At 40.7% G+C, this 48,670-nt stretch carries 40 protein-coding genes, 1 tRNA gene and 2 pseudogenes (1 of these 43 only partly in view); 20 read left to right on the top strand and 23 right to left on the bottom strand.

Features of this window, described 5'->3' with window-relative positions; genetic code table 11:
• On the bottom strand, positions 1-268 hold the 5' end (the start) of the coding sequence (locus V7K98_RS28425) for a TM0106 family RecB-like putative nuclease (RefSeq protein WP_335028107.1). 1,193 nt of this gene lie to the left of the window's left edge; 268 of the gene's 1,461 nt are visible here — the first part of the coding sequence; it begins with the start codon at positions 266-268; the stop codon falls past the left edge of the window.
• Between the two features lie 333 nt (positions 269-601).
• On the opposite strand from V7K98_RS28425, the gene V7K98_RS28430 reads away from it, so the two are divergent.
• The 7 genes from V7K98_RS28430 to V7K98_RS28460 all read left to right on the top strand — a co-directional run bounded on the left by V7K98_RS28430 (position 602) and on the right by V7K98_RS28460 (position 7,166).
• Entirely contained in the window at positions 602-1,795 is a 1,194-nt protein-coding gene (locus V7K98_RS28430) for an aminotransferase class V-fold PLP-dependent enzyme (RefSeq protein WP_335028110.1), read from the top strand.
• A gap of 270 nt (positions 1,796-2,065) precedes the next feature.
• Positions 2,066-3,172 (top strand): glycosyl transferase, encoded by a 1,107-nt coding sequence (locus tag V7K98_RS28435; protein WP_335028193.1) that lies wholly within the window; start codon positions 2,066-2,068, stop codon positions 3,170-3,172.
• A gap of 221 nt (positions 3,173-3,393) precedes the next feature.
• Positions 3,394-3,807, top strand: a complete 414-nt coding sequence (locus V7K98_RS28440; RefSeq protein WP_335028112.1) for a secondary thiamine-phosphate synthase enzyme YjbQ — start codon at positions 3,394-3,396, stop codon at positions 3,805-3,807.
• Between the two features lie 283 nt (positions 3,808-4,090).
• The gene (locus tag V7K98_RS28445) at positions 4,091-4,840 is read left to right on the top strand and encodes a hypothetical protein (RefSeq protein ID WP_335028114.1); all 750 of its coding nucleotides are present in this window, start codon (positions 4,091-4,093) and stop codon (positions 4,838-4,840) included.
• A 77-nt stretch (positions 4,841-4,917) separates the two neighbouring features.
• On the top strand, positions 4,918-5,706 hold the full coding sequence (locus tag V7K98_RS28450) for a Nif3-like dinuclear metal center hexameric protein (protein ID WP_335028116.1): 789 nt from the start codon (positions 4,918-4,920) through the stop codon (positions 5,704-5,706).
• Positions 5,707-5,975: 269 nt separating this feature from the next.
• Positions 5,976-6,194, top strand: a complete 219-nt coding sequence (locus tag V7K98_RS28455; RefSeq protein WP_335028118.1) for a hypothetical protein — start codon at positions 5,976-5,978, stop codon at positions 6,192-6,194.
• Between the two features lie 660 nt (positions 6,195-6,854).
• On the top strand, positions 6,855-7,166 hold the full coding sequence (locus V7K98_RS28460) for a DUF6679 family protein (protein WP_012408115.1): 312 nt from the start codon (positions 6,855-6,857) through the stop codon (positions 7,164-7,166).
• 53 nt (positions 7,167-7,219) lie between these two features.
• On the opposite strand, the gene V7K98_RS28465 is transcribed toward V7K98_RS28460, so the two are convergent.
• Positions 7,220-8,890, bottom strand: coding sequence for an MBL fold metallo-hydrolase (locus tag V7K98_RS28465; protein WP_335028120.1), 1,671 nt, complete (start codon positions 8,888-8,890; stop codon positions 7,220-7,222).
• A 776-nt stretch (positions 8,891-9,666) separates the two neighbouring features.
• Complete coding sequence (dnaG, locus tag V7K98_RS28470; protein WP_335028122.1) at positions 9,667-11,583, bottom strand: DNA primase; 1,917 nt, start codon at positions 11,581-11,583, stop codon at positions 9,667-9,669.
• 398 nt (positions 11,584-11,981) lie between these two features.
• On the opposite strand from dnaG, the gene tftA reads away from it, so the two are divergent.
• Positions 11,982-13,334, top strand: coding sequence for a hormogonium tapered terminus morphoprotein TftA (tftA, locus tag V7K98_RS28475; RefSeq protein WP_335028124.1), 1,353 nt, complete (start codon positions 11,982-11,984; stop codon positions 13,332-13,334).
• On the opposite strand, the pseudogene V7K98_RS28480 reads toward tftA, so the two are convergent.
• From V7K98_RS28480 to V7K98_RS28495, 4 genes and pseudogenes are all read right to left on the bottom strand, one after another.
• Positions 13,274-13,495, bottom strand: a pseudogene (locus tag V7K98_RS28480) (transposase); the annotation flags it as partial. The gene tftA and the pseudogene V7K98_RS28480 sit on opposite strands and share 61 nt — an antisense overlap.
• Positions 13,496-13,541: 46 nt before the next feature.
• Positions 13,542-13,614 (bottom strand) — tRNA-Ala (locus V7K98_RS28485).
• 65 nt (positions 13,615-13,679) lie between these two features.
• Positions 13,680-14,408, bottom strand: coding sequence for an HAD family hydrolase (locus V7K98_RS28490; protein WP_335028126.1), 729 nt, complete (start codon positions 14,406-14,408; stop codon positions 13,680-13,682).
• A pseudogene (locus tag V7K98_RS28495) lies at positions 14,405-14,755 on the bottom strand (methyltransferase type 11); the annotation flags it as partial. The pseudogene V7K98_RS28495 and the gene V7K98_RS28490, both read right to left, overlap by 4 nt.
• A gap of 212 nt (positions 14,756-14,967) precedes the next feature.
• Here V7K98_RS28495 and V7K98_RS28500 point away from each other — a divergent pair.
• The gene (locus V7K98_RS28500) at positions 14,968-16,173 is read left to right on the top strand and encodes a hypothetical protein (RefSeq protein ID WP_442940452.1); all 1,206 of its coding nucleotides are present in this window, start codon (positions 14,968-14,970) and stop codon (positions 16,171-16,173) included.
• 143 nt (positions 16,174-16,316) lie between these two features.
• Here V7K98_RS28500 and V7K98_RS28505 read toward each other — a convergent pair whose 3' ends face one another.
• Entirely contained in the window at positions 16,317-16,454 is a 138-nt protein-coding gene (locus tag V7K98_RS28505) for a hypothetical protein (RefSeq protein WP_335028130.1), read from the bottom strand.
• A 455-nt stretch (positions 16,455-16,909) separates the two neighbouring features.
• Between V7K98_RS28505 and V7K98_RS28515 the strand changes: the two genes are divergently transcribed.
• From V7K98_RS28515 to V7K98_RS28525, 3 genes are all read left to right on the top strand, one after another.
• Positions 16,910-19,057, top strand: a complete 2,148-nt coding sequence (locus V7K98_RS28515) for an RtcB family protein (protein ID WP_442940451.1) — start codon at positions 16,910-16,912, stop codon at positions 19,055-19,057.
• Between the two features lie 81 nt (positions 19,058-19,138).
• Positions 19,139-19,450, top strand: a complete 312-nt coding sequence (locus V7K98_RS28520; RefSeq protein ID WP_335028132.1) for a hypothetical protein — start codon at positions 19,139-19,141, stop codon at positions 19,448-19,450.
• Positions 19,451-19,475: 25 nt separating this feature from the next.
• Positions 19,476-20,027, top strand: coding sequence for an ATP-grasp domain-containing protein (locus tag V7K98_RS28525; RefSeq protein WP_335028134.1), 552 nt, complete (start codon positions 19,476-19,478; stop codon positions 20,025-20,027).
• Positions 20,028-20,227: 200 nt separating this feature from the next.
• On the opposite strand, the gene V7K98_RS28530 is transcribed toward V7K98_RS28525, so the two are convergent.
• Together V7K98_RS28530 and V7K98_RS28535 are read right to left on the bottom strand one after the other, a co-directional pair.
• On the bottom strand, positions 20,228-21,529 hold the full coding sequence (locus tag V7K98_RS28530) for a dihydrolipoamide acetyltransferase family protein (protein WP_335028136.1): 1,302 nt from the start codon (positions 21,527-21,529) through the stop codon (positions 20,228-20,230).
• A 97-nt stretch (positions 21,530-21,626) separates the two neighbouring features.
• Positions 21,627-21,731: a histidine kinase gene (locus V7K98_RS28535; RefSeq protein WP_335028138.1), complete on the bottom strand. Its 105-nt coding sequence runs from the start codon at positions 21,729-21,731 to the stop codon at positions 21,627-21,629.
• Between the two features lie 266 nt (positions 21,732-21,997).
• On the opposite strand from V7K98_RS28535, the gene V7K98_RS28540 reads away from it, so the two are divergent.
• Positions 21,998-22,522, top strand: a complete 525-nt coding sequence (locus V7K98_RS28540) for a hypothetical protein (protein WP_335028140.1) — start codon at positions 21,998-22,000, stop codon at positions 22,520-22,522.
• A gap of 48 nt (positions 22,523-22,570) precedes the next feature.
• Here the strand turns inward: V7K98_RS28540 and V7K98_RS28545 are convergent, their stop codons facing one another.
• Together V7K98_RS28545 and V7K98_RS28550 are read right to left on the bottom strand one after the other, a co-directional pair.
• A complete protein-coding gene (locus tag V7K98_RS28545) occupies positions 22,571-23,020 on the bottom strand; it encodes a YlqD family protein (protein ID WP_335028142.1) in 450 nt (149 codons plus the stop codon).
• Positions 23,021-23,062: 42 nt separating this feature from the next.
• Positions 23,063-25,012: an AMP-dependent synthetase/ligase gene (locus V7K98_RS28550; protein WP_335028144.1), complete on the bottom strand. Its 1,950-nt coding sequence runs from the start codon at positions 25,010-25,012 to the stop codon at positions 23,063-23,065.
• A gap of 1,286 nt (positions 25,013-26,298) precedes the next feature.
• On the opposite strand from V7K98_RS28550, the gene V7K98_RS28555 reads away from it, so the two are divergent.
• The 5 genes from V7K98_RS28555 (at position 26,299) to V7K98_RS28575 (ending at position 33,505) form a co-directional block, all read left to right on the top strand.
• Positions 26,299-26,640 carry a CU044_2847 family protein gene (locus V7K98_RS28555; protein ID WP_335028146.1) on the top strand — a complete coding sequence of 114 codons (342 nt, stop codon included), beginning with the start codon at positions 26,299-26,301 and terminating at the stop codon, positions 26,638-26,640.
• Positions 26,641-26,646: 6 nt separating this feature from the next.
• Positions 26,647-27,534, top strand: a complete 888-nt coding sequence (locus V7K98_RS28560) for a trypsin-like peptidase domain-containing protein (protein ID WP_335028148.1) — start codon at positions 26,647-26,649, stop codon at positions 27,532-27,534.
• A 5-nt stretch (positions 27,535-27,539) separates the two neighbouring features.
• Complete coding sequence (locus V7K98_RS28565) at positions 27,540-29,186, top strand: hypothetical protein (protein ID WP_335028150.1); 1,647 nt, start codon at positions 27,540-27,542, stop codon at positions 29,184-29,186.
• A 40-nt stretch (positions 29,187-29,226) separates the two neighbouring features.
• Complete coding sequence (locus V7K98_RS28570; RefSeq protein WP_335028152.1) at positions 29,227-32,019, top strand: tetratricopeptide repeat protein; 2,793 nt, start codon at positions 29,227-29,229, stop codon at positions 32,017-32,019.
• A gap of 187 nt (positions 32,020-32,206) precedes the next feature.
• Positions 32,207-33,505 (top strand): radical SAM/SPASM domain-containing protein, encoded by a 1,299-nt coding sequence (locus tag V7K98_RS28575; protein ID WP_335028154.1) that lies wholly within the window; start codon positions 32,207-32,209, stop codon positions 33,503-33,505.
• 164 nt (positions 33,506-33,669) lie between these two features.
• Here V7K98_RS28575 and V7K98_RS28580 read toward each other — a convergent pair whose 3' ends face one another.
• From V7K98_RS28580 to recQ, 4 genes are all read right to left on the bottom strand, one after another.
• The gene (locus V7K98_RS28580) at positions 33,670-34,371 is read right to left on the bottom strand and encodes a hypothetical protein (protein WP_335028157.1); all 702 of its coding nucleotides are present in this window, start codon (positions 34,369-34,371) and stop codon (positions 33,670-33,672) included.
• Between the two features lie 441 nt (positions 34,372-34,812).
• Complete coding sequence (locus V7K98_RS28585) at positions 34,813-36,006, bottom strand: MFS transporter (protein ID WP_335028159.1); 1,194 nt, start codon at positions 36,004-36,006, stop codon at positions 34,813-34,815.
• An 11-nt stretch (positions 36,007-36,017) separates the two neighbouring features.
• Complete coding sequence (locus V7K98_RS28590; protein ID WP_335028161.1) at positions 36,018-36,590, bottom strand: Uma2 family endonuclease; 573 nt, start codon at positions 36,588-36,590, stop codon at positions 36,018-36,020.
• 102 nt (positions 36,591-36,692) lie between these two features.
• Positions 36,693-38,855: a DNA helicase RecQ gene (recQ, locus tag V7K98_RS28595; RefSeq protein ID WP_335028163.1), complete on the bottom strand. Its 2,163-nt coding sequence runs from the start codon at positions 38,853-38,855 to the stop codon at positions 36,693-36,695.
• Between the two features lie 197 nt (positions 38,856-39,052).
• Between recQ and V7K98_RS28600 the strand changes: the two genes are divergently transcribed.
• Positions 39,053-39,292, top strand: coding sequence for a type II toxin-antitoxin system HicB family antitoxin (locus V7K98_RS28600; RefSeq protein WP_335028165.1), 240 nt, complete (start codon positions 39,053-39,055; stop codon positions 39,290-39,292).
• Positions 39,289-39,519: a type II toxin-antitoxin system HicA family toxin gene (locus tag V7K98_RS28605; protein WP_335028167.1), complete on the top strand. Its 231-nt coding sequence runs from the start codon at positions 39,289-39,291 to the stop codon at positions 39,517-39,519. The genes V7K98_RS28600 and V7K98_RS28605 overlap by 4 nt, the downstream gene beginning before the upstream one ends.
• Positions 39,520-39,625: 106 nt before the next feature.
• Here the strand turns inward: V7K98_RS28605 and V7K98_RS28610 are convergent, their stop codons facing one another.
• The 7 genes from V7K98_RS28610 to V7K98_RS28640 form a co-directional block, all read right to left on the bottom strand.
• Positions 39,626-39,871 (bottom strand): hypothetical protein, encoded by a 246-nt coding sequence (locus V7K98_RS28610; protein WP_335028169.1) that lies wholly within the window; start codon positions 39,869-39,871, stop codon positions 39,626-39,628.
• Between the two features lie 274 nt (positions 39,872-40,145).
• Positions 40,146-41,696 (bottom strand): AAA-like domain-containing protein, encoded by a 1,551-nt coding sequence (locus V7K98_RS28615; protein ID WP_335028171.1) that lies wholly within the window; start codon positions 41,694-41,696, stop codon positions 40,146-40,148.
• 136 nt (positions 41,697-41,832) lie between these two features.
• On the bottom strand, positions 41,833-43,206 hold the full coding sequence (locus V7K98_RS28620) for an AAA-like domain-containing protein (RefSeq protein ID WP_335028173.1): 1,374 nt from the start codon (positions 43,204-43,206) through the stop codon (positions 41,833-41,835).
• Between the two features lie 483 nt (positions 43,207-43,689).
• A complete protein-coding gene (locus tag V7K98_RS28625; protein ID WP_335028175.1) occupies positions 43,690-43,923 on the bottom strand; it encodes an EF-hand domain-containing protein in 234 nt (77 codons plus the stop codon).
• A 388-nt stretch (positions 43,924-44,311) separates the two neighbouring features.
• The gene (locus V7K98_RS28630; RefSeq protein WP_335028177.1) at positions 44,312-46,009 is read right to left on the bottom strand and encodes a SulP family inorganic anion transporter; all 1,698 of its coding nucleotides are present in this window, start codon (positions 46,007-46,009) and stop codon (positions 44,312-44,314) included.
• Between the two features lie 11 nt (positions 46,010-46,020).
• Complete coding sequence (locus V7K98_RS28635) at positions 46,021-47,388, bottom strand: DUF2252 domain-containing protein (RefSeq protein WP_335028179.1); 1,368 nt, start codon at positions 47,386-47,388, stop codon at positions 46,021-46,023.
• Positions 47,389-47,739: 351 nt separating this feature from the next.
• Positions 47,740-48,402 carry a class I SAM-dependent methyltransferase gene (locus V7K98_RS28640; protein WP_335028181.1) on the bottom strand — a complete coding sequence of 221 codons (663 nt, stop codon included), beginning with the start codon at positions 48,400-48,402 and terminating at the stop codon, positions 47,740-47,742.
• Positions 48,403-48,670 lie beyond the last annotated feature (268 nt).

Here is a 48,670-nt window from a genome sequence, read left to right on the forward strand (position 1 = left end):
AGAGTACTCCTTTATAAATGTACTCAACCCCACGTTCCATCAATTCCAAAGTTGCCTTCTCTGCCTTTTCCCAGTTTCCATAAGAATAATCTGGTTGGTGATAAGTCATCTGTGCCAAAGCACCCATCTGATGAGCGATTTTATCCTGTTGCAGTTTCCGCAGCAACTCATTGGGTGCATCGCGCTGACTTTTGTCACCGTGGATATCTAGAAAAGTTCGGCGTTTACAGCGTTGGTATTGCAGTAGAAGTTCAGCATTGATTAGCATTCTTTTAAGTTAACAATAATTAGTATTATGTGGGAGTAACTCAGACAATTAATAATGGAGGGAAGTGAGGGAGATGAGAGGGTAAATTCATGGCGAATTGAAGGTTAAAATTTAAACGCAAAGGCTCGCAAAGGTTAGCGCAGAGGAACACAAAGGTCTAATCAAGGCAATTTTTTCGCTACGAGCTTGTGAAATACTGTACTAAAGGACTGACAAAAAATAAATTACCCAAAATTATTTGTACATTTTTAGGGTATCTTCTCCTAGCGCTTCTACAATGGAATGTTTTTTAACTGGAAGTCCCTAATCTAAAATCCAAATTCTCAAATTGATATGACTAGTATTTCTGTCGCCCAAACTAAGTTACATAGCCATCGAGAGCAATTTCCCGCTTTAGCCAATAAGACTTATTTCAATTATGGCGGACAAGGGCCGATGCCCCAAAGGGCAATGGATGCGATGACCGAAACTCAAGCTTATGTTCAGCAAATAGGCCCCTTTGGAAATGAGGCGTATCGCTGGATAGCACCGCAGACTCAAGCCGCTAGAGTTGCGATCGCTTCGGAGTTACATGCACCAAGCGAAACAATTACTCTTACCCAGAATGTCACAGTTGGCTGTAATATCGCCATGTGGGGTATAGATTGGCATTCTGGCGACCATATACTACTCTCAGACTGCGAACATCCAGGCATAATTGCCACAACGCAGGAAATCGCCCGGAGATTTGCGGTAGAAGTTACCACTTGTCCCCTAAAGGCGACTTTAAATGAGGGCGATTCTGTAAAAATTATTGCCCAACACTTACGCCCTAATACCCGTCTTGTAATATTAAGTCATGTTTTCTGGAATACTGGTCAAGTTTTACCTCTTGATAAAATTGCCGAAGTATGCAGAAATAATCATTCTTTTTTATTGATAGATGCTGCCCAATCTGTTGGCTTGTTGCCTTTAAACTTGACAGAATTGGGTGCAGATTTTTATGCTTTCACTGGTCACAAATGGTTATGTGGCCCTGCGGGTGCTGGTGGTTTGTATGTTCGCCCAGAAGCACGAGAAAGCCTGAAACCTACGTTTATTGGCTTAAATGGGATTGTTGTGGATAGTGAATCTCAGCCTGTAGGCTGGCTTCCAGATGGGCGACGGTATGAAGTGTCTACATTAGCTTATCCATTGTATGTTGGGTTAAAGGAAGCGATCGCAATTCATCAGCAATGGGGAACGTCACAGGAACGTTACGAGCAAATTTGTCAAAATAGTGAGTATCTTTGGCGGCGTTTAGTGGCGTTACCCGATGTTAAATGTTTGCGAACTTCACCACCCGAAAGCGGTATAGTCTCCTTCCAACTTACAAATAATCAGCCTCAAGCTAATCTCAAATTAGTGCAGTTTTTAGACTCAAAAAACATATTAACTCGCACAATTGCCGATCCTAGCTGTATACGCGCCACCATCCATTATCTGACTTTAGAATCGGAAATCGACCAACTGGTTGAGGCAATTCAAAGTTTTTGCAAAAATAGTTAAAAAGTATGAGTTATATAGCGCTTCTCGAATGGAAGCAATACACTTTGACCTCTCTCCAAACCTCTCTCCTAAAAGGAGAGAGGCTTTGAATCTTACTCCCCTTCCCTTGTAGGGAAGGGGCTGGGGGTTAGGTCTGTATTTCGTGCAATTGACAACTGCTATAAGCTATCACTGTGAAAATTATAATTTTCATACCTAACTCTGCCAATTTTGGATTGAATTAAAAATCTAAAATCTAAAATCCCAAATTGAATGACTTCTACCTTTAAAATGGAACGCCCAATATTATACTTAGCCATCACTAGCCACGGCTTTGGACATGCTACCCGCATGGCTTCTGTCGCTGCGACAATTCAAAAGTTATGTCCAGAAGTTCTGCTAATTCTTGTAACCACTGCCCCACGCTGGTTGCTAGAGTGCTATATAGAAGGCGATTTTATCTATCGTCCCCGTGCATTTGATTTGGGTGTGGTGCAAACAGATAGTTTGACAATGGATAAAGTAGCGACTTTAGAAAAGTTGCTAGATATTAAGAAACATCAAAATTCGCTCATTGCCTCAGAAGTTAATTTTATCCGCCAAAATCGCGTTAATCTCATTTTGGCAGATATTCCTTTCCTGGCCCCTGGGTTTGCCAAAGGTGCAAATATTCCCTGCTGGATGATGAGTAACTTTGGCTGGGACTTTATCTATCGAGATTGGGGGGGTGAATTTACAGCGATCGCAGATTGGATTAGTGATTGGTACTCAAAGTGCGATCGCTTATTTCGTCTTCCCTTCCACGAACCGATGCAAGCTTTTCACAATATCACAGATGTTGGTCTAACAGGTGGTTCCCCCCGTTACTCTACTGATGATTTACGTTCTCTTTGGGGAATAACCGCACCAGTCGAAAAAACTATTTTATTGACATTTGGCGGCTTGGGTTTGCAGCAAATACCCTACGATAACCTGCGACGATTCCCCGATTGGCAATTTATCATCTTCGATCAATCAGCGCCTGATTTACATAATATAGTGAAAATTAGCGATGCCGATGGCAAGCGCGAAGCGCTACGCAAATATCGCCCTGTAGATTTTATGCCTATTTGTGGTCGAGTTGTCTCTAAACCTGGTTACAGTACTTTTTCTGAAGCCACAATACTAAACGTGCCTATTGTTACCATACCGCGTGCAGATTTTGCTGAAGCAACTTTTATAGTAGAAGGCATAACTAATTATAACCAGCATCAAATCATTACCCCATCTGAGTTTTTTCAAGGTTCTTGGGATTTTCTGCATGAGTTACCCCAAGCACCAAAGCAATCTCAACCTATTGCTAAGGATGGTAATGAAGCGATCGCTAAAGCGGTTCTCAATTATTTACAGACCAAGTAAAGTTATTCAAAACAATATAAATTAATATATAGAATGCCAACCAACATGATCCGACAACAAAATTAAGTAGATTCAACAGCTAATTAGCTTTTATAGCGTTTCTTAATCATATGAGGTACATCATAGCCCTCTCCTCGCTTGCGGGGAGGGGGTTGGGGGTGGGTTCTTATACTTCACTCAACTGAGAACTGCTATAGTGTCATCAATAATTACTGTTTTAAATGACTCATTACCAAAAATTACTAAAAATTTCCACTGTTGCCAAATCTTTTTACAATATTACCCCTAAGATTGAAGCCGCAGTTGCAGAATCGGGGGTTGAAATTGGTCTTTGTACTTTATTTTTGCGCCACACTTCAGCCAGTTTAGTCATCCAAGAAAATGCCGATCCTGATGTTCTTGTAGATTTAGCTAATTTTATGGCAAAACTCGTCCCAGAATCAGCCAAATACATCCACGATGCAGAAGGTGCCGATGATATGCCAGCACACATTCGTACCGCACTCACCCACACTTCTGAACATATCCCCATTAATCGAGGTTATCTAGTACTGGGAACTTGGCAGGGAATTTATATCTGGGAACATCGCCAGCGTAGTCATTTAAGAGAATTGGTTATCCATATTTCTGGATAGCCGATTCTCAAGTTTTATTTAAGGTAGAGTTTAAATACTCTGGTTATTCTAGCTACCCTTTGGATATAATCTCATAAACTCGCGGCGATCTGCATTAAACAAATTTCGCCGTGATAGCTTTGCAATGATAATTATTGATGCGGAATTAATTAGATATAATCTGTTAAAGAATTAGTATAACTTTGTAAAGTTGAAAGTTAAGTTTTTTTTGCTTATTTAATAATTTTCTTATTTCGATATAAACTAATAATTAGTGTAAGCTGTTTGGGTTATTTCAATTACTATGAAGCAAGAACTCACACCAACTCATACTTTCCAATATATTGATGAAATACTTGCCCAACAGTCTATTCGTTTGTTATCACTTAACCCTCAAAAGACATTAAGTACCAGTTTTGCAGAATTGGAAAATTTAATTACTGAGCAAAACACCGATATTCAACTTCTTACAAATCTCCAAGAAACTATTGAAAGTATAGTCCGTACTCAGTTGCAAAACTTCCCAGAAAACATATTTTGGGATTTTGATTTTCTAGTCAGTAGTATGATTAGACAGGCTTTAGCAGCAGATGAGGGTGCTATTCCTTTTTTAAAAGTTTTTGGTCAAAAAATGGTTACTCTGATAGAAATGTTCGGAACTAAAACAGAAATTCGTTTCCGTTACGTTCACGATTTTATCTATGGGTTTGAGTGGGCAAGGTGGGTACAAAAAGAGCCGCAAAATCGCGCCCACATAGAGCCTTTTAGTTTGGTTTTTTTAGATTATTTGCTCGCCAAAGGTAAGGAACTTTTACAACGGATTAGTCACGGGCAGGTTACATCTTATAAACTATGTGATACAGGCTACCGCAATCCCTTCACATTTTCTCGTGAACCAGAAGATGAATATCGTCTGCTAACTTATCTAGCTGAGGAGCAACTTATCCCCATAGCGGTATGGAATTGGAATGCTAGCCCTGTATGGAACAAACCTTTTCAAGAAATGCGCCAGCAATTAGCATTAAAATTAAATATTCAACCACAAAGACACTGATTCGTCATGCGTAATTAAGTAATATAACTGGGATTTAAACCCCCAGAATTGTTTGAAAATTGCTGAAGAAAATAATTATGAAAATTGCTGATTTAATTACTTGGTTTGAAGCATGGGCTAATCCTGCGTGGTGTGAAAGCTGGGATAATTGTGGCTGGCAGATTGAACCAGGAGTTTTGCAGGAAAAAGCACGGGTTTTGGTATGTTTGACACCGACTTTGGCAGTAATGGAAGAAGCGATCGCAGAAAATGCTAATGTGATATTTGCCCATCATCCCTTGATTTTTAATCCTCTCAAATCTTTACGCACTGGTGAAGCGATCGCGGAAATGGTACGGTTAGCTTTTACCCACAATATTGGTATTTACAGCGCTCACACCAATTTCGATCAAGTGCAGGATGGGACTGCTGACGTTTTAGCTCAAATTTTAGAACTCAAAGAAGTTACTCCCATAGTACCCACACAAGGAGGATTAGGATATGGTCGTGTTGGTTTGCTAGAGCCATTTTTGACACTACAGGAATTACTCGCAACCATTCAAACCCAACTTAATCCACCTAATTTGATTTTTTCCCCCAGTGCTGATTTACAGCAAACAATTTCACGAGTTGCTGTTTTGGGTGGTTCGGGGGCTGGTTACATTTCAGCCGTCGCAAAAACTGGTGCTGAGGCTTATCTGACTTCTGACTGCAAGTTTCATCAATTTCAAGAAAGCCGCGATCGTAACATTATCTTAATTGATGCTGGACATTACGCTACCGAACGCCCAGCTTGCGATCGCTTGGTGCAAAAATTCCAGTCTTTAAACCTAGACTGGGCACAACTAAGTCAAAAGGATGAAGATTTCCGCCAGTTTTTTGCTTGATTGTTTGTGTCTCACTAGATTTTTTAAATGCTTGCTTAAAAGTTTCCCACATCGTCTACCACTATTAATACTTAAGGAATTTGTATAAAAAATCTGCTACATATACCAAATATTATCAGCATAAGTTGATATTTCCTACCATTTATGTGATATAAATCACTCCTTGGGTGTAACTATAATCACATGATATCAATGTCCTATATCAATTAACTGCACAAGAAAATGTTCCACACTTGAGATAACAAATTGTTTACTCTGCTCTAACCAAGATGATTCGCACAATCATTGAATCTGCTTTCCAAACTGGATATCTTAGTGTTGAATCTGAGGGTTTACTTCATCAAGTACTGGCGACTAAATGCTATCAGTCAGAGGATTTGTCAGCCCTCGCAGCCTTATATGATGCAGTTCGTGCAGGTAAAATTAAACGAGAAGCATCCTCGTCGAACGTGTTCATGGAATTTCCTTTGCCACATAAATCTTGCTAATACTCTAAAAAAGCAGAGGAACTGAGGAAAGTTTGCTATAAGTATTTTTACTTATTTAATACCCTTTTATATTTATAAAATCCTCTAAATATCTTTAAATGTATTTATGGGCATTTCTCTTGCCCTCTGCCTCCTGCCTCTTTATTCCTCATCAGGCAAAAAATCTTAAAAATTAAAAACTCTTTGGGTGTTGTTGTTGAAAACTATCAAGGTCAGCAAAAGAATGAGTTAAGATCAGATACAAGTGGGTAAAACTAAAGCCGAGTCCCCGGACTTCCCAAAAATGCCAATGAGTAAAAGTAGGGAAATTAAACAACCGCAATTCACGATTGTTTTGGAGTATTATTTGTTACATAATGGTAAGAATGACTCAGCATAAAATATGAGCCTGCTTAGGACAGGTTGCGAATTGTTTGACTTCTATGAAGCTGACATTCCGTAAAACGAGCCGGAAGGAGATAATTTCATTACTAGAACAACCATTGATTTATAATTCAACATTTCCCGATATTTTGACAACTACAAGCAAATTTTGGGATTGGGTCATGAAGCGTACTTGTTCTCAAAGATGAAATTAACCTCTTAAAGGTGTAATGTAATGGGGTAGAACCCAGATTTTGAAAGGTTTAACTACGTTGTTTAAAAAGGCAGAAACAATACATGCTACACCGCAAGATTTATCAACTGTGTTGCGATGGGCGCGAGGTATGTGTTTTCTTGCGGGACCAGCAACGCTGGATTGAACGCGCCCGCATCATAGACATAGAGGGAGATTTAGTTACCCTACGCTATGAAACAGAAGAAGAGGACGAAGTTTGTTCTTGGGAAGAAATGGTTCGCCTTGAGAGCATTGGTGCAGTAACGCAAAAACTGGCTTCAGTACCGCGCGGAAATGTGGAACCTCTGATGACTGAAGATTGTCCCGAAGCAGAGCGCATCCACAACCGTTACACTGACTCAAATCCAGAATAATTAGTTCTGAGTGCTGAGTTCCGAGTGCTGAGTAATAAATCCTAACTCAGTACTCAGGACTCAGGATTAGATAAGCCTTCAAAAGCAGGACAGTAACCTTCGAGGGTTACTTTAAAGTTATACAATGGCGAAGCTGGGTTCCAACATCTCTGCCCTCTTTGGTGTCGGCAAGTACCGCAACAGTCTACATCTGTCCATGTGTAGCGATCGCTATTTTGACTAAGAAGTTCTCGTTGAGACAATCCCCTTAAGACTAGTTCTTCACCTTGCCAACGAGCCTCGATTAAACCAGTATCGGCAAATTGCCGCCAACGCGGATCGCCAGTAATCATATTTGGTAAGGTGATTGTGATTACTGTTCCTAACTCTGTTAATTCACCTTCATAGTTAGTTTCTGGTGCTGCCGGTTGTAAAAATGTATCGCCGATAGGCAATTCTACTAAAGTGTTAGCCGCCGGAGAATGTATATGGTAGCGGTTTTGCAACTCCTCTAAGCTAGTCAAGTCTGCTAAGTAAGCAGGAGAACCGTGGACAAAAATGACATGCTGGGGTCGCAAATTATGAATTAGCTGCGTAGTACCAGGGCCATCGCTATGTTGAGCTAAGAGATAAGTTTCGACAGTGGTAGGTGCTAAATATTCTTTATTAACTTTTATATCAATTTTTTCTGGTAGAAGAATCAGCCAAGGGCCTGTATCTAGTTGGCAGTGCTTACCCAAATCATCTGTAGAGTCGGTGAGGACAATACAAGGTGACTTGCCCACTGTGGGACGATGTTCTGCCTGTAAACGACGCACGCGGGGACGCACCCGTTCATCCCAAAATAAGGGTTGATGGCGGGCAAAATTCTGTACAGATGGAGGAAGGTGGGGTAGAAGTTCTAAATAGGCATCACAACCAGTTGCAACAGCACCATCCACCCAAATATCTAAATCTCGTCCAGTGAAGTGATGATGAGAGCGTAATAGCATTAACATCTCTTGACCCAATCCTAAGGCAGGAGTGGGCAGGATGACAGAACAATGGTCAGCGATCGCGCGATTGATTCGCTCTGCTAGTTGATTTTCTTGGTTACGGCGGTGAGGATGACGGGATGTGCCATAACTACCTTCAATGATTAGGACATCTAAATCTAAACCCCGCAGTTCTTCTAAACGCAAACCTTCTACCAAGCGGGAGTTTGATAAGAAAAAATCTCCCGTGTACAGTAGCTTGTAGGTACGCTGCTTGGTAGTATAGGTAAGGAGAATTGCCACTGCCCCTGGTAGATGCCCGGCGGGAAATAATTCTACTACTAAACCATCTTGGAATTCCACAGGCGATCGCAACGGCAAAGCATGACAAAATTTGGAAATTTCCTCAGCATCTTGATCTAACCAATTCAGTGGCAGTAACTTGCTGGTTACTTCGCTACCATAAATAGGTAACTTGGGAAAAGCTTTATGCAGTGACAGTAAGCCTCTGGCATGATCTGGGTGGGCATGACTAATCAAAACTAAATCTGCTGGCAGGGGCGAACTAGTTCCACGTTCCGACTTAGTAAGCCCCTTAGCCAGCGATGAAATATCCTCCATACCACAATCCAATAGGATGCGGTGTGGGCCCATCTTCACCAGTAAACACACGCCCTCATCGTCATGCTGGACACTATAGGGCAAACATTCTAATTCACTACCCGCCTCCACACCATCTACGCTAGAGGATGCCGACAGATTATCCCTCATGCTCTCCTCCCCTCAAATCTCATCATGGACACATCCCAAAAGCCAAAAATTACACAAATTTTGGTTTTGTGACTTAGGGGTAAGTTTTATAGTGCGCCCCTACACCCTGAGAATACGGATTTTTGATTGGGGAGGAGGCCTCCAGCGAACCCGCACTGGTTCGGAAAGGTGGGCTAAATAAAAAGCCATCAAACTAGGAGCTAAAGGAGTTTGCCTTTTGTGTACTTTCCTTTTGCAAGTTTTGAGCGCTCTTAGCTAACTCACCATAAAGGAAGCCGCCCAAGCATCTACAGATTTATCTCAATGTGCGGAACCATTGCCGTGATAGTTATCGGAATCATAGAATCCATTCTTCGTGCCAAAAAATAAGCACGAAAGCGTAAATATAACTGTCAATCCAGCTAGAATCAGCTTTACATCCATTTGCTTGCTGCCCCTTATTCAAGACTTTCTTATATTAATTTAGTGCTTCCGCAATCAAACGTAATCACTAGAAAATCTTTACTATGCTTATATGGATTGGGCAATAAGTGAATTTACCACAATCAGTCAGATTGTAAAACCTTTCGGTTCACCTGTCCATCTATCTAGATGTTAAGCAATGTAACAGCAGCAGCAATTTTCTACAAACCGTAAAAATCCTCATCTAGAATCTGGTCAATGGAAAAAAGACAAACGCTAGGATACTCACTTTCCTGGGGTATCCAAACCCCAAACTTAGCTAGCTTACTTTCTTTAAATAAATATACTCCCCTACTCCCCGGTTAGAGTGTTATCTACAACAAGTTTGTGATGGAAAACAGCCGTTGCTTATCTATTTTCTGAAGCTTAATTTTTTCGGCGTAGAAAGCTTGATAATAAGATTTATAACGCTCTGGTTCGGTTTCGGGATCGGTTTGTTGCCATAGTTCCAAAAAGTGACGATAGCGTTTTTCAAGCATGACTAAATCCATGCAAGCGATCGCAGCTTGAACGACTTGCGGAGTCCGAGGTATTTCTATCTTCCATTTCTCGTTCAGATGAAACAGATGCGACACTAATCCTAATTCTTCAGACGATTCTAGGTATCTGTTTTGCAAAGTTGATATTAAATCTAGCTGTTCTTGGGCTGTTTCTAAAATCTGTTGCCATAAAAATCGGTGGTGGGAAAGGCTAAATTGTAAATCTCGCTCCTCTAGTTCGGCAATAATTGCTTGACGCTGTTCAGGACAATGTAAGTAAATCCTTAGTAATAACCCCTCTGCGTGTTCTAAAAGGCTGCGTTCTGTAGGAAGTGGGGAATGGGAAACTTTGCTACTTCCCCATGCTTTCTTCGCTGATACGGGTTTAGTGTATGTAGCGCCAACTGGAGCAATTTGAGTTAGTAGATTTTCGACTCGCAGGGGTATAAGTCTGGTATCTCCCAAGCTGAGTATTTCTGCACAGTAAGAAACGTAATAATTTCGTGTATCGCTGTTAGCTATATTTTTAAGTAATTTGACTAATTGCTGAGTTACCTGCTGAAAATCAGTAGCCTGTTTCAAATCCCGATCTTGAATAATCTGCTGAATCTGCCAGTCTAACCAAAGTGGCGCATTTTTTAGCAGTTCTCCATAATCTTCGGGAGTGTGACTATGCAAATATTCATCAGCATCTTTACCATCGGGTAAATTGAGAATTTTTAGCTGAACTTCGCCCTTGTATGCTAGTTCGGAAATTTCACCGATCGCACGTTCGGCGGCATTGGTTCCGGCTTTATCAGCATCAAAGTTGAGTATTAGTTGTTTCGATTCGGTGTAGCGTAATATTAGCCGGACTTGTTCTAAGCTTAAAGCTGTACCGAGGGAGGCGATAGCGTTATTAATACCAACAGCGTGGAGAGCGATCGCATCAAAATATCCCTCTACCACCACAGCTTGATCGAGTTGGGAAATCCCACCTTTGGCTTGATCGAGGGCAAATAATGTTTTACCTTTACTAAAAAGTTCCGTTTCTGGTGAATTCAGATATTTAGGCTGTTCATCAGTGAGGGTTCTTCCACCAAAGGCAATGACGCGCCCTTGAACATCACGGATGGGAATCATTAAGCGATCGCGGAACACATCATAATAACCGCCTCCTTCCTTGCGTGGCTTAATTAATCCCGCTTTTTCTAGTATCTGCGCTGGGTAATGTTTATCTTCCACTAGGTAACGATAGAGAGTTTCCCAACCTGCGGGGGCATAACCTAAGCCAAATTGCTGTATAGTTTCTTCTTTAAGTTGGCGGTTAGATTGCAAATATTGAAGTGCCTTTTGCCCTTGGGATTGTCTCAAGGCATGTTGATAAAACTGTGCGGACGTTGCCAGTACTTCATATAACTGCTCACGCAAAGATAGCTGACGCTGTAATTCTTGGCGTTGTTCGGGTTCTAGAGTTTGCACTGGTACTTGGTAACGCCGTGCTAAATCCAGCACCACATCAGGAAAAGAACGCTTTCCCAACTCCATGACAAACTTAATGGCATTTCCCGTAGCTTGACAGCCGAAGCAATAGTACATTTGCTTAGTCTGGCTGACGGTGAAACTAGGAGATTTCTCATCGTGAAAAGGGCATAAACCGACAAAATCCTTTCCACGTTTGCGTAAAACTACGTATTCTGAGACGACATCTACAATATCAGCCCGTAGTTTAACTTCCTCAATTGTATCCGGGTGCAAGCGGGGGATTTGCATATTTTGTCATTCATTGGGAATTGGGAATTGGGAATTGGGCATGGGGCATTAAGGAACGTGGATTAAATAAAATGCAAAACTTCATCCTGTCTCTAGCTTCCCTCTCCTTTACAAGGAGAGGGATTGAGGGTGAGGTAAGCCAAGGACATAAACTGTATGTTATTTAATTCTTGTTCCTAACTTTGAAAAAAGGACAAAGGACAGAGGACAAATGACTTCTGATAGCTATTATATTCTTGTTGCTAGACCAAGAATGACTAATACAGCAGATTGCAACAGGCGTGAGGTACAGATCATCGTAGGGGCACAACATGTTGTGCCCTTACCCGTGTACTTTATTTACCCGCAATATGCTGTATAATTACTTACACTTAATTTTGTCATAGGAAATACTTAAGATGGGGCGTATTTTTATTTCTGCGGCTCATGGAGGCAAAGAAGCTGGAGGGGTCGATCCAGGTGCGATCGCAGGTGGTACAACTGAAGCTAAAGAAATGATTCTGCTGCGGGATTTAATTGTCACGGAACTGAGGGCGCGAAATTTGGAGATTTTGGCGGTTCCCGATGACTTGAGTGCCGCCCAAACCATCGCCTGGATCAATTCTCGCGGTCGCCGGGGTGATGTCGCCCTAGAAATTCAATCTAACGCCGCTAACAGCCCTTCTGTGCGTGGGGCTAGCGTCTTTTATATTGTGAATAATAGCGATCGCAAAAGTAATGCTGAACAGTTACTAATGGGTTTGTTGCGCCGCGTACCCCAATTACCCAATCGGGGAGTCAAGCCAGATACAGATAGCGGATTGGGTAGTTTAGCATTTTGTCGGCAGACAACGCTTCCAGCTTTGGCGATGCAAGTGGCGTTTCTCAGTAATCCAGAGGATCGGGCTTTGCTGCAAAGTCGTCGCCGCGATTTTGCATTGGGAATTGCTGATGGATTGGTAACTTGGAGCCGTGCGATTGACCCTACTCCTGGAACTCCGGCAGAACCAAATTATCCCCCAATTAATATTAATATTAATGGGCAAAATTACTCAGAGAAAGGAGTTTTAGTTAATGGTAATGCTTACATTCCTATTGATTTAGTAGACGTTCTACGGATTGACCTTTCAAAAGCAGCTAATGTCAATCGGATTACCTATCATAAAGTAGTTTATGTCAAAGCTATCGAACTGCGAGATTTTAATATTGCAGTCAATTGGGATGCTGGAACTCGTACTGTTAGTTTGCGCTCGAATTTGATGGGTTGCTCTGGTCAACTTTCGCGCGTGATGTCGAACGGTAATACTTCAGAAGTACAGTTACAATTATTTCTGAGAAACAACAATCAAAATTCTTTAGTAAGCTTTCCTGACATTCCAAAACTTTATCGGGAAGAAGCAGGGATAGAAGGAGTGAACTATGATATTGCCTTTTGTCAAATGTGTGTAGAAACTGGATTTTTACAGTTTGGTGGTGATATTAAACCTGAGCAAAATAACTTTGCAGGCTTAGGTGCGATCGGTGGTGGTTCAGAGGCTGCATCTTTTCCAAGTGCCAGAATTGGAGTCAGGGCGCACATCCAACATTTGAAAGCTTACGCTAGTTTAGAACCTTTGGTACAAGAAGTAGTAGATCCCAGGTTTCGTTTTGTCACACGTGGAATTGCGCCATTAATCGATCAGCTATCAGGGCGCTGGTCAGCAGATTTGGATTATAGTACTAAGATTTCCGCAATGGTCAAACGATTATATGAATCAGCAGGACTTCTTTGAGTGTTGAGTAATTTATTAGAGGATGTCTGAGAAGTTTTAGATATATAAATAAATGCTTCAGTTGTCTCAGGTAAGATTTCATAATCATTGCTCAATCGTCGGCACTAGTTGAACCAACCAAAAGTTCGCTCAACTAACCAACGTTTGGGGAGTACAACGAAACCAATAGTTCTTCATGGCGGGTAACAATTTTATTTAATGGAAACATGGAGAATAACGGATTCGAACCGATGGCCTCTGCGGTGCGATCGCAGCACTCTACCAACTGAGCTAATTCCCCTTAGCCGGTGCAAAGTCAAGAGCAATATTACTCATTAACTCAATACACTACCACAATATACTATTCTAACATTCAGTTGGCGATGGCTGAGGCTCTTTTTGGGAATAAATCTTCTGCACCCGTTCCAGTTCCAAATCACTGAGATAATCCACAGTCCAGTTACAGCAGCGCTGGAGCATGTGGAATGGGTAAGTATTCGCTACACCTACAACTTGCATGTGCGATCGCTTCGCTGCTGCAATCCCTGCTGGAGTATCTTCAATTGCTAGACACTCGCGTGGTTGAAGATTCAATTCAGGATATTCTTTATTTAGGCGTTTTACAGCCAGTAGATAACCATCCGGTTCTGGTTTGCTGGTGGTGATATCATCACCCGCGACAATAACTTTAAAATGTTGGTCTAGTTTGGCGCGATGGAGTACGAATTCTATTTCTTGGCGAATTGCACCACTGACTAATCCTAATTTCAGATTCCGCGATCGCACCTGATAGATTAAGTCTTCGACACCAGGATATAAAGGCAGTTTCTCTATCTTCTCTAATTCCACCGTATAAGCTTGGGCTTTGCGGTACAGCAACTGAGTCAAATACTTTTCGTCACCAACTCTACCACGATTCGCTAGTAATTGCTGAAAACAAGCGCGATCGCTGCGTCCTAAAGAAGCTTGACGCTCACTCACCTTTTGGGGTTGGAGATTTTCTTCAACAAGAATCTCATCTATTAGTTGCAGATGGATTGGCTCATCGTTAATGATGACACCATTAAAATCAAAGAGAACTGCCTTTAAACTCATGCGATTGTGCCAAATGCTGGAGATCCAAATCCCTCCAAATCATTATTATCTACTGATGTGGGAGTATAATGACGGACATTTTCAGTTCCTATTGGTTTAACGCCGCTAGTTAGCTGATTTATCCACCATACATCCTGCGTAGGCGTAGCCCGTCGTAGACATCGCACAGATTCAAATCCGGCTGCACCCATATTGGCCTCTATACTACCAGCACCATACTCATGAATATATAGCTCTTCAAAAACATCATTAAGCCATTCTAACTGCCGCAAAGTCTTCTGATTTCCATCTAGAATTAATACTTGTCCTCCACTTACCAGCAACCTAAAGCTTTCCCGCAGAAATGAATAGACAAATATTGTTTGGGATGATAGCAAGCTTAACAGTTTTCGGTGTAAGCTTCCTACCATTTCCGGCTCAAAAAACAACAGCCAGTCAACCAAATTCTAACCTGGTCAATGCAATCACACAGACTATTCATAAAGAATTTGCAGATGCTGATTTGAATCAGATTAAAAGCGTTCTAACAGGCGAACAGAAGGCCGGAGGTGGCACTGGGATGCAGGACACCGTTTTCTACAGCGAACACATTAAAGCCGCGACTGCCGTAACTGAGGTCTTTGGTGATGGGCAGCGTCTCACGGCTGTTATCGTCGAGTATGATATGCCGATCAAAAACAGCAGCCTCTCGACTACCGCCTTCACTGTCACCGGGCGTAATATCATGCGAGTGTATGCCAATGCTCGCGCCGAAAAATCACAAGTGGGCAGAGATGGAAACTTTGTCGTCATCGAACTGGATACAGCCGATTCCAACGCCCCTACTTACAACCCTCAAGGCCCAGTGCTGCGCCAAGCGTCCGTTACCGTAAATCAGACGGCAAGAGTCCAAACAGCATCTGGACTATGGTATGCTCCGACCACTAAACCCATCTCGAACACCCGACAAATGAACTTGATCGTGGATGATTTTCAGCAGTTCAAGTTCACCGATCCAGTGACAGGCTTGGTTCTCACGTATAACCTTTTCATTCCCAAAAACTACGCTCCCAACACGAAATACCCGATGGTGCTGTTCATGCATGATTTGGGTGTCACTAATATCAACCCCTATACGACATTGGTGCAGGGTTTGGGCGCAACCGTTTGGGCCAGTTCTGAGGAACAGGCCAAACACCCGGCGTTCGTCTTGGCTCCGCAGTATCCCGTGGCGCTTGCCAACGATAGTTCCCAAACCTCTGATTACGCAGATGTTACCGTCCGGCTGATACAAGATTTGCAAAAGCGATATAGCATCGACGGGAACCGCTTGTATAGCACAGGACAGTCCGGGGGATGCATGACGGCTATCGCTCTGAACATCTTGCACCCCAAATTGTTCGCGGCTTCATTACTTGTCGCCGGTCAGTGGGATGCGACCAAAGTTGCACCGATGGCGAAGAACAAGCTGTGGATCGTAGTCTCTGAAGATGACGACAAAGCCTACCCTGGCATGAATGCCATCACTGCTGAACTGGAAAAACACGGATCGAGAGTGACCCGCGCCGTGTGGGACGGCAACACCACTGCCGCACAGTTCAAGCGTGACGTGGCGGCTCTGCTCCAAGCGGGGCCGGACAGCAGTATTTATTATGTCGCTTTCCGACAAGGCACAGTGATTCCTCCGGGGCAAAGCAACGCTGGTGCGGCAGGGCACCGGAACACCTGGCGCATCGCCTACACGATTGAAGGCATCCGCAACTGGCTGTTCCAGCAGCATAGGTAATAGCGAACTCGCCTTACAGCCCTAAGCTGCTCAAACGTACCGACCTAAAATATAGTGGCTATTCAAGTGAATAATAATTTGCTTTGATACTAAACTTTACTTTTTTCTACAAAAACGGTTGCCCCCAGCGCTCCCAGTTTTCTTTATTGAACGGCGAGGCGACACCGAATAGCCCGCCGCAGGCATCGCCACTTCAAAATTAAGCTCAATTCCAACTCTTGCCGTGCGCGTCGGTCAACAGGTACATCACACCAAAACGCCGCATTGACCGCAGTCTTCATCCCATAGCAATAATGTAAATCAAGGATTATTGAGACTCAAGTGATTTTATTTACAAATTTTAATATATTTAGCAAACATCTGCTTTCTCTCTGTGGTAGATACTTGACGCTTGTAATCTATTCAGCTACATTTGTAGTATAAAAGTGCTACTCCCCAAAAGTAGTTCTTCAACTTCATCAAAATTAAGTAAGTCAAATGAAAGACAATACAACATTTAAATTGTTACAACTAACTAGGTAATCAATACGGTTCGGTTAAGGTTATTTGATGAAAGTTCTAGATTGCAAAAACGCGATTTATCGCGTTTTTGCGAAGGATAAATTATTGTAGAGACGGCGATTTATCGCGTCTCTTGCCTTAACCGAACAGTATTGACTAGGTAATGGTTTATAAGTCATACCGATAATTTGCCCAATCCAAAATATAAAAGTTAAAATCCAAAATATAAAAAATTATGCCCTACGAAAAGTTAGAAATTACCACACCAGCACCCGTATTATCTTGGGCAAATCACTCCTTGGGGCCAGAAGAAACCAAAATGGCCAAGAATGTGGCATCATTACCATTTGTGTTTAAGCACGTGGCATTAATGCCAGATGTTCACTTAGGAAAAGGTGCTTTAGTTGGTTCTGTAATTGCGACCAAAGAAGCAATTATCCCTGCTGCTGTCGGTGTAGATATTGGTTGCTTCGTAGGAGATACCTTGATTCCTCTAGTCGATGGTAAATCCTATCCTATTAAAGACCTAATAGATTTGGGTAAAGAGTTTATTGTTTATGCTTGTACGCCAACAGGAAAAATCGTTGCGGCTCAAGCAACTGCTAAGTTGACTAGACGAAATGCTCCACTTGTGAAAGTGATTCTGGATAATGGTGAAGAAATTATTTGTACACCCGACCACCAATTTATGCTTCGGGATGGAACTTATAAAGAAGCTCAGTTGCTTGAAACAGAAACTTCCTTAATGCCCTTTTACTCCAAGACTGACAAAGATGGCTACACCCTGATTGTTCAGCCATACTCCAACAGATGGCAAAAAGCCCACTGGATTATTGCCAGGTCTGGGTTACTGGGCAAGATTCCCAGATTTGACGGACAGAAAACAGTTATTCATCATCAGAATTTCCATGAATCCGATAATCGACCAGATAATCTTGAATTCATGGGCGATCGCAATCATTCTGCTTACCACCGCTCTCTAGTAGAGCATAACCAACACTGGCAGTCTGCCGAATTTGAAGAAAAAAGAGTTGCTTCCCTTGCTCAAAAAGCAAAAACTCCAGAAGGATACCAATACTATGCAGAACGGGGAACTAGGAATATCCTTCAATACATGGAACAGCAACCAGAGCATTTTAAAAATGCAGTTGCAGGTAATGGTAATCGGGGTAAGCAATATCTAGTTGAATATAACAAGAGTAAAAAAGGGAGAGAAAAGTCTCAAGAAATTGCTAACCGATACTATACCTGTGAAATTTGTGGTGTAGATGTCAAAACTCCAATTGAACTTCACAACCACCGCAAAAAAGAACATCAATGTAATCACAAAGTTGTAGCAGTAAATCCCCTAAATTACACAGAAGATGTTTACTGTCTAACAGTACCGGAGCATCATAATTTTGCACTGAAATCTGGGGTATTTGTTCATAATTGTGGGATGAGCGCTATCAAAACATCATTTACCGCCGAACAACTAGAAGGTAAACTGAAGAAAATCCGCCTGGATATTGAAGCAACAATTCCTACTGGATTCAACGAAAACAAAGACGTTGAAAAATCTGTTATCAACTGGCAACACTGGGATAATTTTAAAGATTTGCATCGCGGCGTGCAAGACCTACAAAGTAAAGCCATGAGACAGATGGGTTCTCTTGGTGGAGGAAACCATTTTATTGAAGTGTGCCTTGATACAGAGAATCAAGTTTGGCTGATGCTGCATTCTGGTTCGCGTAACATCGGCAATAAACTTGCCCAGTGTCATATTCACACAGCCAGAGAATTAGCGAAAATGGCAGGTAATAAATTACCTGACCCTGATTTAGCTCATTTTGTCGCTGGTACGCCAGAATTCCAAGCATACTGGCACGATTTGCAATGGTCACAAAACTATGCACGTGTCAACCGCGATGTAATGATGGCGCGTTTTAAGCACATAGTTGAGAAGCATTTAGTTGGTGGGAAGGCAACTAAACCTTTATTGCAGGTTAATTGTCATCACAATTACGCTGAAAAAGAAGTGCATTTTGATGAAGATGTATACGTTACTCGTAAGGGTGCAGTCCGCGCCCAAACTGAAGATTATGGGATTATTCCTGGTTCTATGGGGGCAAAGTCTTTCATCGTTAAGGGTAAAGGTAATGCCCATAGCTTTTGTTCTTGTTCCCACGGAGCAGGGCGTTTGATGTCTAGAAATAAGGCAAAAAATGTCTACACACTTGATGATTTGATCGAGCAAACTCAAGGTGTAGAATGCCGCAAAGATGAGGGGGTGTTAGATGAAATTCCTGGTGCTTATAAGTCGATAGAAAAAGTTATGGAAAATCAAGCAGATTTGGTTGAAGTTGTAGCAACACTCAAGCAAGTTCTTTGTGTGAAGGGATAAATTTTTAGGGTGGGTAATGCCCACTTTTTTTTTAAACGCAGAGGCACGCTGAGGGAAGCGCAGAGGTACGCTGAGGAATAAATGATTGTTTTAAGTGAATCAACTGAACAAATAGAGCCATCTGCTAGCGCTAGCGAAAATAAATTGATGACTGAGGCGGCACAATTATTAGGGTGCAAAGTCTACTATATCCCACGAGATTTTGAACGATGTGGTACAGCAGAAAATGCTCTATGGCACATTCCTAATTATCCTAAAGCAACTCTGGGTATTTGGATAGGTTATATTCCTGAGTTTGAGCGTTACCAAACTATATATTATGCAGCTTTGGCTAAGGGGATAAAAAAAACTACTCAATACTCCTTTAGAACACCAAACAGCATTAGAGTTTGACTTATTTTACCCTCACTTAAAAGGATTGACACCTGAAAGTTTGGTAATTACCTCAACAAACGAATGTATTGAGGCTGGTGAATTATTAGGATTTCCTCTGTTTGTCAAAGGCGCAGTTCAATCTATAAAAATGCAAGGATGGAAGTCTTGCGTAGCAAATAATCAAGAAGAATTAATCAGAATTACAGAAGGGTTATTAAAACTTAAATATCATTCACGAGGTAGAGTTATTGTTAGGAAATTAGTAAAATTGCGATATACACGCCTAGCTCCAAATGGTTTTCCAATGGGAAGAGAGTTTAGATGTTTTATTTATAATCAGCAAATTCTAAAATATGGATATTATTGGGATGGGCAAGATGACTTGAGCAAGTTATCAAAACCAGAAGAGGCGCAAGTATTAAAGTTAGCAGTCTTAGCTGCTGAACGCCTTAGTGTTCCTTATATAGCAATTGATATCGGGCAATTAGAAAGTGGAGAATGGATAGTTATAGAAACAGCCGATGCACAATTTGCTGGTCTTTGTCACATTCCTGCACTTGAATTGTGGAATAAGTTAAAAGATATAAGCTACTGATGGTTTTTTATGCTCCATTCCCCAGGTGTCGAGCCAAGCTGACAGGTCTGAGCCTTCAATCCATTTACCTTATGGGCTATCAGCAATTTTCACCGCCTCTTAAGGTGTAGGGGCAATTCATGAATTGCCCCTACGGGTGTACCTCACATAAATGAGAACCGCTCATAGCGCTAACATTTAAATTTGGTGTCTTTTCAAAATTACATTGTTAAAGATTGAGGATTTGTCTCAATCAATTTTGCTAAATCTTGCAAGAACGCCGCAGCATGGGCACCATAAATAATGCGGTGATCGGAAGTAATGTTGACTTGCATTTGTTGCCGCACGCCAAATAAACCGTCGGGTGTTGCTACCACTTGCGGACGGGATGCCCCGATCGCTAAAATTGAACCTTGTCCAGGTGGCAAAATCGCATCAAACTTGTCTACGCCAAACATTCCCAAATTCGACAGGGTAAAAGTACCACTGTTGTATTCTTGAGGCTGTAGTTGTTTTGCCCTGGCACGTTCTACCAAAGACTTCCAAGTACGCGATAGAGAATAAATATCCACTGCATCTGCATTTTGCAGCACAGGTGTAATTAATCCGCCATCATCCATCGCTACTGCTACGGAAATGTTGATATCAGAATGATAAACAATACCTTGGTCTGAGTAACTAGCATTTAACAATGGGTGTTTTTGCAACGTTAATGCTACAGCTTTCGCCAGTAGCGCTGTCATTGTCACACCTTTGGATTTAATTTGTTTATAAAGTTTGTCTAACCCATCAGTAGTAATTGTATAACCGACACGGAAGACGGGCACGGATATGGTAGCTACCATGTTCCGCACTACGGCATTTTGGAAGGTAGTTAGAGGTACGATTTGACCAGGAACAGCCGCTACCACGGTTGCGGGTGCTGGTGTCCGAGGTGCTGGGGGTGCAACTGGGGCGCTGGTTGATACAGGTACTGGTGGGACAACTGGGGCGGTAGCGGGTTGTTTGCCCTTATTAGACAATGCTTCTACATCTTCGGCGACAATGCGACCGTAGGGGCCACTACCTTGGAGTGTAGTTAAATCAACTTTGAGTTCTTTGGCTAACTTGCGAGCGCGGGGTGAAACTACAAGCCTTCCTTCTTTGTGGTTAGAGCCGTTTTGAGACGTTAAGGCAGGTGTTGCAACTGCGGCTGTGGCGGCGACTGTTTGCGGGGATGAGGTAGGAGTAGCAGCCACGCCGGAGGAATTGGCAAGAGATTTCGCCTGTTCAATTTCAGCTTCCGTTTCGGCGATAAAGGCGATCGCAGATCCTACCGGGGCAGTTTCACCAGCTTCAACTATGATATGGGCAAGAAAGCCTTCATAAAAGGTTTCTACATCCATATCTGCCTTATCTGACTCTACAACCACCACTGTTTCGCCTTTTTCCACCTTGTCACCGGGGGATTTCACCCAGGAGACGATTTTGCCTTCCGTCATGGTAGAACTCAGAGCCGGCATAAATACTTCGTGAATGCTCATAGGGTGGTTTGGAAATCAATGGTTTATGGACTTTAACAGGTTTTGTCAGATCGAATTGTATCTTGATGGGAGAGTTTTAGTCTTTAGATTTTATATTTTAGGTTGGGGCATTGGGCATTGGGCATTGGGCATTGGGCATTGGGCATTGAGCATTGGTTATTTGCTTGTCTCCCTCATCTCCCTCATCCTCCCCACTCCCCACTCCTAACCCCAGGAACCTAAATATAACTTAGAGGTCTATAATACAGAACTATCCTCAATGGTTAGCAAGTATTTTGCTCTCGTTTTTAGTCGTTGACTTGCAAAAAACACCACGAGTTTCTCACAGATTAAATGGGATTGCGATTTGTATTCCTCATACCCAATGCTTAAGATACAAGAGCTTCTTACAGGTAGAGGATACGGGATGCAGTTCAATCTAGAATTCAAAATTGGTAATAAACCTATTTGAAATTCCTATTTACTTTTATGTCGGCAAAGCTGAAATTCTTTTTGATTCTGATATTAGGTATCTTTACCACTGCTGGCGCTGGAGTATATATTACCCAACACCAGCAATCTGCACCGATTGTTGAGACTAGCAGTTATGGGCAAACCCAGCAGATGGGAGCAATACATCAGTCTCAAGAGGTTGTGGCATACTCAGATCGTTTTGATTATAAAACTATACCTTTAGAAAATATCAACTCATCTCTCCAAGGTAGCGATCCTGCTACCCTCGCGCTGAATGCTTTTGACAACATAGCAACAGTGAGAGGAACGCGAAAGGTAGAGGTAGCTTATCCACAACGAAATCAAGCTTTAGTGACGATTACACAAATCAAGCGGGGTAATGATTCGGTTGGTATTCAATATCGAGTTGAGATGACTACCTTCGGGCGATCGCTATTTATTAGCTCTCCTCCAGTCTGGCAAATAGTTTGGGCTGGCTCCCAGGTTGAATGTTTGGCTGGGAGCCGCTCTCACACAAAGTTAAATCACATCTGTCATTAGTCATTAGTCACAAAACAAATGACTAATGACAATGGACAAATGACAAATTTAAAGATCGCCGCGAATTTCTTCTACAACGCCGTCGCGCAAAACGATTTCGACTTGCATTTTGCTAATCAGGTTATCACCGATTTCTACTCGGAAAAAGCCTTCCATTTGAAATTGGTTGACTTCCTGATCTTGCTGGAGAAATTGCACTTGCTGGAGGTTTTGCAGCAACTGATTTTTCTGCTCTAGAAATTCACTTTTCTTTTGATTGACTTGGAGTTGAATATTGTCAATTTGTTGGAGGGTCTGGGGGCCGGGTGGTTGCAGACTCTGCTTTTGAATTGCTGCGACCGCTCTTTGTCCTTCTACGTCTAGTTGTTGCAGTTGCTGATCTAGTTGATTGATCTGCGTTTGCAGCTGCTGTTGTACTTCCTCTTTCCACAGGGGAGTCACGATGACTTTGACGTTGACGACACGTTTCAGAAGCAAATTAGATTTGGAGACATCCATAAATATTTCACGTTCACTCTTTACAGTTGGGAGGTGGAATTATCAGGCAAACATGCCGTCAATAATATCGCTATAGCGATCCGTGACGACATGTCGGCGAACTTTTAGTGTTTGTGTCATCAAACCATTTTCGATGGAAAAGGGTTCTAGAATGAGTTTGAATGTCCCAATGCGGTCATCCGGTCGATAACCTGGACGATTTTGCACTTCTCGATTCAATTCTTGCCGAAATAAATCCTGGATCATTCTACTCTCCCAGTCAATTTTTTGACTAGGTGAAGAAGTGGCTGGATCATTCTGCGCCCATTTTTCTAAGGCTTCGACATTGGGGACAATTAAGGCTCCCAGGCTGCGCTGATCTTGACCGATAAGCATAATTTGATCGATGTATGGCGATCGCAAACAAGCATCCTCAATGGGCTGTGGCTCGATGTTTTCCCCGTTAGTCAATACAATCGTATCCTTTGCTCTGCCAGTCAGCACTAAGTCGCCTTGTGGTGTCAGCCAGCCCAAATCGCCGCTATCAAACCAACCTTCCGCATCAATGGCTTTCGCTGTCGCTTCGGGATTTTGGTAATAGCCTTGCATAATCTGTGGGCCCCTCAACAATACTAAGCCTCGCTTCTCTATTGGCAAAGGCGCTTTTGTCTCAGGATCTATGATTTTAGCTTCTGTTGCGGGGAGTGGTAGCCCTGATGCCCCAATCAAATTTCGCCAAGGACGACGCACATGGGTAACGGGAGAAGTTTCTGTCAAACCATAGCCTTGCAAAATCTGCACGCCAATAATTTCAAAGAAGTTATCGATGTGTCTAGGAAGCGCACCGCCGCCGCTAATCATCTGCTTGACTTTTCCGCCTGTGGCTTCTCGCACTTTGGCATAAACCAGTCGTTCTCCCAAGGTGTGTAGGGGTAATAAAGCCAATGCTTGGATCTTAGCTGCTAATCGTTCGACGGCTGAGGCATGAAGATTATTTAAATCCAATCCCTGAGCAGTTCGCTGCGCTTTGATATATTTATCGCTAATGCCCAATAAAAAGTTAACTAGGCGTTGTTTATTCGCCGGTTGTTCGCGGAACTGTTTTTGCACTCCTTCATAAATCGATTCCCACAAACGGGGTACACCCACCATGTAGTTGGGTTTAAATTGTCTCAAATCTCCTTTCACAGAACGCAGATTAGTATAAACTTGCGTGCAACCCTGAGATAGTAGGTAATATTCCACAGTCCGCTCGTAACTATGCCACGAAGGTAGAATACTGAGAACAATGTCGCCAGCATTTGGTTGCAATACCGTGCCAAAGGTTATCACTTGGTGCATCAAATTTTTATAAGACAGCATTACACCCTTGGGTTTACCTGTAGTGCCAGAGGTGTAAATTAGGGTTGCCAAAGCATCACGATTTTGTTTAACTGGCACAAAATTATGATTTTTCCCAATTTCAATCAACTGTGCAAAGTTCAGCACCTTTATGGTTTCGTCTGTGGGTGGTGCTTCATCTGAAAGTAAGATAACCAACTGAATTGGTAAATCGTTTAAACGCTCTTGCAGTTTTTTAAGTGTCTTTAAATCTTCAACTACGATCGCGGTGCTACCGCTATTAGTGATGATAAACAGCAGTTCCTCTTTTTCCGCTTGGGAGCTACGCACCGCATCAGAGGCTCCAGCAGTCATGATGCCTTGATCGGCAATAAACCACCGGGGACTGTTGTCAGAAATTAAGGAAATGCGATCGCCTACCTTCACTCCCAACGCCTGTAACCCAGCAGCAAATAGTTGTATTTGCTCCGCTAACTGGGTATAAGTAATCACTATTTCTGGTTTGGCATGGGGGCTGCGGAGGGCGACAACATCACCAAATCTTTGAGCCGCCAAAGGCCAAACTTCTGGTAGCGATTCCACATTTGTGTAATCGACTAAGCGCTTCAATGCCTCGCGTTCTCGCTCACTGATGTTAGATAAAAAAGAAGACGCGGTTTGGGTTTTTGACATCACACCTTACCTAAAATATCTGAAACTAATTGTTTTTACAGCTTATTTTGTTATTCCGCTACAACAACCGTCATTATTATCCACATTCCCTTCTGTGTATAATAATTCCAGGAATTCCACGTTTATATTCACAAAAATTTATGTTAAAGTTAGTTTACATAGAGTGCAAGCAATAGATGGACTGAACGTGAATCCTGCACATAATATTATGCTTGCACCTAAAAACAGCGATGTCTACGACGGGCTATGCCTACGCCTACTTTTCACAGGAGATGATTACCTATGAATTTGATAGACGCTATACTGCTAACGCTCATCAACGCAGCAGCGTGCATTGTGTTTCCTAAGCTTGTAGCTATTTTTCTAGCGAATAAAACCAAACCTAATGAAGTGTCGCTAAATGGTTCAAAATTGCAAACAGCCAAAGTTGAATTGACGAGTTTTCCTTATTGTACAGCTTACTCGTTGACAGGTAGTCAATACTGCAAATTCAGTCCTGATTTTTGTTCTAAATGTTCTCCGAATTGATGGACTATTTGCCAGATTGGAAAAATTTATTTTTTCTAATACTTGTATTGCTGCGTCTACTTATTCCAGCCATCACACATCCTACTATAATTGCTGAAACTCTTATGCTGTAAGTATTTATCATTTCCACACAAGTTTATTGAACAGTACGTACATACTTTCAACACAACCCGTAGATCCCCGACTTCTTAAAGAAGTCGGGGATCTTGTTTCTCAGGGGATCTTGTTTGTCAGCAATGATTCAGGATTGCTATAAAGTCACAAAAACCTGATAATTCCTGCCTCTTACCTTTACCAAGCAGTATTACATAGCCCGCCGAGACCCGAAGTACAAGGCTAAGAGCTACTTGAAATCCTGATGGTTCCACTACATCTTTGTTTCCTTGCCAGGGTCTAACTCAGTATAATTACTAATTGAAGTTAGAGTACAGATATAACTAATATAACAATTAATATATTAATTGTTAAATCTATTACATGAGAGCCAAACAGCTTTAATGCCCAAACAGCCTGAAGTTGGTCAGTTTATTAAGAAACTTCACAAACTTCTTGGGTTGACCCAGAAAAAGTTTACAGCAAGCATTATTCGTAGTGAGCGATTCATCGCTCATAGCATTTATCAGGACTAAAGTCCTAACTACAAACTTTATATTTCCACCTAGATATTTAGAGGTAAACAAGATTATGTACAAAAACTTCTGCAAACTATCTTGATTATCTACACATTCAACTATTAATTCCAAATAACAGGTTTCACCATGATTCGGAAACAAATTACAGAGTTTTCTCTAGAAGATGGCACAACATTTTTAGCGGAAGTTGATGAGCCAGAAAATAGCAATTCTCTTGTCCGTGTTGCCAGACCAGACGCTGGACAAATGGTAGTTGAAGCTAAAAAGAAATTTGATGAAGTATTAGACCAAATACAACCTGTAGCTTCAGCAATTATCATCAAACTGAGTCAGCTTAATACACCTGCCGATGAGGTAGAAGTTAAGTTTGGTATTAAGTTAAATGCTGCTGCGGGTGCAATTTTCACTTCTGTAAGTGGTGAAGCTAACTACGAAATTACCTTGAAATGGAAGCAAGACAAGGCATAGTAAAGTATGGTATCCATTGCAGATAATTATATTCCAGCTTTTAGGTCAGCGATCGCTCGAATTTTCCATCCCAATGGTGCGGTAGTTGGTGTAGGTTTTTTAGTCTCTGGGCGAACTCGAAATTATATCCTGACATGCGCTCATGTTGTTACCTCGGCTCTATCTTTACCAGAGGATATTGTTGAAGCTCCTAGTGATGATATTTACTTAGATTTTCCTTTAATTGCATCAGGGCAACAACTAAAAGCTAAAGTTGTTTTTTGGCAACCTGTTGTCAACAAAGTATCAACATCCGAACCTGAAGATATTGCTGGGTTGCAAATAGAAGGGCAGTTGCCTAAAGAAACGCAACCTATCAAGCTCATTTCAGCTAACAACGTCTGGGGGCATCCTTTTCGCATATTCGGTTTTCCTCATGGACACAATGATGGCGTTTGGTCTACAGGGGTGTTGCGAGACGAGCAAGGAAAGGGATGGGTGCAACTGGAAGATAGTAAGGTAACTGGCTACAGGGTAGAACCGGGCTTTAGCGGTGCGCCTATATGGGATGAAGCCCTTGCAGGAGTGGTTGGTATGGCTGTGGCGGCGGAGAAACAGCGAGAAGATATCAAGACTGCTTTTATGATTCCGGGCGATGTATTGAGCAAAGCATGGGATGAAATAACCTTGCCGATTTCATCAAATACACATACTCAAAATAGTCTAAGCCGGGTGCAACAACTCAAAAGTAAGACTTTGCAACAACGCTTTGAGGCTCTAAGTAGTGACTATGAGGCAGCTTACAACCAACTTAACTATACACTTAGCGCGAGCGATCGCAATATCATTCAACGCCAAATCAATACCATACTACAAGAACTCGATCGAGTAGAAAGCGAACTTAATGCCATTTAAATACAATGAAAAATTCCTCAGAGTCACGAAAAAACTATCTAGAACAGTCAATAGCCCGTTTAAAAGTTGAGATTGAAAGTATCAGTCAACAAATAGGTTGGACGCTTAATGATGTTGATAAAAATAAATTACAAAGGCAAGTCGATCATAAATTTGAGGAAATAGAAAAAAATGAATCAGAGTTAACCCAGCTAAATAGACAATCTCTAGAACCAGTCGATCTTGATAAGATTCCATTCTCTAATCGTGATGCTCCAATTAGTGAAATTACGGGAATTAATTCTCCTCCTTATCATTTGGTAACTGCTCCTGAAGGTTACGGAAAAACAGAATTTCTCAAACAGATACAGAAGCATTTCCAAGAATTAGAATGGTGCTGTACTTATGCTTCTATATCTAGTTATGAAAGTATTGAAGACTTAGAAAAACGATTAGTAAATTCTCTTCGACTTACGTTTCCGCAATATTGTAAATTAAGTCGTGCAGAGCATTTAGACTTACTGTTACATGAAATTTGGACTCAATGGCAATCCCAGGAGAAAAAAGGTATTGTACTACTAATTGATCTAGATGGCATTGCCCCACAAAAGCAACGTTTAGATGAAATTTTTAATGATTTTAAAGAATTTGTAGAGAGAATTCAAAAATCCTTAAAAGACTTAAAGTTCTTTAAAGATAATTACAGTAGATTTCGAGTTGTTATTGCGGCTCGCTGTCTGATTGATATCCCCTTGGAGCGAATTTTTCCTAAACTAACACTCTCTCCTTTTAACTGGGAAGTAATTCAAGATACAGCAACAAAATATCTTAAACCAATCGAGATGACCTCTGAAAGTCTTGCTCTACTAGCAGGACACTTACTGTATTTAACTGGTGGACATCCAGGATGTATTGCTGAAGCCCTAAAGGTTTATCGAAGTGGTAGTTACACAGTTAACCGATTTCTAAATAGTTATGGGAACAAAATATGGGAAAGAACCCTAAAAAAATGTAGAGATCAGATTAAAGAAAGCTTGAGAAAAGAAAATGATAATCTATACGAATCTATTGAAAAATTAAGTGTATTTCCTATACTAAATGGCCCTTGGATATTAAAGGAAGCCTTTCAAAGATTTCAGTTACCTTTCAGTGGTGACAGCTTTAAATTAAGCGCTGAATTGACAAAAACATCTATTTTTACTCGTGAAAAAACGATTATTAAAGATGACATGACAAGGCGATTATTAGTTATTGGTCTTCTTCGAGAAAGTTCACCTGAGAGCTTTCGAGAGCTTTGTAGTGAAGCAGCTGAAATCTGCTTGGGATATATTCATGAGCTTAAATCCAAGAATGATTCTGCTGTAGCAGGAATTTGGTCAATGCAGTATTTTTTTCAAATTCTTCAGCGAGATGCTGGATTTATCAATAGTCTGGCTCATCGACAAAAACTCCGCAAAAGTTTCTTCGATCAAACCGTTGAAGAAACTCTGGGAATATTTCGCAATACAGATAGAGAGCAATTCCATGAATTTATTTATACGCTGAAATCTGAAGTAGAAAACGACTGGGAATTTCAGTTTCTTGTAAATTATTATCTGCACAATGATGAATATAATGATACACCCTATAGATTTTTAATTCAGAAGCTGGATGAAGCTATTCAAAATAACTAACTAGGGAGTTTTTGCAAAAATAAAACAGGAGTCCTATATTATGTCTGAAATAGATAAATTAGAGTTTGTTGGTCGTGAAGAACATTTAGATCGAATTATTTCCCTTGTTCAAGAAGCTAAGACGCTACATGTTGTTTTGGTGGAAGGTAGAGGTGGAATTGGCAAAACTTGGTTGCTTAATGAATTACAAAGCCGTCTAAACAAAGTTCAAATCGGGACAAGTGAAATTATTGATTGCGATACTCCTGTTTTTAATGATGCAGAAGATTTATGCACTCAAATCGCCAAGCAATTGTATGATACTACATATCAAGAATGGCTTCTCCGGCTACGACAACTACGAGAAGATGAAAACCACCTCAGTCAAACTGCATATCAAGAAGAACGGAGACAGCTTGAAAAGTTTCTAGTTGATGAAATTAATCGAAAATCCAAACAACAGAGACTAGTATTTCTAATTGATACAGTTGAGAAGTTAGGACAACCAGAGGTAAGAGCCGAAGTTTGGGAATATATTGGTAATCTATGTCACCAACTAGATAACGCTATATTGATTTTTGCAGGACGCTCTAGCATTGCTCGTAAAATTCTAGAAAAGTCATTCAAAGAAGATGAATTAACTTATTTGGAGTTAAATGAATTTACTCGTGAAGATGTACAAACATACATTCTTTCCAAGGAGGAGCAACTTCATTTTACTCTTGGAAAAGACTTAGTTCAAAAGATCATAGTTCTTTCTGGTGGCAGCCCCATCATGATTGAATTTGGAGTAGAGTATGCTTATCGAGAAGTTATTCCAGATTGGTTAGAGAGTGAAGATATAGAAACTATTCCAGCCAGGTTGGAAAAAACAGGTGGATTTGAAGCTGAGATGGTTCGACATATTACACAGCTTCGGACATCAATGGATAGGCTAACCCTGTTGCTTTCACGTATTTACCCATTAGATAGTTCTGATATTGCTAATTTATTGGAACTATCGACAGAAGAGGCTCAAAGATTATTTATTGATGCACAGAGCTACTTTTTTATCAAACCAGTAATGGGTGGTTATCAAATAGCATTACATGATATTGTGCGAGACTTAGTTGAGAAATATGTGTGGACAGATATTGATCCTGATGATGAATGGAGAAAACGAGATAGTCGCATTGCTGCCAAATATTTTGAGAAAAAAGATTATGAATTAGGGCCACAAAAAAGGATATTAGAGGTTCAACTTGATTCTGATGATTCTCATAAAGTAGCTAATATCGAGTTTCTGATTGAAGAACTGAAACAACTACGAGAATTCAATACTACGCGATGGCTATGGAATGCTTTATATGCTGATCTGACAATAGGCTTTGAAACTTGGTATAAAGTTACGAATACAATCCGTACTCAAGCTAAGAAAATTAGCTTTGTAAATCAATTATTGGGAATTGTAAAACAGTTTGAAAAAGACCTAAAACCCGACCAAAAAGTTGAACTAATTATTTTTGAATCAAAGATTGTTCACGCCCTTAAAGACAAGAGTACAACAGAAAATGAGGTGAGAAAGTTAGAGGGAATGCTAGCTGAAAAATATTCTAATTCTTCTCATGAAGCAAATATTTACAATGTCTTGGGAATGCTGAATACCAAGTTACATCTTTATGACGAAGCTTTGAAATATCAGCAAGAGTGTTTATCCCTAGTTCAAGGCAACAAGTTATCATCTGCTATACCTCGCGTAGCTAACCAAGTTGGCTATCTTTATCGACAACTCAACAAGTTTAACGAAGCTGAAAAATATTACAAACTAGGTTGGGATGCTGCTATGGAAGTTGACATACCTGACAAAGGCTTAACTCAAGTTATGGCTAGCATTCAGAATAACTTGGGATTCTTGTATGGACAAGAAAAAGATTACGTAAAGGCTGAACAGTGTTTTAAGGCAGCCATTGATATGTGGTCGAGTGTTGAGAGTAAACGCGAAATAGCCGATGCCGAAATTGCCTCTGCTGCTATTTTGGTAGATAATGGTAATTATATTAAAGCTAAACAGCTACTTGAACGAGCATTAACCCGTTGTGACAATGAGGAAAACGATAATCGAATATTGTGTAGGGCATACTTTCGTTTAGGCTTAAATCAGTGGTTTAGTGCTGAGGTAGTAAATGAAGCCGTTTGGGATGTGACACAGGTAAAGTGGGATCTAGATGTGCTAAGTCACGCTCAAGATGCTTTAGAAAAAAGCCTGAAACTGGCAGAGAAATACGGACTTGAAGAGGAATTACCTGGAATTTTGCACCAAACGGCCAGTGTCTATTGGCATCTTGGGTTTCAAAAGTGCGATCGCACTCTACAAGAACAAGCTCTCGAACTAAACGATCGCTCTTACCAGACTAGTCTAGAGTATAATGACACCCGATATGCCATTGATAGCCTGGTAGGGAAAGCAGAGTTTGATTATTATGCAAAAGCATACAAGCATATTTCAGATTATGCACGAGAACTTAGCGATCGCTTCCAGTCATATCAAGATACCTATCAACTGTACTTTGGTCGAATATTACGGATAGAAGGTGATGTAGCATTTCAACAAGCAAACTACGATCTTGCCTTTGCAAAATATGCTCAAGGCATACCCCAAATCTTCCAGGATGGAGGTTTTGGGCCGTATTCAATTAAACATGAGTTAAATCTGCTGCAAAAGAAAATTGAACGGTTGCCTATAGAACTTTCTAAAACCCTAATTCAGCAACTAAAACATCAGTGGCAAGATAATAAAGCTCTCAAAGAATGGTGCGATCAGCAAATGTTTTTAACTAGAATCCGTGCAACAAAACAGCCATCTTCTCATGCTTAGTAAAAAAATTGATCGACCTAAAATTTTAGTTTCTCTCAATTCTACCTGCATACCAACTGGGCAATGCGATTGTGATGGAGGGGACTGTGCCTGTGACTTATCCCCTTTAGCAGAATTAAGCTCAGATATATCATTATCTCTAGGGATATTTGAGACAGAGTTTGTGATATCTCCCAATTCACAAATCATGAATCTAGATGATACTTATTCTATCTGTTATGGAACCGATCATAAAGTAGCAATTCTGAATCAATCCGCATTATATTTACTAAATCTATTTACAAATCCTCATAAATTAAATGATATCATAACAAGGAATACTCACATTAACCAAGCAGACTTACAGACAGCTATTCAGGAACTATATCAAGCCCGTTTAATTGTTCCTAAAAATAATAGCTCATTTAACCTAAATGAAATACCAGAAACTTTATCAGCATGGTTACATATTACCGATCGCTGCAACTTAAGATGTGACTACTGCTACCTTCCCCATTTAGCAAGGGATATGTCAATAGATATAGGTAGGGCAGCTATTGAATCTACATTTCGCTCTGCTAGCTTAAATAATTACCGCCGCGTCAAACTAAAGTATGCAGGAGGAGAAGCCTTACTATGCTCTCCTTTAATTAAGGATCTCCATTTGTATGCTCAATCTCTTAGCAAAGAAAGAGGCATTATATTAGATGGAGTTGTTCTCAGTAATGGAACATTGATTACGCCTGAGATTATTGAGATGCTTAAAACATTAAATCTGCGTCTCATGATTTCACTAGATGGATTATCAGATTTCCACAATATCCAACGAACTTATGCAGGCGGAAAGGGTTCATTTCAAGATGTTGAACGGGGTATTAAAATTGCTTTGCAAAATGGGATTATACCCGATATTTCTATCACCGTTAGCGGGCGCAATGCAGAAGGATTACCCGATTTAATTGAATGGATATTAGAGCATAATTTGCCCTTTAGTTTAAATTTTTATCGTGAAAATGAACTATCAGCTTCTTACGAAGACTTGCAATTAGAAGAATCTAGAATGATTCAGGGAATGTTAACAGCATTCAAAGTTATTGAATTGAAATTACCTAATCGAAGTTTATTAGGTTCATTAGTTGATCGTGCTAATTTATCATCTCCTCATAAACGAACTTGTGGAGTTGGGCAAAGCTATCTCGTATTTGATTACCAAGGAAAAATTGCCAAATGTCAGATGCAGCTACATAAAACTGTATCCTCAATTGACAGTGAAGATGCTTTAAGTGTGGTGCGGCAAGATAAAACGGGTATTCAGAATTTATCTGTTGATGAAAAAGAAGGCTGTCGTACATGTGAATGGAAATACTGGTGTACGGGTGGTTGCTCTCTGGCTACGTTTAAGGCTACAGGGCGTTATGATATTCAATCTCCAAATTGCAATATTTACAAAGCTTTATACCCGGAAGCTCTCCGGCTAGAGGGTTTACGTCTTCTTAAATATAGTTAAGTTAGGTTTTGATTCTCCCTAACCCTACTTAATATGATGTACCTCATCCAATCAGGAAACGCTATAAATATATCCGCGTTGTAGAGGCAATTTATGAATTGCCTCTACAAATGTACAAATAATTTTGGATAATTTATGTTTTGGGAGTCTATTGTTGTAGTCCCCTACTTATATTCTTTTTCTGGTACTCTAAAAGCTGCATATTTCCATTCATTACCTTCTAAATATTCAATTTTAAATTCTCCCTTAGTTACTAAACTAATATTTTTTAGTTGCACGGTTGCATTTTCTCCTAATAGAACACATTCAGAGTTGCTAGTGGTATTTTGATTTGGGGTTGTACTTATTTGATTAATGACTTTACGCTGCAACTCTTGATACTGTTGCTCAGTTATTAACTTAGAATCATATAGCTTCTTTATGTCTCTTAGTTGGGTTTCTATATCTGATCCACCTTGATTTGACACGTTATCTACTTTACAAGTATCTGGCTTAAAAGCAATTTTTCTTACAGGATGATCCCACCATTTAGAGGCTTGAGTTAACCAATTAGTTGTTCTTGTTGTATGTACTACTTTTACTTGATTATCAGTCAGTTCTAAACGAACCCAATCAGTCGATCTTTTTTGAATCAAACCAGCAAATCCCCACGACAAAATACTTCCTACTGAAACTCCAGAATCTGCTAGACGAAGCTTTATAACTCTAGGTTCTATAGCTTGTGCTATGTTAATTGGAGCCGAAGCTATAGAGCCAATATTATTAGTAAGCAAAGCACGATTCTTTTCTGTAGCACTAGAAGGCTTTACTGCTGTATAATTTGCAAGCAATACTGCTACTAGCAAAATGCTAACTTTTTTGCTCATAATTATTATTTGTTCTACTGAAAAACGTGTAAATTAATAGACTATAATAATTAATTTCGGCTTGTCAAGAAAATAATATTTAAGGCTAGCACTTTCAAGGTGGCTCCTGAAATCTCTGCTTTATCCTATGCGCTGGGCTAGCTACAACGAGGGGGAACCCCTGCAATGCGGAGCAGTTTAAAAGTAATTTATTGAACCACAGAGGCGCAGAGAACGCAGAGAAAAGAGCTTAAATGGAAATTTGTAGACTAAAATTTTTACCCACTTTGAAAGGTCTAGTCCTAGAAATTAGAAAAATCTATTTAATTAGCTTATATCCGATAACAGAAATCAAAATCCTGTTTTTAAGCAAGGGTACTAATTTGGCTGCAAACCAAAAATATAGTAAGCACCATAAAGTTTATAGCAGCTTAATTTAACTTTGTTGGCGCGGATTGTTTGTTATTCTTTATTTATTTTTTCTGTAGTTTTTTTAGGTCTGACGATAATAAAGAATCCAAGCAAAGTAAAAACTAACATTTGCCAAGTTACCAAATTCCAGCCACCAAGATTCCAGCATAGTAGACCAATGCTAGTACCTACAGCACCACCGATAAAATAGATAGTAATGTAAACTGTGTTGATGCGGCTATTGGATTGAGCATCAAGAGTGTATATCCTCGCTACATTGGTGACTTGAATTGCCTGTACACCTATATCTAGTAACAATACAGCAACAGCGATCGCCAGTGCAGAATTAGCAGCAATTTTAGCAATTACTAAACTTGCAATCACCAGGGATACAGCAATAGTTAGGGAACGTTGGGAGTTACCTTGATCGGCTAGTTTACCAAAAACTGGTGCCATCAATGCACCTGCGATCGCCACAAAGCCATACATCCCAATTGTGTCAGATTGAAAATTAAAAGGCGCTCCGCTTAAATGGAAAGTTAGTGTTGTCCAAAATGAGCAAAATACACCAAATAATAAACCGCCAATTAAAGACGCTTCTCTTAATAAAGAAAAACGTCTAAATTGTTGAATTGTTGAGCTTAATAATTCCAAGTAATAACCATTAAATTCATTTTTTATATTAGGTAAGTATATACTTAGTAAGACGGTAACAATCAAAACCATTGCTGCGGAAAATCCGTATACATAACGCCAATTCAACCATTCAGCAATACATCCACTAAAAACCCTTGCCCCTAAAATTCCAATCAATATACCAGTAAAAATGTTGCCTACAGTTTGGCCTGTAGTTACTCTATCTATGCTTGCTGCTAAAGGAAGAATAACCTGAGCCGATACTGTCGTAATTCCAATTGCTACGCTCAAGATCCAAACTTCGATGATGTTTTGTGAAAACGTCATGAGTATCAACAAACAGAACAAACATCCCAATAAACAAAGAATTAATTTTTTCTTGTTGATTTTATCGCCCAAGGGGATTAAAAAGAAAAGCCCAAAACCATAACCAACTTGCGAAAGCACAGATATGCTACCAGCTTCGCCTTCACTGACTCCAAAAGAAGATGCAATATCTTTGAGGATTGGCTGATTATAATAAACGTTAGCAACACAGACACCAGCTGCGATCGCCATAATCAGTACCTGGACTTTAGTTAATCCGTTGCTTGAGATTTGTTTTTCCATTCAACCTAAATTTATACAGGAAAAAACTGGTTTACAGTAGAGCTAAAACCAGGCAATAAAGGAGAAGTTATAATATCGCTACTAAATAGAGTTTCCACCAAGTTAAGTTGACTTTGTTCGCGTCGATAGACCTCTAGTTTACGCGATCGCCAATCAGCAATCCAATATTCTTTTACTCCTCTGGAAGAATAAAGTTTAAGTTTAGCTTCTTTATCCCGTCTTTCATCTTCCTTGCTTTCAGACAAGACTTCGACTATTAAATCTGTTGCGCCAGTTAAATGTCCCGCTTCATCCAATGTTAGCGCCAAGGTTTCTTTAGTAGCCCAAACTACATCAGGAATCACATTATCTGATTCTGAAAATAAAACGCCGGGGTTAATTACAGCTTCTTCTAAACCAGTAGACTCTGACCAAATATTAAGTTGTCCGAAAATCTTACCACAAGTTTGCTGATGCTTAAAGTGAGATGCCCTACTCACAAATAATTCTCCATCAACTATCTCGTAGCGCGTCCCTTCATTTTCTGGTAATAGTTCTACATCGTGAATTGTCCAGCGTACTCCTGTATTAAGTATCTGATTCATCCGCTAACTCCTTTAATCTAGGCTTTTGCATTTTAAAAAAATAGAATTCAGGAGTCAGACTAATTGATTCTGAATTCTGTATTCTGTATTTTTCTTAAATCATCACTTACGATTTTCACGCCGCCACTTAGCCCGTACTAAGCGAATTTCATCAAAAGTATAGCTTTCACCTAGTTGTTCTTTAACGGGAGTCAGAGAAATATCACCAAGTACTTCTAAAACTTGCCAAATTTTTTGTTGATGTTCTAGAGGTACTAATTTATTTAAATCAACTGGCTGATTTTTCTCCATTAGTTTGTCTAAATGATTGCTAACTGTTGCCGGACTTAGGTTGCGTTTTTGGGCAATTTGAGCAATGTTTAAACCTTGTTGATGTAATTGTAATGTCTGTAATTCGGTATAAGAAGGTGAGTTGGGAGATGATACGGAAGCGGGAGTAACAGATTTATTTTGCAAACCTTTTTCTTGGCGGTAGGCACGAATTTCTGTAATAAACTTTTCGCCATATTGAGCGAGTTTGTGACTACCTACACCAGAAAGTTTGGCAAATTCAGCTAAGGTTTGGGGTTGTACCTGTACCATCACTTTTAAAGTGGAATCGTGGAAAATGACATAAGGTGGTACAGATTGTTCATCAGCTAATTGTTTGCGTAGCGATCGCAACTTCTGTAATAATATCTCTGCAACTTCTGCTTTTTCACTCCCCTGTTCCCAGCTAATCTTTTGAACTGTGGTTACAGCTAGCGAAACTGTACGTTGTTTTCGCATTACTTGCCAACTTGAGGCATTTAGTTTTAAAACTGAGTAACCATCGCTAGTTTGTTCTATTAACCCTTGATGTAACAGCGATCGCCCCAACATTCGCCATTCATCTAGAGTTCTATCTTTACCGATACCGTAGGTAGAAAGTTTATCGTGTTCGTACTGGAGAATTTTGTCTTTTTTTGCCCCTCGCAACACATCAATTATGTGTAACATCCCAAATCTTTCTTTGCAACGCGCCACACAAGATAGAAACTTCATAGCTTCAACTGTCCAGTCTTGCATTGGTTTGGGATGACGACAATTGTCACAGTTACCGCAATTCCCAGGAAACCTTTCGCCAAAATAACCCAGTTGAATCGTTCGCCGGCAATCAGTGCCTTCAGCGTAATCGATCATCTGCCGCAGTTGTTGTTTAGCAATCAACTGTTCTTGAGGATCAGTTTTTTGATCGATACTCCATTCAATTGTTTTAACATCACTAAAGCTGAAAAAGATTGTACAGCGAGATGGTTCTCCGTCTCTACCGGCTCGACCCGATTCTTGATAATAACCTTCGATATTTCTGGGCATATCAAAGTGAACTACCAGCCGCACATCGGGTTTATTAATTCCCATCCCAAAGGCGACTGTTGCCACCATCACCCGGACATCATCTCGAATAAATCGCGTTTGATTACTACTACGTTCCTCATCATTTAATCCGGCATGATAAGGCAAAACAATAACTTTATCATTTTGTAGTTTAAAAGTAAGCTCATCAACTTTTTTACGAGTTAAAGAATAAATAATTGTCGAACCTTCAGTTTCTCGAATTAGTTCTAATAATTCAGCGTAAGCATATTTCGTTTTAGGACGAACTTCGTAATAAAGATTTTCACGATTAAAACTGGCAAGATGGATGCTTGGTTGCTTTAGTCCTAATTGTTGAATGATATCGCTACGGACGCGATCGGTTGCTGTGGCGGTGAGGGCGACGGTAGGAACATCAGGATAGCGTTTTCTAAGAGATTTTAACTGGCGATATTCTGGACGAAAATCGTGCCCCCATTCCGAAACGCAGTGCGCTTCATCAATAGCAAAGCTAGAAATACCGATTTTTTCTTTAACTAAATCAATAAATGGGAGAAACCTTTCACTGAGGAGACGTTCAGGGGCGACGTATAGTAATTTTACTTTACCGTTGAGAATGGCTTCTTCGCGCGATCGCACTTGGTAAGCATTCAAGCTGCTATTAAGAAATGTGGCGTTAATATTATTATTTCGCAGTGCTTCTACTTGGTCTTGCATCAAAGCAATTAACGGCGACACTACCACAGTTAGTCCATTTTTTAACAACGCTGGTAGCTGAAAACACAAAGATTTTCCCCCACCAGTCGGCATCACAACCATTAAATCTCGATTTTGCAGCGCATCTTCGATAATTTGCCGTTGTCCAGGGCGGAATTGGTCGTAACCGAAGTGATATTTTAGCGCTTGTTCGAGATGGGGATACTGAAGCATAGCGATCGCTTTTTCGGGGGATGTCTGCGTGAGTAGTTATTAAAGATATCAGCATTTTAACTCACATCTTCAGCAGCTTTGCCAAGACTTGCGTTTCTGTTGGCGATCGCACTGCTTTCAGCAACATAACCTAAAACCCTTTATTATGAAATTATGCTGAGGTAAAAGTAGGTAAATCGTAGATAAATTGAAAATATATGGACAACAATAATAAACAAATTTACAATTACACAGTTCTTCTGGAAAAAGAATCTGATGGAGGTTATCACGCTTTTTGTCCAATTTTAAAAGGTTGTCATTCTCAAGGAGATTCTTTTGAAGAGGCCATCGAGAATATTACAGAAGCGATTGAATTATATATTGAAAGTTTAAGGGCTGATAATCAGTTAATTCCTAGAGATGATTTAATTGTTAAGCCATTAAGTATCTTGGTATGAGTAATTTTCCCAGTGTCAAAGCTAAAGAATTTATCAAAATCATCGAAAATTTAGGTTTTTATCTTGACCGTCAAAAGGGGAGTCATGCTATTTACAAAGATACTCATGGACAAAGGGTTGTTGTTCCTATTCATTCGGGAAAAGACCTAAAAGAAGGGACTCTAATGGGTATGATTCGGGATATTGGTATAGATAAGGAAACTTTCTTTGAGTTATTGGGAAAATAAATTAGGTATAATTTTATTATTTTGTGTCGGTACTCAACCCAACCTACAAGATCGGCTAGCGCACTACATTAGCTTGGAAAATGAGCTATTGCACTTGATAACCAACTTATACATCGGCAGCACTTGGGTTATTGAGATATTCCCGTAATTCTTGAATTGCTTCACTAGCAGTCTGAACTTTGAGCCTACCTGCTTGGAATTCAGCAATGGAAACTGCTGCATCTGATGCAATTTCATCTCGCCGACTTTCAATAATTCGGTTCTTGAGAATTTGTACCAGCATTTCTTGTTGCTCTAAAGGCAACTCCATTGCCGCATCTAAAACTTTATCTAGATTACTCAATTGCTTCATCCTCTTAATTATTCATATTGATAACAGGATTTGTAATATACAACTTACAATTTTTACACAAATTGCTTTTTTAGTTTCGTTTAACTCATGTTAACTTATAGAACTAAATCAATTATCATAAATAAGCGATCGCTTTTTCGGAGGCTGTCTGCGTGAGTAGTTATTAAAGATATCAGCATTTTACTCACATCTTCAGCAGCTTTGCCAAGACTTGCGTTTCTGTTGGCGATCGCACTGCTTTCAGCAACATAGCCTAAAACCCTTTATTATGAAATTATTCTGAATTCTTCTTCAATACTCTTTCGTGATGCTGTAGCTGCTTACATTTTAACTGTGATTCTAAAGCATCAATTTTTCGTAAAAGCGACACTCCCCACACTATAGAAATCACCAACTTGATTGTCATACCTACTAGCAAAAAAGTCACTATTTTGGCGGTTTTCTTTTGTTGAGCCAGCCTTTTTTGTTGTTCTGCAAGTCTTGCTTCAACTTCTTTAGCGCGTTCAGCTTCTAATGCTTGCTGCATTTCTCGCCGATCTAATTCTTCACTAGCAGCCAGAAATCGATAATCTAAGTTGCTCAAGCTTTTGCCATGTGCCCAGGTTTGGGCATCAATCAAGGCTTGTCTGCGTAATAAACGAGATTCATCTTTTTCCTTTGAGGCTATCCATGCATTGAAGATTTCGTAGTAGGGGCGCAAGTAAGCTAATTTTTTTCCAACCCATTCTAAATTAAAAACTTCTTGATAAATTCGGTTTTTGATTTGGAGAAAACCTTGCTTTTTGACTACCAAACCAGATAACAACAATTCTACTTGTTCTCGACTATCGTCGGCTGTTACTTCAACCCCTTGGAGGATTTGCTGATAAATTCCTAGCAATCTGGCGGCAATTTTTTCATTTCTGAGGATGCGATCGCGAATTGTTCGTAAATGCTCTGGTTCATCTTGTGATTCCCATTGATCGATGATGTGCGATCGCACCACATTTTCAATCCAAAATTCTTCTGCGCCAGGGGGAATTTTTAGCGTTCTACCTATATCATCTTGAGATAAACTGACAAGTAGCCCACACAGTTTTTGAGTAAGAAATGGTTGCCCTTTTGTCCAAAATAATACTTCTTTCAAAACTTTATGGGGATGATTGTCTTTAATATCTAGTCCTAACGATAGTGTTTGAGCTTCTTCAAATGTAAAACCATTTACTCGTATGGCTTTACCAAAATTAAACGGTGTAATATGATTTTGATATAAAATTAAGTCTGAAGGTGTAGCAACACCAAAAATTGCAAATGTAATCCGTTCATACTCTGGATCAATTGCTCGTTGATTGTAACAGAAACGAATCAAGCTAAAAAAATCATCAACAGAGAAATCGAGTCCGAGAATACTATCAATTTCATCAATGAAAATAAATAGTTTTTCGTTAGGAAACTGAGCTAACAGAATTTCTGAAATGAACCGACTGAGTTTCTGAATCAAAGAAATATCATTTTGTTCTTGCCACCATGTTTTTAAATTTACTTTTTCTAACAGTTTAAAACCCAACCATAAATCGCCTACAACTCCCTTATACCACTGTTCTGGAGTTATATTTTCGCAACCAATATTAGTCATATCAACGGTGACACATTTAAAACCTTCTTGTTGCAAGCGATGCTTTGTTTTTACCATAAGTGAAGATTTGCCCATTTGCCTACTGCTTAGGATGTAGCAAAATTCACCCTGTTTTAAGGCTTCATAAAATTCTACATCCGCTTTGCGTTCAACATAGGTAGGAGCATCACTGGTTAAAGTGCCGCCAACTTGGTATCGATAATTGTTCATTTGATTTAAAATTAGTACTTACGCAAAACCACACGCGGTAGGGGCAATTCATGAATTGCCCCTACCTGAGAATAAAGGTTTTAGCTGAAGTTTTGCGTAAGTAATAAAAATTTTAAATTAGTTCTCGTTATTACTCTCAGTGCTTTCCAAGTTGTTGGCTAAAATAAAGGCGATATAACTCACACATAACTTGAGCTTGATTCCCGTTGAGTTTAACCAAACCCATACTTTCTAATTTGTAAGCAGCGATCGCGTCTAGTTCTACTTTTTCATCGGTTGCAATTACCTGCTGCATCGCTGACATTAATTCTGGTTCTTTTTGCAGTAGGCTCAACAGTTCTCGTAAATGCTGACTGTAAATTCCTACTGGTGTAGATGCGGTTTCTAGTAATACCTCTAATCTCGTTTCCTGCTGACAGAGATGATATAGCGCTAGGTTCACCAAATAGGGATGTCCTCCTACCATTGCTTGTAAGGGTGCAAGGCGTTTTGCCCCTTCGGAGCCTGCTGCACAATTTAGTCCATAACGCAATGCTAAATTTTGTACCTGATTGAGAGTAAACGGTGACAGCGTAATTGTTATCCCGACATTGAAAGGCGATTGATTGAGTTTGAGTGGAATATAGATTTCTGTGGTGTGAACTACCACCATCCGTAGTTTTTGCCAGATTTCATCCTGCTTTGCTTGTTCGTGCCAAAATCGCAGCATTGGCAAAAAGTCTTGGGCAATATTCGGATGTTCAAAAACTCGATGAACTTCATTCAAAGCCAAAACTAGAGGATTATGATCGATATATTGCAGCAGATATGCTTCAAAATAGATTTTGCAGCTTACCTTGCTGCCCATTTCTATATCCCAAAAATCATCTAGACAGGGAAGGAGATTTAACTGTCTGCTGACATTGACACAAAACCAACGCAAAAATTTATCAAGAGAAGCAAAAATGTCTTCATCGGCTTCTTGAAAGTCCAGATAAACAATTTGATAACCTTGCTCTCTAGCAGAAGCAATCATCCGGTTTAGCAGTGAACTTTTTCCTGTCTTTCTAGGTGCTTTAATTCGGATTAAACAACCAGGGTATAAAATCTCGTTACAAACAAGTTCTTCTAGTGGAGGGCGATTTATGTAAAGAGGAGAACTCAGTGGTACGGGGCCGCTAGGAAATTCAATCTTGCTAGCTGAAAATAAGTTTCGAGAAACCATTTCTAACCTAGATTCTTCACTGAACTCCTGTTGATTCTGATTATCCCCATCACCTATTTTGTCTTGCACGTATTTCTTCAAAGCCAAATGCAGATTTTTTTTCGTGATTTTTTTTCCCAGCGCTGTGGAAAGGTCTTGCCACAACTCAGAGCCAACTTCCTTAATATAATTGTCACGATAGCCTGATTCCTCTGCCATTTCACCGTAAGTTTTACCTAACCACGATTGAGAGAGTACAAAGCACTGAATAGAAGCAAGAGGCTTGTCTTGCAGAATTCTTTCTACTGCTTGCAGAATATCTTCCACGGATACTAAAGGTTAAACAATTAGTAGATATATTTATCTACTTTGGTCTATTAATAATATACATCTGTTGCAGTTTCTCACGCCAGGGGTTCCTTGGAGAGGGTCTGACGAGGCCATGTAGGAGTTGAAGAGGGCGGCGATTTCTAGCGTAAGCGATCGCTCTAAGATTCCTTTAAAACCAATGGTGAATACTCTTAATTTCCGATGCCTGAAACCCTTTTTTGACGTTGTTTTTAAAAGTTTTTGGTTTACTGGATATAACCAAATGGCACGTTTGAAAACATGAAAGCCTTGCTAGGCATGGGTGTAGAGGTGTGGGGGTTGCATGGTGGTAGGGGAAAATTATAACGTGGATCAACTTGTTTGGATCTTGATTCAAATCTAATTTTTAACCTTGCAACCCCTACACCCAAAAGCCTTGTGACTTATGGATTTGCCAAAATCTTGCGTGCCATTCGCTATTGGGTGTTAGGGATTGGGTTGCTAGTTTAAATTATTTGCTTTCTCAACTGCTTGCTTTAATTCTTCAAAGGTAATACTACCGTCTTTGTCTGAATCATAATTTACTAGTAATTCCTGGGGACTACTGGTATTTGTTTCTGATGAAATGATTGCACTTAAGCCAGGACTGAAAAAAAGATCGTTAATGGATACTTTGCCGTCTTGATCGCTATCTAAGGTATTAAAAAGAGATTGAAGCTCTTGCTCGGTTGTCATAAGTTTCTATCTGAATTAGTTTTAAACTTAATATCTCATTAATCTCTCAAAATTAAATAAATTTGTATCAAAAGACGTAGAAAAGGCGATCGCTGGGGTTTAGATCGGGTGTACGCTGTGGGTTAAAGGGTTTACAGTCTGACGATGGAAATAAATCGACACGGACGCGCCTTCTTTCTAACACAGTCAGAGATAGAGCTAATCTTCAGCCACCGTTTAGACTATGACCCCTCCAGCTTGGCCATTTGTACTAATTGGAGTAATCATTCAACATCCTGGCTTATGCGTCATCGTCTGGAACTTAGGGGGGTGTTGATGGATCTCATGACTGGGGTTGAGATTAAAAGCGACATCTGAGATTTTGACTTCACCGGACTAGATATATACATCAGTCGTGGATGACTTCATGGAAAGCCGCTAATGCGTCTTCTAAGTGGTAAAAAAAACGATTAGCACTGATTAAATCTGTTAATCCATCGCGATCAAACTGTGCTTTTACCTCTGGTGAGAGACCAGACACAACAAAAGTTACGTTCTGAATCGATAATTCCTTGACAACATCGCAAACCGTTTGGGATGCGGAGTAATCGATTTGAGTAATTGCTCTTGCCTCTAAAATAAACCACTGCACTGGTGGTAAGGCATTTTTTACTAGGCTTTGAATCTCCTCTGAAAAGAAGCTAGCGTTAGCATAAAACAGGTCTCGACTAAATCGATAAATAATTAGACCAGGTGCTGATACAGTACCCATCTGCACGGGAATTGGCTGCCAAAATTTATTTTCACCAGGAATGATAATAGCTGAATGGGGTCGATAACTATGGCGCACATGTAAGATTAGTGACAACATAATTGCTAAAACAATACCCTCTTTAACTCCCACAAAAACCACCGTAGCCGCAGTGATGACGGCAAGATAAAATTCTTCGAGATGGGTTTTGAAGATCGCCAACATTCCTTTAATATCAATCAATTTGAGTCCGATTGAGAAGACAATTGCGGCTAAAACTGCATTAGGTAGGTAGCTGATGGGCTGAGTTAAAAAGAGGATGACTATTAAGACGACGACTACTGTGGAAAGTTGGGCGATTTGGCTGCGTCCTCCGGCAGTATCCACAATTTCAGTTTTGGTCGGGCTGCCATTGACCACAAATGTACCAGTCAATCCAGCCGCGAGATTAGCTACTGCAAGACCTTCAAGATCGACGTTTTCTTGAAAGCTTTCGCCGTAGCGAAAGGCATAGGCACGTGATGTAGCGGCACTTTGGGCAATAATCACAATACAGCAGGAAAAGGCAATTCCCAATACTTGCGGAATTTCACTCAAACTAACTGTTGGTAAACCAAAGGAAGGCAACCCACTAGGAACAGTTCCGACGACCGTGATTCCCCGACTAGCAAAGTTAAACATCCAACTAGTAATAATCGCAACCACTACAGCCAACAATGCTCCTGGGAATTTGGGGAGAAATCTCTCGAATAGCTTAATCGTCATCAGCACAGCTACAGAAATAGCGATCGCCAATGGGTTAGCATGAGGTAAACCTGCGATCGCACTGATGATTTGCTGGATGGGATTAGATCCTCCACTTTTAATATCTAGTAATCCAGCTAATTGAGCGATCGCTACCTGAATTCCCACCCCAGTCAAAAAACCAATCAAGACGGTACGTGATAGAAAGTCCGCCAGGAAACCAAGCCGAAATAGGCGTGCTACAAGCAACAGTCCAGCGACTAGAATGGCGACTAATTCGGCTAAAGCTAAATATTGGGAACTACCCAACGGTGCCAAGCCTGACAGTCCAGCCGCCAAAATCGCCGCAGTCGCTGAGTCGGCGGCGACAACCAGATGGCGCGAAGACCCAAAAACAGCAAACACTAAAGCTGGCAGGATGAGTGTGTAAAGACCTGTGGCAATTGGTGTTCCAGTAATCTTTGTATATCCCATCACTTCAGGAATGCCCAGTGCCGCCAGTACAATGCCTGCAATCATATCATTGCTGATAGTGGAGGGTCTTAAAGGTAAAATGCCTTGAAACAGGCGAAATCGCTTTTTAACTGGATGTGGCGTTGTCTTTACACTCAATTTCTTCGTTCCTATTCCTGAATAGCCTTGATCTGTCCTGCCTCTACAGCAGCAACCAACTTTTTGTAATCCTGCTCGTTCTGGTCGGCGTAAGCAACTGCAAAATTAGCGATCGCCTGATCGAAGGTATCACTTTGACCGAGATACCCGCTAATCATGCATCGTTTCCCCGAACGAGCATGACTCCGTGCTAGCGCCCAACCACATAAATGGGAGTAGCCACATAGATCCGTCTGCGACATTCCCTCAATCTCGACAGAAGTTTTCATATCTCTGAGCTGCCGCAGGTAAAAATCGTGTCCACTATCACCCCTTGTCCAACCAAGGAAGATATCGCTGGATGCTTGCATCAGATGCTGCCCCACTACAACCCTTTGGGCGTGGTTCTCGTAAGTACTTTTCCCTACATAAGGTTCCAGTACTGAAGGACGAGCTTCCTTGATTTGCAAGAATAAAGGATCATTATCCTCAGCCACCAGGAGGGCAACACCACAGCGCGTACCGACACTACCAATCCCTACCACCTTCATCGCTACATCAACAAGGTGATATTGGTCTAGTAAAATCCGCGCATCCTCTCGGAGAGTTTTCCGATATTTATGGAAAACAGATAACATCTCTAATGCCAGAGGGTCTTCCGGTGACTCATGGAATACTAAGGGAGGATTGTCAATAAAACGGCGGTGTCCGTTCACCGTTTTAGTCAATTTATGCAGTTCCAAGACAGGCTTCAACGCCTTTGCTTTGCTTACTTCACTTTTGAGTTTCTTCAGTTCTTTGGCGTGCGAAGTAAAGCTGAGTAGGGATTCTACCCCAATATGGTCATACCATGCCTCCAGCACAGTCATTTGTGCATACTCATGCAGATGTTCTCGGTAGGATTGAACCGCCGCGATCGCCGCCGCCCGACTGATTTTATCTGAAAGTTTGAGGTATCGACTTGCTACCACAATGCTGGAGGCTAAACGCTTAACATCCCATTCCCAGGGGGCCGCAAGGGTTTCGTCAAAGTCATTAACATCAAAGACAAGATTCCTTTCTGGAGTGCCATACCCACCAAAGTTAGACAAATGGCAGTCTCCACAAGTCTGAACTTTAATTCCAGTCTTGGGAGTTTCAGCCAGATCGGATGCCATAATGTTTGCTGCTCCCCTCAGAAATGTAAAAGGAGATGCCAGCATTCGTCCGTACCTAATGGGCACTAATTCTAACAATCTTCCTTGGTTAGATTCCTCTAGCAGTGCAAGAGGATCGGGACGATTTGGCAATGGCAGCCATTCCCCGTGGCTCGATCTCGGTACTTGATCGCGAAGTGCTTTTCCCATAACGCTGCTTTCAGCACGGGAGAGGGACTTTGGAGGTGAATTTTGATTTTGCATTTGGGGTTTACTTACTCATTTGTCGAGTAAATATCTAAATTGGATTAAGTGAAAATTAGCGAGGGAAAGATAAATAGTACACCGCGCGCAGAAATCAACCTACCATTCCAAATGGAGCAAAAGCTGAGAATATACACCCTAGTAACAGGATTGGAATTCTTTTTGTATAAGGTTATGACTTTCGCCGACTCTAATTAAATCCCATCCTAACTACCAAAACCTACGCTCTTACGGCGTTATTGCTGCATAGTTTTGTGCGGAGCATTATTATAGAACGACTATTTTTTGTAAAAGTGATACCACGGAAGCTTCTGCGTTCGTAACAGATAGATAAATGAAGATTCCAAGACATTACTTCTTTAGTGCCAGAGTCAAACCATCTGCGATCGCAACTAAACTCAGACTAACTCGCGCGTCTTGATGGAGCTTTTGATTAAAGGCACGAATCTTTTTAGTTCTATTATCTTGCACTTGGGGGTCGCCAACCCTACCTGACCAGAGAACATTATCGATGGCAATCAGTCCCCTCGGCCGCACTAATTGCAGCGATCGCTCATAATAAGCATCATAGTTGCTCTTGTCTGCATCGATGAAAGCAAAATCAAAGGTTTCGGCCTCTCCTGTTGCCAGTAACCGATCTAAAGTTTCCAAAGCTGGGGCAATGTGCAGTTGAATTTTATCCGCCACTCCAGCTTGCTGCCAATAACGCCGAGCGATCGCTGTAAATTCTTCACTCACATCACAAGCTACCACCTTACCGTCACTTGGTAACGCCAATGCCACCACCAGGGAACTATAACCTGTAAATACCCCAACTTCCAAAGTTTTCTTAGCTCCTAACAACTGTACTAGTAACGCCAAAAATTGCCCCTGTTCGGGAGCTATCTGCATTCTTCCGACTGGATGCTGGGCTGTTTCTTGCCTCAATTGGGTTAAAATCTCTGGTTCTCGGAGAGACACTGATAGTAAATAGTCATAGAGGTTTTGTTCCAATCCTAGTGTTTGAGTTGTCATAACCTTCGTTTAGTTTGCATATCTAAAATTAATACAACTATTGTGGGGTGGGCAATATGAGCGCCCTAATTATGCAAGTTAAATGTGGAACAGCTTACCACTTCTCTACGAGACGCTCCAAGAACGTGGAAGCAAGCTACGCACAGCGTCTCGTAGAAAAAAGTGCAGGCTATGCATACTCATTTGTTATTTCGGCATACTCATTTGTTATTTCGGCATACCCATTTGTTATTTCGGCATACCCATTTGTTATTTCGGCATACCCATT

The organism is Nostoc sp. (genome assembly GCF_036917435.1).
Lineage (GTDB): Bacteria > Cyanobacteriota > Cyanobacteriia > Cyanobacteriales > Nostocaceae > Nostoc.

Coding starts and splice junctions, on each gene's coding strand:
- V7K98_RS28635 (WP_335028179.1), bottom strand. CDS start 47,388: ATGCAAAATCAAAATTCACCTCCAAAGTCCCTCTCCCGTGCTGAAAGC.
- V7K98_RS28435 (WP_335028193.1), top strand. CDS start 2,066: ATGGAACGCCCAATATTATACTTAGCCATCACTAGCCACGGCTTTGGA.
- tftA (WP_335028124.1), top strand. CDS start 11,982: ATGGGGCGTATTTTTATTTCTGCGGCTCATGGAGGCAAAGAAGCTGGA.
- V7K98_RS28520 (WP_335028132.1), top strand. CDS start 19,139: ATGATTGTTTTAAGTGAATCAACTGAACAAATAGAGCCATCTGCTAGC.
- V7K98_RS28565 (WP_335028150.1), top strand. CDS start 27,540: ATGAAAAATTCCTCAGAGTCACGAAAAAACTATCTAGAACAGTCAATA.
- V7K98_RS28575 (WP_335028154.1), top strand. CDS start 32,207: ATGAATCTAGATGATACTTATTCTATCTGTTATGGAACCGATCATAAA.
- V7K98_RS28560 (WP_335028148.1), top strand. CDS start 26,647: ATGGTATCCATTGCAGATAATTATATTCCAGCTTTTAGGTCAGCGATC.
- V7K98_RS28605 (WP_335028167.1), top strand. CDS start 39,289: ATGAGTAATTTTCCCAGTGTCAAAGCTAAAGAATTTATCAAAATCATC.
- V7K98_RS28540 (WP_335028140.1), top strand. CDS start 21,998: ATGTCGGCAAAGCTGAAATTCTTTTTGATTCTGATATTAGGTATCTTT.
- recQ (WP_335028163.1), bottom strand. CDS start 38,855: ATGCTTCAGTATCCCCATCTCGAACAAGCGCTAAAATATCACTTCGGT.
- V7K98_RS28580 (WP_335028157.1), bottom strand. CDS start 34,371: ATGAGCAAAAAAGTTAGCATTTTGCTAGTAGCAGTATTGCTTGCAAAT.
- V7K98_RS28530 (WP_335028136.1), bottom strand. CDS start 21,529: ATGAGCATTCACGAAGTATTTATGCCGGCTCTGAGTTCTACCATGACG.
- V7K98_RS28555 (WP_335028146.1), top strand. CDS start 26,299: ATGATTCGGAAACAAATTACAGAGTTTTCTCTAGAAGATGGCACAACA.
- V7K98_RS28440 (WP_335028112.1), top strand. CDS start 3,394: ATGACTCATTACCAAAAATTACTAAAAATTTCCACTGTTGCCAAATCT.
- V7K98_RS28625 (WP_335028175.1), bottom strand. CDS start 43,923: ATGACAACCGAGCAAGAGCTTCAATCTCTTTTTAATACCTTAGATAGC.
- V7K98_RS28600 (WP_335028165.1), top strand. CDS start 39,053: ATGGACAACAATAATAAACAAATTTACAATTACACAGTTCTTCTGGAA.
- V7K98_RS28590 (WP_335028161.1), bottom strand. CDS start 36,590: ATGAATCAGATACTTAATACAGGAGTACGCTGGACAATTCACGATGTA.
- V7K98_RS28585 (WP_335028159.1), bottom strand. CDS start 36,006: ATGGAAAAACAAATCTCAAGCAACGGATTAACTAAAGTCCAGGTACTG.
- V7K98_RS28430 (WP_335028110.1), top strand. CDS start 602: ATGACTAGTATTTCTGTCGCCCAAACTAAGTTACATAGCCATCGAGAG.
- V7K98_RS28570 (WP_335028152.1), top strand. CDS start 29,227: ATGTCTGAAATAGATAAATTAGAGTTTGTTGGTCGTGAAGAACATTTA.
- V7K98_RS28460 (WP_012408115.1), top strand. CDS start 6,855: ATGCTACACCGCAAGATTTATCAACTGTGTTGCGATGGGCGCGAGGTA.
- V7K98_RS28465 (WP_335028120.1), bottom strand. CDS start 8,890: ATGAGGGATAATCTGTCGGCATCCTCTAGCGTAGATGGTGTGGAGGCG.
- dnaG (WP_335028122.1), bottom strand. CDS start 11,583: ATGCAAATCCCCCGCTTGCACCCGGATACAATTGAGGAAGTTAAACTA.
- V7K98_RS28610 (WP_335028169.1), bottom strand. CDS start 39,871: ATGAAGCAATTGAGTAATCTAGATAAAGTTTTAGATGCGGCAATGGAG.
- V7K98_RS28505 (WP_335028130.1), bottom strand. CDS start 16,454: ATGAAGACTGCGGTCAATGCGGCGTTTTGGTGTGATGTACCTGTTGAC.
- V7K98_RS28550 (WP_335028144.1), bottom strand. CDS start 25,012: ATGTCAAAAACCCAAACCGCGTCTTCTTTTTTATCTAACATCAGTGAG.
- V7K98_RS28500 (WP_442940452.1), top strand. CDS start 14,968: ATGCAGGACACCGTTTTCTACAGCGAACACATTAAAGCCGCGACTGCC.
- V7K98_RS28515 (WP_442940451.1), top strand. CDS start 16,910: ATGCCCTACGAAAAGTTAGAAATTACCACACCAGCACCCGTATTATCT.
- V7K98_RS28455 (WP_335028118.1), top strand. CDS start 5,976: ATGATTCGCACAATCATTGAATCTGCTTTCCAAACTGGATATCTTAGT.
- V7K98_RS28450 (WP_335028116.1), top strand. CDS start 4,918: ATGAAAATTGCTGATTTAATTACTTGGTTTGAAGCATGGGCTAATCCT.
- V7K98_RS28615 (WP_335028171.1), bottom strand. CDS start 41,696: ATGAACAATTATCGATACCAAGTTGGCGGCACTTTAACCAGTGATGCT.
- V7K98_RS28490 (WP_335028126.1), bottom strand. CDS start 14,408: ATGAGTTTAAAGGCAGTTCTCTTTGATTTTAATGGTGTCATCATTAAC.
- V7K98_RS28640 (WP_335028181.1), bottom strand. CDS start 48,402: ATGACAACTCAAACACTAGGATTGGAACAAAACCTCTATGACTATTTA.
- V7K98_RS28445 (WP_335028114.1), top strand. CDS start 4,091: ATGAAGCAAGAACTCACACCAACTCATACTTTCCAATATATTGATGAA.
- V7K98_RS28545 (WP_335028142.1), bottom strand. CDS start 23,020: ATGGATGTCTCCAAATCTAATTTGCTTCTGAAACGTGTCGTCAACGTC.